The organism is Rhodovulum strictum (genome assembly GCF_009649175.1).
Classification (GTDB): Bacteria; Pseudomonadota; Alphaproteobacteria; order Rhodobacterales; family Rhodobacteraceae; genus Rhodovulum; species Rhodovulum strictum.
Genome location: NZ_WJPO01000001.1, coordinates 224,464 through 280,072, shown reverse-complemented (window position 1 = coordinate 280,072; position 55,609 = coordinate 224,464). Strand labels below are relative to the sequence as shown.

The following is a 55,609-nucleotide window of genomic DNA, read 5'->3' as shown; positions in this document are numbered from 1 at the left end:
TGCCGCGCCCGGCTTTTCGAGTTGCCGACACCGAAGAACACCACGGCCAGCAGCATCAGCGTGTTGTTCAGATGCACCATGAAACCGGGCGTCTGATAGATGTCGGGGGCGGTATTGCCGCGATAGCCCATCACCATCAGCACCACCGACAGCACCAGCGGCACGGCAAAGAACGCCTTGGAGGCCGCGCCGAAGCGATCGTCCAGCGCGGCACGCGGGCCGGGGAACAGCCGCTTGAACAGATGGGCAAAGCTCCAGAGCAGAACTCCGAGGATAAGCAGGGTCATGAAACGGCCTCCAGTTGCGCGATCGCCGCCGCCTTGGCGAGCGTCTTCCGTGCCGTGACGATATGCAGATTCTCGACGATGCGGCCATCCACAACGGCGATGCCCAGCCCTCGCTTGCGCGCCTCGTCGAAAGCGGCGATCTGGCGGCGCGACAGTTCGATCTCTTCGGAGGTGGGCGCGAAGGTGGCATTGGCGATGGCGATCTGGTCGGGATGGATCAGGCTCTTGCCGTCAAAGCCCAGATCGCGCCCCTGCTCGCATTCCGCCCACAGCCCTTCCTCGTGGCGGAAGGCATTGTAGACCCCGTCGATGGCCACGATCCCATGGGCGCGCGCGGCCAGCAGGCACTGGCTGAGGCTCGCGATCAGCGCCAGCCGGTCCGACCGGGTGCGGCAGCCCAGTTCCTTGGCCAGATCGTTGGTGCCCATCACGAAACCGCCGACGCGGGGATGTGCGGCCAGCGCCGGGGCGTTCAGCACGCCGCGCGGCGTCTCGATCATCGCCCAGAGACCCACCCCCGGAATCGCATCGCCCAGCGCATCCAGTTGCGCCGTGGTCTCGACCTTGGGCAGCAAGATCGCATCGGCACCGACACCGCGCATCGCAGCCACGTCATCGGCGCCCCATTCGCTGTCCAGCCCATTGACGCGTACGATCAGGAAGCGCGCGCCATAGCCGCCCTCGCGCAGCGCCTCGGCCAGCAGGTCGCGGGCGGCGCGCTTTTCCTCGGGGGCGACGGCATCCTCGAGATCGAAGATGATCGCATCGGCCGGCAGCGTCCGGGCCTTTTCCAGCGCACGTGCCTTGGAGGCCGGGATGTAGAGAACGGAACGGAACGGGCGGGCACGCGGGTCCATTGATTCTCCCCTCGGGTCATTTTGTTGCGCCAATCACCATAACGGGGACATATTCCGCAACCCCCATTTCGCCGCGCCGCAGAAAAATCTTGCGCTGCGATGCAGAGCAGCGCGCGCTGCCCTCAGGCTTTGTTGCGCTTTCCCCGGCAGGTTCGGCGCCGACAGCCATCCCGAACGGAGCCTTGCCCATGACCCGCCCCCTTGCGCTTGCCGCCCTGCTTCTTGCCCTGCCCCTGCCGGTTCAGGCCGAAACCGCCCCCCAATGCGCGCCGCGCGATGCGGTCATGGCGGCTCTGGCCGAGCAATATGGCGAGGCACGCCAGGCCCTCGGGCTGGCCGCCAACAACGCGGTGGTCGAGGTCCACGCCAATCCCGAGACCGGCACCTGGACGATCACCGGCACCCTGCCCTCGGGCGTGACCTGCCTGATCGCCAGCGGCGAAGCCTGGCAGAGCGTCAATGAAAGCCTGATCCCCGGCGAAGGCACCTGAGCCCGGCAGAATCAGCACGGCCCGGCCCCCGACCGGGCCGCGCCGCCCGCATACCGCCCGACCACGGCGCCCCCCGGCCAATCGCCTGCCCCGCCCGCAACGCCTTGGCGCAGAACCCTTTCCCCCGTTCCCCCCTGTCCCCGCCCGGTGCGCCGCGCCGCGGCGGTCTTGCGCGCTGGCCGCCAAAGGCTTACCCATCGCGCCGAAACCAACAGACGGGGAACAGACTTATGGCCAGACCCAAGATCGCATTGATCGGCGCGGGGCAGATCGGGGGCACGCTCGCCCATCTCGCCGCGATCAAGGAACTGGGCGACGTCGTGCTTTTCGACATCGCCGAGGGGGTGCCGCAGGGCAAGGCGCTGGACATCGCCGAATCCGGCCCGTCCGAGCGGTTCGATGCACGGCTCAAGGGCACCAATGATTACGCCGACATCGCGGGCGCCGATGTCTGCATCGTCACCGCGGGCGTGCCGCGCAAACCGGGGATGAGCCGCGACGACCTGTTGGGCATCAACCTCAAGGTGATGAAATCCGTGGGCGAGGGCATCCGCGACCACGCCCCCGACGCCTTCGTGATCTGCATCACCAACCCGCTGGATGCGATGGTCTGGGCGCTGCGCGAATTCTCGGGCCTGCCGCATGAGAAGGTCGTGGGCATGGCCGGCGTGCTGGACAGCGCGCGCTTCCGCCATTTCCTGAGCCTGGAATTCGACGTCTCGATGAAGGATGTCACCGCCTTCGTTCTGGGCGGCCATGGCGACACGATGGTACCGCTTGTGCGCTATTCCACCGTCGGCGGCGTGCCGCTGCCCGATCTGGTGGACATGGGCTGGACCACGAAAGAGAAGCTGGACGCCATCGTGCAGCGCACCCGCGACGGCGGCGCCGAGATCGTCGGCCTGCTCAAGACCGGCTCGGCCTATTACGCGCCGGCCACCAGTGCCATCGAGATGGCCGAGGCCTATCTGAAGGACCAGAAGCGCCTGCTGCCCTGCGCGGCCTGGGTGTCGGGGGCCTATGGGCTCAAGGGGATGTATGTCGGCGTGCCCACCATCATCGGCGCGGGCGGCATCGAGCGGATCGTCGAGATCAAGCTCGACCGCGCCGAGCAGGAGATGTTCGACAATTCGGTTGCCGCGGTGCGCGGGCTGGTCGAGGCCTGCCAGGGAATCGACCCCACGCTGGCCTGACGGCCGGACGAAAAACAGTTTGTGATCACACTTTTCCAAGGTGTGATCACAAACACCGAAAACTTCGCGAAATCCCGCCGCCCCCGACCGAAAACCGTTTCGCGACGACCCGTTCCATGCTTAGAGGCGACAAAACGCATCAGCATGGGACAGCGTGATGAACATCCACGAATACCAGGCCAAGGCCCTTCTGCGCAGCTATGGCGTACCGGTGTCGAAAGGCCATGTGGTCACCCGCGCCGAAGAGGCCAAGACCATCGCGGGCGAACTTGACGGCCCGCTCTGGGTGGTCAAGGCGCAGATCCACGCCGGCGGCCGCGGCAAGGGCCGCTTCATCGAGTCCGAGGCGGGCGAGAAGGGCGGCGTGCGTCTGGCCCGCTCGGTCGGCGAGGCCGCCGAGGAAGCGCGCAAGATGCTGGGCCGCACGCTTGTCACCCACCAGACCGGCCCGGTCGGCAAGCAGGTCGGCCGCGTCTATTTCGAGGACGGCTCGGAAATCGCGCGCGAGCTTTACCTTGCGCTGCTGGTCGACCGGCAGTCGAGCCGCATCGCCGTTGTCTGCTCGACCGAGGGCGGCATGGACATCGAGGAAGTGGCGGCAAAGACGCCCGAGCGCATCCTGTCCTTCACCATCGACCCCGTGACCGGCTACCAGCCCTGGCACGGCCGCCGCGTCGCCTTTTCCCTCGGGCTCGAAGGCAAGCAGATCAAGCAATGCTCGACCCTTCTGGGCCAGCTTTACAAGCTGTTCCTCGACAAGGATTGCGAGATGATCGAGATCAACCCGCTGATCGTCAGCGACGAGGGCGATCTGAAATGCCTCGACGCCAAGATGGGCTTCGACTCGAACGCGCTGTACCGCCATGACGACATCCTCGCCCTGCGCGACGAGACCGAGGAAGACCCCAAGGAACTTGCCGCCTCCAAGCACGACCTGAACTACATCGCGCTCGATGGCGAGATCGGCTGCATGGTCAACGGCGCGGGCCTGGCCATGGCGACCATGGACATCATCAAGCTTTACGGTGCGGAACCGGCCAACTTCCTCGACGTGGGCGGCGGCGCCACCCGCGAGAAGGTGACCGAAGCGTTCAAGATCATCACCTCGGACCCGAACGTGAAGGGGATCCTGGTGAACATCTTCGGCGGCATCATGCGCTGCGACGTGATCGCCGAAGGCGTGGTCGAAGCCGTCCGCGAGGTCGGCCTGAAAGTGCCGCTGGTGGTCCGCCTCGAAGGCACCAATGTCGAGAAGGGCAAGGACATCCTCAACACCTCCGGCCTCGACGTGATCGCGGCGGACGACCTGTCGGATGCGGCGGAAAAGATTGTCAAAGCGGTGAAGGGGTAAGGCGAATGGCCGTTCTCGTTGACGAAAACACCAAGGTGATCTGCCAGGGCTTCACCGGATCGCAGGGCACCTTCCACTCCGAACAGGCCATCGCCTACGGAACCCGCATGGTCGGCGGCGTGACGCCGGGCAAAGGGGGCCAGAAGCATCTCGACCTGCCGGTCTTCGATTCCTGCCACGAGGCGGTGGCCAAGACCGGTGCAAATGCCACGGTGATCTATGTGCCCCCGCCCTTTGCCGCGGATTCGATCCTGGAGGCCATCGACGCGAAGATTCCGCTGATCGTCTGCATCACCGAAGGCATCCCGGTGCTCGACATGATGACGGTCAAGCGCGCGCTGGCGGGCTCGGACTCGATCCTGATCGGGCCGAACTGCCCCGGCGTCATCACCCCCGGCGCCTGCAAGATCGGCATCATGCCCGGCCATATCCACCGCCGCGGCAAGGTGGGCGTGGTCTCCCGCTCGGGCACGCTGACCTACGAGGCGGTCAAGCAGACCACCGATGTCGGGCTCGGCCAATCCACCTGCGTCGGCATCGGCGGCGACCCGATCAAGGGGACCGAGCATATCGACGTGCTGGAATGGTTCCTGGCCGATGACGAGACCGAGGCGATCATCATGATCGGCGAGATCGGCGGCTCGGCCGAGGAGGAAGCCGCCCAGTTCCTGCGGGACGAAGCCAAGAAGGGCCGCAGGAAACCCGTCGCGGGCTTCATCGCGGGCCGCACCGCGCCTCCGGGCAGGCGGATGGGCCATGCGGGTGCCATCGTCGCGGGCGGCAAGGGCGGCGCCGAGGACAAGATCGACGCGATGAAAGCCGCTGGTGTCGTCGTGGCCGACAGCCCCGCCCGCCTGGGCGAGGCGGTGCTGGCCGCGATGAAGGCATGAGCTGAAGACCTGCGTCCGGCCGCGGGGCGGGAACCCCCAGGCCGGACAGCGCACGACCCCCGAGGGAGGATCCCATGACCGAGCAGAGCCCCAATTCCACCTTCCACGCCTCGTCCTTCCTGCAAGGGCACAATGCCGAGTATGTGGAACAGCTTTACGCCCGCTACGCCAATGACCCCGACAATGTCGACGAGCAATGGCGCCGCTTCTTCGCCGATCTCGGCGATGACGAGGTTTCGGTCAAGCGCGAGGCGGCAGGGCCAAGCTGGGCGCGCCGCGACTGGCCGCCCGCGCCCAATGACGACCTGACGGCGGCGCTGGATGGCCAATGGCCCGGCCTGCCCCCGGTCAGCGAGGCCCGCGCCGCCGAGGTGAAGATCCGCGAGAAGGCCGAGGCACAGGGCGTCAAGGTCACCGATGACGAGGTGAAACGCGCGGTGCTCGACTCGATCCGCGCGCTGATGCTGATCCGCGCCTACCGCATCCGCGGCCATCTGGTTGCCGATCTTGATCCGCTGGGGCTGCGCAACGACACCCCCCATCCCGAGCTTGACCCCGGTTCCTACGGCTTTACCGATGCCGACATGGACCGGCCGGTGTTCATCGACAACGTGCTGGGGCTTCAGGTCGCCTCGATCCGCGAGATCCTGGCCATCGTGCAGCGCACCTATTGCGGCACCTTCGCGCTGCAATACATGCATATTTCCGACCCCGAGCAATCCGCCTGGCTGAAGGAACGGATCGAGGGGTACGGCAAGGAAATCAAGTTCACCCGCGAAGGCCGCCGCGCGATCCTGAACAAGCTGGTCGAGGCCGAGGGCTTCGAGAAGTTCCTGCATGTCAAGTACATGGGCACCAAGCGGTTCGGCCTTGACGGCGGCGAGGCGCTGATCCCGGCGATGGAACAGATCATCAAGCGCGGCGGTGCGCTGGGGGTCAAGGAAATCGCCATCGGCATGCCGCACCGGGGGCGGCTCAGCGTGCTGGCCAATGTGATGGGCAAGCCCTATCGCGCGATCTTTCACGAATTCCAGGGCGGCAGCTTCAAACCCGAGGATGTCGACGGTTCGGGCGATGTGAAATACCACCTCGGCGCCAGCTCGGACCGCGAATTCGACGGCAATATCGTCCACCTGTCGCTGACCGCCAATCCCAGCCACCTGGAGGCGGTGAACCCCGTGGTGCTGGGCAAGACGCGCGCCAAGCAGGAACAGGCGGGTGACCGCGAGCGCAAGACCGTGCTGCCGCTGCTGCTGCATGGCGATGCGGCCTTTGCCGGTCAGGGCGTCGTGGCCGAATGTTTCGGCATGTCGGGGCTGGTGGGCCACCGCACCGGCGGGACGATCCATATCGTGGTGAACAACCAGATCGGCTTCACCACCGCGCCGCATTTCAGCCGCTCCTCGCCCTATCCCACCGATATCGCGCTGATGGTCGAGGCGCCGATCTTCCACGTCAATGGCGACGATCCCGAGGCGGTGGTCCATGCCGCCAAGGTGGCCACCGAATTCCGCCAGAAATTCAGCAAGGACGTGGTCATCGACATGTTCTGCTATCGCCGCTTCGGCCATAACGAGGGGGATGAACCGATGTTCACCAATCCCCTGATGTATCAGAAGATCAAGAAGCACAAATCGACGCTGCAACTCTATACCGAACGTCTGGTCGCCGACGGGCTGATCCCCGAAGGCGAGATCGAGGACATGAAGGCCGCGTTCCAGTCGCATCTGAACGAGGAATTCGACGCCGGCAGGGACTACAAGCCGAACAAGGCAGACTGGCTGGATGGCCGCTGGTCGCATATCAAGCGCGGCGGCGGCGACGAATACCAGCGCGGCGAAACCGCGATCTCGGAAGAGACGATGCAGGAAATCGGCCAGGCGCTGACGCTGGTGCCGCAGGGCTTCGACCTGCACAAGACGGTGGGTCGGCTGCTTGACGCAAAGCGCGAAATGTTCAATTCTGGCAAGGGCTTTGACTGGGCCACGGCCGAGGCGCTGGCCTTCGGCAGCCTGCTGACCGAAGGTTACCCCGTGCGTCTGGCAGGCCAGGATTCGATCCGCGGCACGTTCTCGCAACGCCATTCCGCGCTGATCGACCAGAACACCGAGGAACGGTATTTCCCGCTGAACCATATCCGCAAGGGCCAGGCGAAATACGACGTCATCGACTCGATGCTGTCGGAATATGCGGTTCTGGGCTTCGAATACGGCTATTCGCTGGCCGAACCCAATGCGCTGGTGATGTGGGAGGCGCAATTCGGCGATTTCGCCAATGGCGCGCAGATCATGTTCGACCAGTTCATCAGTTCCGGCGAACGCAAATGGCTGCGCATGTCGGGCCTTGTCGTCCTGCTGCCCCACGGGTTTGAGGGGCAGGGCCCGGAACACAGTTCCGCCCGTCTGGAACGCTTCCTGCAACTCTCGGCCGAGGATAACTGGATCGTCGCCAATTGCTCGACGCCCGCCAATTACTTCCACATCCTGCGCCGGCAGCTTCACCGCAGCTTCCGCAAGCCGCTGATCCTGATGACGCCGAAATCGCTGTTGCGCCATCGGCTTGCAGTGTCCGAAGCCAGCGAATTCCTGACCGGATCTTCCTTCCACCGCGTGCTCTGGGACGACGCCGAACATGGCAATGCGCAGGTCAAGCTGAAACCCGATTCCGAAATCCGCCGCGTCGTGATCTGCTCGGGAAAGGTCTATTATGACCTGCTGGAAGAACGCGACGCCCGCGGACTGGACGATGTCTATCTCCTGCGGCTCGAACAGTTCTATCCCTTCCCCGCGCTCAGCCTGGTCAAGGAACTGGAACGCTTCCACGACGCCGAAATCGTCTGGTGCCAGGAAGAGCCCAAGAACCAGGGCGCCTGGACCTTCATCGAGCCCAATCTCGAATGGGTGCTGACGCGCATCGACGCGAAGCACCACCGCCCGCGCTATGCGGGCCGCCCCGCCGCCGCCTCGCCCGCCACCGGGCTCGCCAGCCAGCACAAGGCCCAGCAAGCCGCGCTCGTCAACGACGCGCTCACCATCGAAGGGTGATCCCATGTCCACAGAAGTCCGTGTGCCCACCCTGGGCGAAAGCGTCACCGAAGCCACCGTCGCCACCTGGTTCAAGAAACCCGGCGATGCCGTCGCCGCTGACGAGATGCTGTGCGAACTGGAAACCGACAAGGTAACGGTCGAGGTGCCCGCGCCCACCGCCGGAACGCTCGGCGAGATCGTGGCGCCGGAGGGCGAGACCGTCTCGGTCGATGCCCTTCTCGCCACCATCGTCGAGGCCGCTGCCAAGGCCGCCCGCAGCCCCGCCGCTGCCTCCGCCCCCGCGCCCGCCGCGCAGGAAATCGCCGTCATGGTCCCCACGCTCGGCGAAAGCGTGGCCGAGGCGACCGTCTCGACCTGGTTCAAGGCCCCGGGCGACCATGTCGAGCGGGACGAGATCCTGTGCGAACTGGAAACCGACAAGGTCTCGGTCGAGGTGCCGGCGCCTGCCGCCGGAACCCTGGGCGCGATCCTCGCCGCCGAAGGCGCCACCGTTGCCGCGGGCGCCCGACTGGCCACCCTGATCGCGGGCGAAGGCGCCGCCGCATCCCCCGCGCCCAAACCCGCCCCCGAACCCGCCGAAGCGCCCGCCCCGACCACCGGCAAGGATATCGAACACGCCCCCTCGGCGAAGAAACTGATGGCCGAAAAGGGCCTCTCCCCCGATGCCGTGACCGGCTCCGGCCGCGACGGCCGCATCATGAAAGAGGATGTCATGCGCGCCGCCGAGGCCCCGAAACCCGCCCCCAGACCCGCCGAACCGCCCAGACCCGCCCCCGACGCCGCCCGCGCCCCCATCCCCGCCGAGGATGCCGCGCGCGAGGAACGGGTGCGCATGACCCGCCTGCGCCAGACCATCGCGCGCCGGCTCAAGGACGCGCAGAACAGCGCGGCGATGCTGACCACCTATAACGAGATCGACATGTCCGGCGTCATGGCGCTGCGCAAGGAATACAAGGATCTGTTCGAAAAGAAGCACGGCGTCAAACTCGGCTTCATGTCCTTCTTCACCAAGGCCTGCTGCCACGCGCTCGCCGAAGTGCCCGAGGTCAATGCCGAGATCGACGGCACCGACATCGTCTACAAGCAATTCGTCCATATGGGCATCGCCGTCGGCACGCCCTCGGGCCTCGTCGTGCCGGTGCTGCGCAATGCCCACGCCATGGGCTTCGCCGAGATCGAGAAACGCATCGCCGAACTCGGCATCCGCGCCCGCGACGGCAAGCTGTCCATGGCCGAGATGCAGGGCGGCACCTTCACCATCTCGAATGGCGGCGTCTACGGCTCGCTGATGTCCTCGCCCATCCTCAACCCGCCGCAATCGGGCATCCTGGGGATGCACAAGATCCAGGACCGCCCCGTGGTCGTCGCCGGCCAGATCGTCATCCGCCCGATGATGTACCTCGCGCTCAGCTACGACCACCGCATCGTCGACGGCAAGGGGGCGGTGACCTTCCTCGTCCGCGTGAAGGAGGCTCTGGAGGATCCGAGAAGGCTGTTGATGGATTTGTGATGGAAGAAATTACAGAGGAAAAAGTCCGAGCGGAATGGTACCGCGCGTCTATTCAGGTTGTGCGTGAAATAGGTATTTTTGCGCTCAAAGCGCTAATTACTTTGAATAGTGGCGCCTTCGTTGTTCTTCTAACCTTCCTGGGTAATGCCACAGCGCAGACAGCATTCTCCGTTCCCTTGAGTGCAATCAAGTTTTCCATGCTTTGCTTTCTTGCGGGCATAATATCTGCGTTCGCGGATATCGCGGTTGCTTACTTGGTTGCTTTGACTGCAAATCCCTACACTGGGAAATCCGCTCTTGCCGACTGGTTCGTTGTGCCAGCTTACGTTGGTCTAGCAACCATTTCTCTGGCAGCGTTTTCATTTGGGGTTTGGACAGTCCTGGACGGCGTTCAAGCAAGATGACCGTTAAGCCGAGCGCCTTTGTTAACTTGTCTCACCCCGCCCCGGACCTGATCCGGGGCCTCGCCCGCACCCCGAACCAGGAGGTCCCGGGTCAAGCCCGGGACGCGACGGAATGACCCCCGAACTCACCGCCCTCGCCCTCGCCATCCTGCTCCAGGCGGTCCAGCTTGTCCTGCTGGCCATCCCCGCCAATATGGAACTGGGCGCCAACTACACCGCGGGCACGCGCGACACGCCGCCCGAACGGCCGCTCTCGCCGCGCACCGCGCGGCTACAACGCGCGCTGAACAACCATTTCGAGGCGCTGATCCTCTTCACCGCCGCCACCGCGCTGGTCACCCTCTCGGGCCAGTCCTCGCTCTTCACCGCCATCTGCGCCTTCACCTATCTCGGCGCCCGCATCCTCTATGTCCCGGCCTATGTCCGCGGCTGGGTGCCCGGCCGGTCGATCCTCTGGGCCGTGGGGTTCTTCGCCACGCTCCTGATGACGCTCGCAGCCCTGCTGTGATCTTCTTCTGGCCGGAAATATCCTCGGGGGGGGCCGCGGCAGCGCCGCGGCGGGGTGCAGACAGCCCCCCTGCCCCGGCCCGAAAAGCTCATGTGGATCTCATATGGGCATCATACGGAATTCATATCGCCAGATCCGGCAAAGGAGAGCCCAATGGCAAGCTATGACGTGATCATCATCGGCGCCGGCCCCGGCGGCTATGTCTGCGCCATCCGCTGCGCCCAACTGGGCCTGAAAACCGCCTGCGTCGAGGGCCGCGAGACGCTGGGCGGCACCTGCCTGAATGTCGGCTGCATCCCCTCCAAGGCGCTGCTGCATGCCTCCCACCAACTCCATGAATCGCAACATAATTTCGAGAAGATGGGGCTCAAGGGCGCCCCCCCCAAGGTCGACTGGCAACAGATGCTCGCCTACAAGGACGAGGTCATCGCCCAGAACACCAAGGGCATCGAATTCCTGTTCAAGAAGAACAAGGTGGACTGGATCAAGGGCTGGGCCACGATCCCCGAGCCCGGGCTGGTCACCGTCGGCGACGAGACCCACAAGGCGAAAAACATCGTGATCGCAACAGGTTCCGAACCCGCCACCATTCCCGGAGTCGAGATCGACGAGAAGCTGATCGTCTCCTCGACCGGCGCGCTCAGCTTGCCGAAGATCCCGAAGAAACTGGTCGTGATCGGCGCAGGCGTGATCGGGCTGGAACTGGGCTCCGTCTATGCCCGTCTCGGCGCGCAGGTGACGGTGCTGGAATATCTCGACCAGATCACCCCCGGGCTCGACAGCGAAATCGCCCGCAGCTTCCGGTCCCTGCTCAAGAAACAGGGGCTCGAGATCATCACCGGCGCTGCCGTCCAGTCTGCCGAGGCGCTCAGGACCAAGGCCAGGGTCACCTACCGGCTGCGCAAGGATGACAGCGAACATCAGGTGGATGCCGATACCGTTCTGGTGGCCACGGGGCGCAAACCCTTCACCCAGGGTCTGGGCCTTGATGCGCTGGGCGTGGCGCTGACCCAACACGGCCAGATCGCCACTGATCCGCACTATCGCACATCGGTCCCCGGCCTTTACGCCATCGGCGACGCGATCGAGGGCCCCATGCTCGCCCACAAGGCCGAGGACGAGGGAATGGCGGTGGCCGAGATCCTTGCGGGCCAAAAAGGCCATGTGAATTACGCGGTCATCCCCGGCGTGATCTATACCGCGCCCGAAGTGGCGGCGGTCGGCGCGACCGAGGACAGCCTGAAGGAATCAGGCCGGGCCTACAAGGTCGGCAAGTTCTCGTTCATGGGCAATGGCCGGGCCAAGGCGATGTTCGCCGCGGATGGCTTTGTCAAGATCCTCGCCGATGCCCAGACCGACCGCATCCTCGGCGCCCATATCCTGGGCCCAAATGCGGGCGAGCTGATCCACGAGATCTGCGTCGCGATGGAATTCGGCGCCTCTGCCGAAGACCTCGCCCGCACCTGCCACGCCCATCCGACCTGTTCCGAGGCGGTGCGCGAGGCGGCGCTGGCCTGCGGCGACGGGGCGATCCACAGCTAGCCCCCGATCAGGTGGCCAGCATCCGCAGCCCCTGGGTCACATCGGTCCGGATCGCCAGCCGCAGCGCGGGTTCATCCCCCGCCCGCAGCGCCGCCAGGATCATCCGGTGGTGCTGCGGCGGTTCGGTCCGGCCGAGCCGCCCGTAAAGCGCGCGCATGGTGGGGCCGAGTTGCAGCCAGACGGTTTCGGCCATGGCCAGCATCGCGGGCGCCTGCGCGCGCAGGTAAAGCGCGCGGTGAAACTCCAGATTGGTGCGGATGAAGCCCACCGCATCGCCGCGCGCCACCGTCTCGCCGATCTCGGCATTGATCTTCTGCATCCGCTCGATCAGCGCCATATGCGCGCGCGGCAGGGCGCGGCTGGCCAGTTCCGGCTCCAGCAGGGCGCGCAGGGCGGCCAGTTCCTCGATCCGCTCGTTCGACAGTTCCGGCGTCGCGACCCGGCCCGAGGAGGACAGGGTCAGCGCCCCCTCGGCCACCAGCCGGCGCACCGCCTCGCGCGCAGGCGTCATCGACACGCCGAATTGCCGCCCGATCCCGCGCAGCGTCAGCGCTGCCCCGGGGGTCAGTTCCCCGTGCATGATCTGGGTTCTGAGCGTGCGGTAGAGCCGGTCATGGGCCGCGGTGCCCGTCTCGCCCGGCCGGGTCTGGATCAGCATGGAACGACTGTGATCACGGCGGCGTCAAACGTCAATCGCCGAAGCGCACCCGATGCAGCGCCGCCCCGTTCGCGCGCAGCCAAGACCGCGGCGCGGCATAGTCGGGCATCAGCCGACGCACCACGGCCCAGTAGGCCGGGGAATGATTCATCTCGGCCAGATGCGCGACCTCATGCGCGGCGACGTAATCCAGCACCTGCGGCGGCGCCATGATCAGCCGCCAGGAAAACATCAGATCCCCCCGCGACGTGCAGGATCCCCAGCGAGAGCGGGTGTCGCGCAGCGTCAGCCGCCCATAGGGCCGGCCAAGCGCGCCTGCATGGCGGTCCACCGCCTCGGCCAGTGCCGCGCGCGCCTCGCTCCGCAGAAAGGCCTGCACCCGGCCCGCCACGCCCGCCGCGGGGCCGGGCACGGCCAGCGCCTCGTCGATCAGCCGCGGCGCGCGGCCGGTTCCGGCCACGATGGGCAGCGCTCGACCGCGGAACGGCACCGAGCCACCAAGCGCGACGGCGTGATCCTCGGGGCGCGCCGCAAGGTGGCCGCGAATCCAGTCCTCCTTCTCGCGCAGGAAGGCCAGCCCCTCGGCGATCGGCGCGCGGCGGGGCAGGGTCAGCGTCACCCGCCCGTCAAGCTGCGAGACGCGCAGCGAATAGCGCCGCGCCCGCGCCGAGCGGCGCAGCGCGATCTCGAGCGGGGGATCGCCGGGAAGGCGTGTGCTGTCCATCTCTGCCTCGTCCGTTGCGCGTTTCCATAGCATCCCAAAAGGGCTTTGACACGTCGGGGGACTTGTGGCAGGTGGCTGCAACCGCAAAAAGACGTTACCCCCGAGAGGACCTCCATGCCAAAGGAAGAATGGGGCGTAAAGCGCGTTTGCCCAAGTTGCGCGACCCGCTTCTACGACCTTCAGCGCAACCCGATGACCTGCCCCGCCTGCGCCAACAGCTTCTCGCTGGAAAGCCTGATGGCGGGCAAGAGCCGGACGCTGCTGGCCGAGAAGGCGGCGCCTGCCAAGGCCATTCCCGATGACGATCTGGACACCGATGACGCCGTGATCGACGACGATGACGCGACCGATGTCGATCTGGGCGACGACGTGCTGGACGACGATGACGACAATGTTTCGCTGGACGATCTGGCGGACATGTCCGCCGATGACGACGACGAAACATGACAGGGCGCGGGACGATTTTTTCGCTTGAACTCGTCCCGCAGCTTCCATAAGACACCCGGGCGGTCCCGAGGGGCCGCAACCGGAACGGGGCCATAGCTCAGCTGGGAGAGCGCTTGCATGGCATGCAAGAGGTCAGGGGTTCGATCCCCCTTGGCTCCACCAACCCTTCCGTTTCATTGACGTTTGAGGCACCGGGCAGAGGTTCAGCCGGGCCGACAAGGTGCTTTCGGTCAGGTCCGTGCAACTGGCCTGACATGCGCCGTGGATGTCGTCTGCCGGGCAGGCGGTCCGGATGTGTCTGCAACATGTCATCCGGAACGCGACCGCGCGGCTTGCCAGTGGGCCACAATCAGAGCGTTGACAGGGGACGGGGGCTTTGCAGCCGGGCACCGTTCTAACCGGCACTTGCCGCGAGAAATTGGGGCCGGAACACCGGGAATGACCGGGCGGCCGCCAGAAGCGGCCGCCGGGTGCGTCAGATCTGCTTTTCGGGCATCTGCACGATCAACCCGTCCAGCGCATCGGTGACCTTGATCTGACAGGTCAGCCGCGAGCGTTTGGGGTCGGTTTCATAGGCGAAATCGAGCATGTCGGCTTCCATCTCCTCGATGGGGGGCAGCCGGTCGACCCAGTCGGGATGGATATAGGCATGGCAGGTCGAACAGGCGCAGGCACCGCCGCAATCGGCGTCGATGCCGGGGATGGCGTTGTCGCGGGCGCCCTCCATGACGGTCAGCCCGTTGGCGACCTCGACCACATGCGGGGTGCCGTTGAACTCGATATAGGTGATCTTCGCCATGCCGGGCTTGCCTCCTCTGTTCCGGATCGAGGCCCCACATAAGCGAGGCTTGCGGGATTTTCCAGCGAAAGGCGACGCCGCCAGAAAGGCAGCGTGAGAGCGGTTTGCGGTTGTCGGAAATCCAGCAGGAACAGGGTGTTTTCAGCGTGCCAGGCCGGGCCGCTGGCCGGACTGGTCGGGCTGGGGAAGGGTGCGGTTCAATTGCCGCCCAGAAGCCGCCTGAGCCCCTTCTTCGCCTCCTCCTCAAGCTTGCGGCGGGCCGCATCCTCGATCCGCGCGCCCTCGCCGGCCTCGACGCCCAGTTCCCTTGCCGCACGGGCCTTGGCGTCCTCTTCGGCCTTCTTCGCGGCTGCACGGGCCTTTTCCTCGATGGCCTTCTTCTGCTCGTCCAGTTCCAGCCGCTCGCGCGCGATGGCTTCCAGATCCAGCCGGTAGCGCGGATTAGCCCAGCTGCCCGAGATCAGCAGCGGCACGCGGATGCCGCCCGCCCCGCCGCTATCCGACAGCGCCCGCGACACCACGCGATAGTCAAGCGTGCGCGCCCCGATCCCCACCCGGCCCGCGCCGGTCGCGGTCAGCAGCGGCGCGGCCAGTACCATGTCGTCATTGCGCAGCACGCCCTGGTCGATGGTGAAACTGGCGGTGATCCCGTCGAAAATGGTCTTTGCGCCCTCGCCGACATAGCCCAGGTCAAGCGTGCGGATCATCCCCGCTATATCCAGCCCGCGCAGTTCGCCCTTGCCCAGCCGCAGCGAGCCGGACCCCGACAGGCTGTTCATGATCGCCGCCATCGACCCGCCCGAGCCCAGGAATTGCAGCCGCAGATCGCCCTGCCCGATCAGCCGGTCGTAATCGGCAAGCTCGCGCAGAAGCGTCTGCATCGCCACGCCCGCCACAGTCAGATCGCCGCCGACCGAGGTGCCGCCGCGCCCGTTCAGCACGACATTGCCGGTGATCCGACCGCCATGGGCCTGCACCTCGCGCAGGTCTAGCACCAGGCGACGGTCGGTCAGTGTCGCGGCGATCCGCGTGGGGCCAAGCCTTGTGCCGCCCAGATCGACGGATTGCGCGGCCAGCGTCACCTCGGCATCAAGCGCGCCAAGCCCCGACAGGTCGATCGGCGCGGTGGACCAGCCCCCCCCGCCGCCACCGCCCGCGCCCGCCCCGGTCCCCGATCCGCCGCCCGTCAGCGCGGTCAGATCCAGCGCCCCGGCGGTGAATTGCCCGGTCAGCCGCGGCTTGCCCGACAGCGCCAGATCGGCCGACCCGGACAGCAAATTGCCATCCTGGCGCAGCACGCCCTCGCGCAGATGCAGCGTGTTCTGGGGGGTGTATCGCATCTGCCCCTTGACGCCTATTTGCCGCCCCGGCACGGTCGGCGCGGGTTGGCCCAGCGCGGCAAATATCGCGCGCAGGTCGGACAGATCGGCATCGACCGCGCCTTCGGCAGAAAGCGGCACCAGACCGGACCGCCCGTCAAAGACAAGCCGCGCGCCGCCCAGCGCCGCGTCAAGCGACAGGTCCGAAACCGCCCCACCGGTGAATTCCGCAAGCTGCGCGACCTGCGCCGTGGCGCTCAGTGGCTGGCCGTTCAGAGCCGCCTTGACCTCGATCCGTGCGGGGCCATCGGCACTGGGCATGGCCAGCGTCGCATCGACCCCGGCAAGTTCCGTGCGCGTGCCGGCTGCGCGGTCGAGATAGACGAAACTGCCATCGACGACCCGCGCCATATCCAGCGTGAAGCCGCGCGCGGGCTTGCCCTCGCCGCCAGCCCCGGCCGTTTCAGGCGCCGGGGCGCCCGTCTCGAACAGCCAGTTCGCCCGCCCGTCCGCCGCACGTTCCAGCACGATCCGGGGCGATTGCGCCACGATCTCGCGGATCACGATCTGCCCGCCGATCAGCGCCTTCAGGTCCAGCCCGACCGACAGCCCCTCGGCCGCCAGCATCGGGCCTGCATCGGACCAGTCGGCATTGGACAGCGTGACCGGCCCCGTCGCCACCCCGATCTCGGGCCAGAGCGAGGGGCTGAGCCGCCCCGACAGCGTCAGTTCGCGCCCGGTCGCGCTGCGTACCTGATCCTGCACCAGCGCCGCCACCTTGTCGGCGGGCAGCAGGAACAGCCCGCCCACGAACAGCCCGGCCAGAACGACAACGGCAAGAACCAGACGGATGATCCAGCGCATGGCGCACCTTTCGGTTGTCCTGCCCCAGACTAGGCGCAGCGCACGCGCCGGGGCAAGCGCGGGTTCCCCACTTTCCCGCGACCGCGCGCATCGCTATATGCGCCCCATGGTAACGAACCCGCCCGACCTGCGCCCCGACCGCGCCCCCCGCCCCCGGATCGAGGATCCCCCCCGCCCCGGCCAGCCGACCATCGGCATGGTCAGCCTTGGCTGTCCCAAGGCGCTGGTGGACAGCGAACGGATCCTGACGCGCCTGCGCGCCGAAGGCTATGCGATCAGCCCCGATTACGCGGGGGCGGATGCGGTGATCGTGAACACCTGCGGTTTCCTTGATTCCGCCAAGGCCGAAAGCCTGGAGGCGATCGGCGAGGCGCTGAAGGAAAACGGCCGGGTGATCGTGACGGGCTGCCTGGGCGCCGAGCCCGGCTATGTCACCGGCGCGCATCCCACGGTTCTGGCGGTCACGGGGCCGCACCAGTACGAACAGGTGCTGGATGCGGTCCACGCCGCCGTGCCGCCCGATCCCGATCCGTTCGTGGATCTGTTGCCCGCCTCGGGCGTGACGCTGACACCACGCCATTACAGCTATCTCAAGATCTCCGAAGGCTGCAATCACGCCTGCCGGTTCTGCATCATCCCCGACATGCGCGGGCGGCTCGTCTCGCGCCCGGCGCACGCCGTTCTGCGCGAGGCCGAACGGCTGGTCGAGGCGGGGGTCCGCGAACTGCTCGTCATCAGCCAGGACACATCGGCCTATGGGCTGGACCTGAAACATGCCACCGACCGCGGCCACCGCGCCCACATCACCGATCTGGCCCGCGACCTCGGCTCGCTCGGCGCGTGGGTGCGGCTGCATTACGTCTATCCCTACCCGCATGTGCGCGAGCTGATCCCGCTGATGGCCGAGAGGTTGGTGCTGCCCTACCTCGACATCCCGTTCCAGCATGCCCATCCCGACACGCTCAAACGCATGGCCCGCCCGGCGGCGGCGGCGAAGACGCTGGACGAGATCGCAGCCTGGCGGCGCGACTGTCCCGATCTGGCGCTGCGCTCCACCTTCATCGTGGGCTTTCCGGGCGAGACCGAGGCCGAGTTCCAGACCCTGCTCGACTGGCTGGACGAGGCGCAACTGGATCGCGTGGGCTGCTTTCGCTACGAGAATGTCGCCGGTGCCCGGTCGAACGCCCTGCCCGATCACGTCCCCGACGCGGTCAAGGATGAACGCTGGCACCGCTTCATGGAGAAGGCGCAGGCGATCTCCGAGGCGAAGCTGGCCGCAAAGGTCGGCCAGCGGCTTCAGGTCATCGTCGACGAGGTGGATGCCGACGGCATCGCCACCTGCCGCAGCATGGCCGACGCGCCCGAGATCGACGGCTGCCTGTTCATCGACGAGGACACCGGGGGGCTGGCGCCGGGCGATATCGTGACGGTGGATGTGGACGAGGCGGGGGAGTATGATCTCTGGGGACGGCTCGTCGGCCCGTAAGGCGCCGCCCGCGCCCCATATCCTGCCCGGCAGTGACCCGACGTTAAGGCCCGCCATGGAAGATTCGGCGCCAAGCATGCACCGAATCGGGCGTTGCGGACCTGTCGACCAACAGGCTCCGGACCGCGCTCCACGAACCCGCAGGAACAAGGGTCCAGGACGACATGGCGACGGGAACAACCTTCCAGGTCATCTATCTGGGCTCCTTCGCGCGGCTGGATGCCGACGAGACGAGCAACGTCACCGAGAACGCCGCCAATCTTGTCGGCACGACCTTTGGCGGGCCGGGAAACGCGCTTGCCAACAATATCCAGACTTTTTCGGCCGATTATTTCGGCCACGGCGATACGACCACCTATGATACCAGGAACGACTATTTCGGTGTCATGAAATACGACACCTTCAGGATCGATGGTGGCGCGCCCCGGCAGGTCGATGCAACGGTGGGCTACAACGCCACCCTCACCTATGTCGACGGCACCTCGACAACACTTCCGCTCGTGCTGATGCAGGACACGGTCGGCCGTCTCTACCTGGTCCCGTCGCTCAGCTACAACGCAACCCAGATCGCGCTCGAGGCGAAACCGATCCGGTCGCTGACCGTCGACAGCGTCTTCGACAACAACGCCAAGCTGGGCGCCGTGCGCTATCTCGGCAGCTTCGCGAACTGTCTGACCACGGGCACCGCGATCCGCACGCCCCGGGGCGATATCCCGGTCGAAACGCTGGCGCCGGGCGATCCGGTCGTCACGCTGGACAACGGTCCCCAGCCCGTCCGCTGGATCGGCCGCACCCATCACGACGCCGCCGCACTGGCCGCGCAGCCGAACCTGCGCCCGATCCTGATCCCGCGCGGCAGCCTTGGAACAAGCCGCGATCTTCTGGTCTCGCCGCTGCACGGGATGCTGATCGACGGCACCCATCTGGCCCGGGCCGGGCATCTGGCCGAACTGGCCCGCGGCCCCATCCGCATCGCCCGCGGCAAGCGCGAGATCACCTATATCCACCTGATGTTCGACGCCCATCAGATCGTCTTTGCCGAAGGGGCGCCCTGCGAAAGCTTCTATCCCGGCCCGATGGCGCAACAGGCCCTGTCGGCGGCGGACATCGCCACGCTGGAGCCGTTGTTTCCCGGCCTGTTCCAGCCCGGCATCGCGCGCGACGAGGTCATCGCCCGCTACGGCCCGCCCACCCGGCCCTTCCTGACCCGCCGCGCATTGGCCAACCGCCTTGCCCGCGCGCCGCGCGGGGCCGAGGCGCGGATCTCCGGCTGACGCACCCGGCGCGACCGCCCAGACCAGCGACAGAAGGCAACGGAAAATTAACCCTGATCCGCCAGTCTGCCAGGGCGGTACAGGCGGGGACGCCGATGACCGCGCCAGGAGAAGACCCCCGTCCCCCCTTCCCGTCCCCCCCGAGGAAGGCCCGGACAGGGGGTCCACCTGTGCTTCTTCTGGCCTCAAATATCCTCGCCGAAGGCAGCCGACGCAGTCGGCTCCCCGGGCGGGTTCAGCGCAGGCGGTTCAGCAGATCGAGACTTGCATAGCCGTCCGGAATCATCCCCGCCGCGTGCTGAAAGGCGCGCACCGCGGCGATGGTGTTCGGCCCGATCCGGCCGTCTACGCCCTTGGTATCGAACCCAGCCCGGGTCAGCCGTTCCTGCAATTCCTGACGCTCGGCAAAGACCAGCGCGCGATCTTCGCGCGGCCAGGCGGACCGGATCGGCCCGCCGCCCCGGATCCGGTCGGACAGATGCCCCACCCCGATCACATAGGCATCCGCCGTGTTGTAGCGCCCGATCACCGCAAAATTATCAAAGACCATGAAGGCCGCACCCCGCGCGCCTGCCGGCAGCAGGATCGAGGCCCGCCCATGCTCGGGCACCGCGCGCCCGGCCATGTCGCGCACGCCCAGTGCCGCCCAGTCCGAGGGCATCCGCCTGACGCTGCGATCCGCCAGCCGGTAGTCGAAATCGCGCGGCAACTGCACCTCGCCCCCCCAGGGCTGCCCGCGCTGCCAGCCGAACCGCGCCAGATAGGCAGCGGTCGAGGCCAGCGCGTCGGCCGGGTCGTCGCCCCAGATGTCGCGCCGCCCGTCGCCGGTGAAATCCACCGCATAATCCAGATAGGAGGTGGGGATGAACTGGGTATGTCCCATCGCCCCCGCCCAGCTTCCGGTCATGTTCCGGGCATCGGTATCGCCCGCTTGCACGATCCTCAGCGCCGCGATCAACTGGTCCTCGAAGAACGCGCCGCGCCGCCCGTCAAAGGCAAGTGTCGCCAGCGCCTCGATGATCGGCGTGGTGCCGCGGAAGGTTCCATAGGCGCTTTCAAGCCCCCAGATCGCGACCACCACCTCCTTGTCGACGCCGAAACGCGCCTCGATCCGCTCCAGCAGGGCGCGGTGACGCTCCAGCGCCTCGCGCCCGTTGGCCACCCGGGTCTCGGAGGCCGCGCTGTCGAGATAGTCCCAGATCGTGCGGGTGAATTCCGCCTGGTTGCGGTCGCGCCCGATCACGTCGGCATTGTACTGCACGCCCTGAAACGCCCGGTCAAAGACCGCGGGCGCGATGCCCTGCGCCAGCGCGCGGGCGCGGAACCCCTCGATCCAGCGCTGGAACCCGATATTCGCCGTCGATAGCTGCACCTGGTCCAAGGCGGCCTCCTTCACCAGAACGGGGCGGGCCTGTGTCCCCGCCTCGGTCAGCGCCGGTCGCGGGTTCGGGCGGGGCGAGGTTTCCAGCGCCAGCGCCGGGGCGGTCGTCGTCAGGGCGCACAGAAACGGGACAAGGGCCGCAGCCCGGGCGGGGGAGAATGGCATCTGCTCGAACCTTTCCGGTTTTGCAGACAGTCTACCCGCTCCGGCGCGGAACGCAAAGCACGCCGTTCCCGCCCCGGGCCCGCCCGCCGGATTTCGCCTAGCCCTTGCGCGGCCCCTTGCGCCCGAGCTTGCCCGCCCTGGCCCTGGACCGGCCGATATTGCGCCTGGGCGCCTTGCCGCGGATCTTGCGCGGGCCCGGACGCATCGCCTTGTCCTCGATCGACAGCAGTTCGAGTGTCAGCCCGCCGGTGACCGGCACCGCCTCGGACAGCCGCACCGTGACCCGCTGGCCGATGCCGATGGTCAGCCCGGTATCGGCACCCATCAGCGTCTGCGCCTCGCGGTCATGGTGGAAATATTCCTGCCCCAGTTCGCGGATCGGGATCAGCCCGTCGGCGCCGGTCTCGTCCAGCTTCACGAACACCCCGAACCGCGCGATGCCCGACACGCGGCCCGCGAATTCATTGCCCACCCGTTCCGACAGATAGGCGGCAAGGTAACGGTCGGTGGTGTCGCGCTCGGCCTCCATCGAGCGGCGCTCGGTCTCGCTGATATGCTGCGCGGTCGCCTCCAGCTCCTCGATCTCCTGCGGCGACAACCCGTCCTTGCCCCAGCCATGCGCCGAGATCAGCGCGCGATGCACGATCAGGTCGGCATAGCGGCGGATGGGCGAGGTGAAATGGGCGTAAGACCGCAGCGCCAGCCCGAAATGGCCGAAATGTTCCGGCGTGTAATAGGCCTGCGTCATCGAGCGCAGCGTCGACAGGTTGATGAGTTCGGAAAACTCGGTGCCCATCGCCTGATCCAGCAGGTTGTTCAGGTGCCGGGTCTGCAACACCTGCCCCTTGGCCAGCGTGAAGCCCGAAGCCGCCGCCACCTCGCGCAGCGCGTCCAGCTTCTCGGGGCTGGGTTCCTCATGCACGCGAAAGATCAGCGGGCGGCGCAGTCGGGTCAGTTCCTCGGCGGCCGAGACATTGGCCAGCACCATGAATTCCTCGATCAGCCGATGCGCGTCCAGCCGGTCGCGGAAATTGACCGAGGCGACGTGACCATCCTCGGTCAGCACGATGCGGCGTTCCGGCAGGTCCAGATCCAGCGGCTGGCGAAGCGCCCGCGCCCGGCAGAGCGCCGCATAGGCGGCATAAAGCGGCCGGATCACATCGTCCAGCAGCGCCGCGGTCCGCGCGTCGGGCTGGCCGTCCTGCGCCGCCTGCACCTCGGCATAGCCCAGCGCCCCGGCCGAGCACATCAGCCCCCGGGTGAAGCGATGCGACAGCTTGGTGCCATGGGCGTCGATCACCATGCGCACCGCGATGCAGGCGCGCGGCACGCCCTCATGCAGCGAACACAGATCGCCCGACAGCCGGTCGGGCAGCATCGGCACCACGCGGTCGGGGAAATAGGTGGAATTGCCCCGCCGCCGCGCCTCGCGGTCCAGCGCGCTGCCGGGGCGGACGTAATGGGCGACATCGGCAATCGCGACCCACAGCACGAACCCGCCCGGGTTCTTCGGATCGTCATCGGGCAGCGCCAGCACCGCATCGTCGCGGTCGCGCGCATCCGAGGGGTCGATGGTGACCAGCGGCAGATGGCGCAGATCCTCGCGTCTGCCCAGCCCCGCGGGTTTCGCGGCATCGGCCTCGGCGATGGCATCATCGGGAAAGGCGTCGGGGATGCCGTGCTGGTGGATCGCGATCAGGCTGACGGCCTTCGGCGCGGACGGATCGCCCAGCCGGTCCACGACACGCGCACGCGGCAGGCCCATGCGGGCGCGCGCGCCGATCTGCTCGGCCTCGACCAGTTCGCCATCCTTCGCGCCATGGGTGGCATCGCGCGCCACCATCCACTCCAGATCGGCGCCCTTGTCGATCGGCACGATCCGCCCGCCCTCGGCGCCGGTGCGAAAGATGCCCAGCACCCGTTTCGGGTTCGCGCCGATCCTGCGGATCAGCCGCGCCTCGTATTGATGATCCTCGCCGCGCACCTCTTGCAGGCGGGCCAGGATGCGGTCGCCCTCGGCCAGTGCCGGTTCGTCCTTGCGCGCGATGAACAGCACGCGCGGTTCCGGCCCCTCGCCATGCCATTCCAGCGGTTTCGCGAACAGATCGCCGTCGCGGTTCGGTGCCAGCATCTGCAACACGCTGACCGGCGGCAGCCGGTCGGCATCGCGATAGCTCTTGCCTCGCTTTTCCAGATGGCCCTCGTCCTCAAGCTCCTTGAGCACGCGCTTCAGGTCGATCCGGTCCGCCCCCTTGATGCCGAAGGCCCGGGCGATGTCGCGTTTCGAGGTCTCGCCGGGATGCGCGGCGATCCAGTCGAGGATCTGGGTCTTGGAGGGGATCTGGCTCATGCCCGCAGAGCTATCATGCGCGCCCGCCCCCGTCAGCCGGAAAGCGGGGGCCGCTCAGGCGAAATAGGCGGCAAGGATGCGGCCATAGATGCGCTTCAGCCCCTCGATCTGGGCCACCTCCACACGCTCGTCGACCTGATGCATGGTCTTGCCGACAAGGCCGAACTCAATCACCGGGCAGAAATCCTTGACAAAGCGCGCATCCGACGTCCCGCCCGAGGTCGAATATTCGGGCCGCAGCCCGGTTTCCGCCTCGACCGCCGCCGCCACCAGTTCGGACAACGCGCCCGGCGGCGTCAGGAAGCTTTCGCCCGAGACCCTGACCTCCAGATCAAAGCGGATGCCGGTCTCGTCCGTCACCTTGCCCGCCTCGGCGCGCAGCCAGTCGGTCAGGCTGTCGGCGCTATGCGCCTCGTTGAAGCGGATATTGACCATCGCGCAGCACAGCCCCGGGATCACGTTCGAGGCCGGATTACCGGTGTCGAAGCCGGTCACCGCCAGCGTCGAGGGGTCGAAATGGCGCGTGCCCTCGTCCAGCGGATAGGCCGACAGCCGCTCGACCAGCCGCGCCAGTGCCGGGATCGGGTTCTGCGCGCGCTGCGGATAGGCCGAATGGCCCTGCACGCCATGGGCGGTGAACCAAGCGGTCATCGAGCCGCGCCGCCCGATCTTCATCATGTCGCCAAGGCGCTCGCGGCAGGTGGGTTCCCCCACCAGACAGACCTCCATCCGCTCGCCCTCGGTCGCCATCCAGTCCAGAAGCGCCACGGTGCCGTCCGTCGCGTCGCCCTCCTCGTCGCCGGTAATCGTCAGAACGATGGCACCATCGGGCGGCGTGTCGGTCACGAAGTCGATCGCCGCCGCGACAAAGGCCGCGACGCCCGATTTCATGTCGGTCGCCCCCCGGCCCCACAGATAGCCATCGCCCAGTTCCGCCCCGAACGGCGCATGGCGCCACGCAGCGGTATCGCCTGCGGGCACCACATCGGTATGCCCGTTGAAGCCGAATGTCCGCCGATGCCCCTTGCCCCCCCAGCGCGCGAACAGGTTCGGAACGCCGCCCCGGTCGATCCGGCGACATTCGAACCCCGCCGCCGCCAGCCGGGTTTCCAGCAGCCGCAGGGCGCCCGCCTCGCTGGGCGTGACCGAGGGGCAGCGGATCAGTTCGGCGGTCAGGGCAACGGGGTCGGTGGGCTGGGGCATGGCGCGGATCCTGATGATGCGCCCCAGCGATAGACCGACCCGCGCCGCGCCGCAATGCAGCAGCGCGGCGCGCGCGCCGTATCAGATCACCACGACATCGAGCGGCGGAAAGCCGTTGAAGCCGACCGAGGCATAGCTCGACGTATAGGCGCCCGCATTGCGGATGATGACCCGGTCGCCCGCGCTCAGACCCAGCGGCAGCAGGACGGGGCGCTTTTCGTAAAGCACATCCGCACTGTCGCAGGACGGCCCGGCCAGGATGCAGGGGCCGACCGGCTCATGCTCGCGCTCGGTCAGGAACTGGTAGCGGATCGCCTCGTCCATCGTTTCGGCCAGCCCCGAGAACTTGCCGATATCGAGATAGACCCAGCGATAGGCATCGGTATCGCATTTGCGCGAGACCAGCATCACCTCGGCCGCAATCGCGCCCGCCTCGGCGACCATGCCGCGGCCGGGTTCGGCCATCACGCGCGGCACCGCCCCGAACAGGTCGGTGACCAGCCGCATCACCTGGGCGGCATAGATCTCGGGCTGCTCGACCTCGTCACCGTAGAAGGCCGGGAAGCCGCCGCCGATGTTCAGAAGCTCCAGATCGAAGCCCGCCGCATGCGCCGCGTGCCAGATGCCCGCCACCTCGTCCAGCACCGGCAGCCACATCCGCGCCGCCCGTGTCTGGCTGCCGACATGGAACGAGAGGCCCACGGGCCGCAGCCCCGCCGCAAGGGCGCGCGCCAGCAGCGGCTGCACCTTGCCCGGCGCACAGCCGAACTTGCGCGACAGCGGCCAATCGGCCTCGGTCGCGGTCACCAGCACGCGGATATAGACCTGCGCGCCGGGGGCATGGACGGCGATCTTGTCGATTTCTTCCTCGGCATCCGCCGCAAACAGCGTGATGCCCGCCTGATGGGCAAAGGCGATATCGGCGGCGCGCTTGATCGTGTTGCCATAGGAAATCGCCGAAGGCGCAGCGCCTTGCGCAAGGCACAACTCGATCTCGGCGCGCGAGGCGGCATCGAAGCCCGAGCCCAGCGCCGCTAGTTGCGCCACGATCTCGGGCGCGGGGTTGGCCTTGACAGCATAGTGGATCGCCGCCCGGCCCAGCCCGGCCTTCAGCGCGGCATAGCGGTCGGCCACGGCCTGCATGTCCAGCACCAGCGTCGGCCGCTCGAAGCGGTGCGCGCGGATGAAGGATTCAACGCGGGTGGATTCGAATACGGGGGATTGGCCGGCAAAGCCGACTTGCGTAGCGATCATGGTCATCTCCAATAGACCCGGCCATCTATGGCCGCTCAGTACCAAGGGAGACGTTACCGTCGCTACGTAACCCGTGAGGGGACAGAGGCGCGTGCGTTGGCGTCCGTAACGGGGCCAGATAGGGAATTGCGTGAGTCGGTGCAACAGAAATTAGGTTAAAAACGCATATTTCCGCCGCCTGCGCGCGAGAAAGTGACGCCGCGCGCGCCTCAGGCCAGCCCGGTCTCGGTCCGGCCGCGCCGGTCGTTGCGCAGGTTGGCGTAGAGGACGTGGTTGCGCCAGCGGTTATTGATCTGAAGATAGCTTTGCGCCACGCCTTCATACTTGAAGCCGCATTTCTCCAGCACCCCGCGCGAGGCGGCGTTTTCGGGCAGGCAGGCGGCCTCGATCCGGGACAGATCGCGCATGACAAAGGCGTGATGCACCACCGCCTCGATCGCCTCGCGCATGTAGCCCTGGCGGGCAAAGGGCTGGCCGATCCAGTAGCCCAGCGTGCCCGATTGCGACGGTCCGCGGCGGATATTGTCCAGCGTGATCGCGCCCAGAAGCACGTCATCGGCTCGGCGGATCAGGAACAACGGGATCGCCGAGCCAGAGCCCATCGCCCGCTGCGCCCAGTAGACGCGGTTGGTGAACGCCTTGCGCGTCAGGTGATCGGGCGCCCAGGCGGGTTCCCACGGGGTCAGAAAGGCGGCACTGGCCGCCCGCAGCGCGGCCCAGTCACGATAATCGGCATGCACCGGCGGGCGCAAGCTCATCCGGTCCGTCTCGATCCGGAGCTTGCGCCTGAGGCCCAGCATCAGGCCGCCAGCCTGCCCTGCAACGCATCAAGCGCGGGCGCCTTTGCGACGGGGCCGTAAAGCGCAAGCGCCGCCCGCCCTGCCCCGGCCATCTGCGCGGCGAAGTCGCGCACATCGCCGGTGGTCACCGCGTCGATATGGGCGATGGTCTCCTCGATGCCGGGCACCCGGTCCCAGATCGAGACCAGCCGCGCCAGCCGCTCGGTCCGGTTCGACGGGCTTTCCAGCCCCATCAGCAACCCCGCCTTCATCTGCGCGCGCGCCCGGGCCACTTCGGCGGGTGTCATGTCCTGCGCCGAACGCGCGATCTCGGCCATGGTCAGTTCGGCCAGTTCGCCGATCTGCGCCGCACTGGTGCCCGCATAAAGCGTGATGAGCCCGGTATCGGCATAGGCGCCCGCCTGCGCGAAGACGGTATAGCACAGCCCGCGCTTTTCCCTGAGTTCCTGGAACAGCCGCGAGGACATGCCGCCGCCCAGCGCGGTCGAGAAGATCTGCGCTGTATAGATCGCGGGGTCGCGATAGCCGGGACATTCGAAGGCCAGCGCCAGATGCGCCTGTTCCAGCTTCTTGACCTCGCGCCGCTCGCCGCCAGTGAAGCGGGCCGGTTCATGCGCCGCCTGCGTGCCGGGCGCCAGATGGCCAAAGAGCCCCTCGGCCAGACGCACGATCTCGTCATGGTCTACCGCACCGGCCGCCGACAGGATCATCCGCTCGGGCGTGTAGTGCCGCCCGATGAACGAGAACAGATCCTCGCGCGTAAACCCCTGCACCCGCTCCGCCGGACCCAGCAGCGTTCGCCCGATGGCCTGGCCGGGATAGGCGACCTCCTGCAACCAGTCAAAGATCACATCGTCGGGCGTGTCCAGCACCTGCCCGATCTCTTGCAGGATCACGCCGCGCTCCACCTCGATCTCGGCGGGGTCAAAGAGCGGGTTCAGCAGGATATCGGCCAGCACGTCGAGTGCCAGCGGGACATCGGCCTCCAGCACGCGGGCGTAATAGGCGGTCATCTCGCGCCCGGTATAGGCGTTGATATAGCCGCCCACATCCTCGATCGCCTCGGCGATCTGAAGTGTGCTGCGCTTGTCGGTGCCCTTGAACGCCATGTGTTCCAGGAAATGGGCGATGCCGTTTTCCTCGGCCCGCTCGTCGCGGCCACCGGCCATGATCCAGATGCCGATAGAGGCCGATTTCAGCCCCGGCATCCGCTCGGTCACGATACGAAATCCGTTGGACAGCCTGTGCAGGTCTACGCTCAAACCGCGCGCCTTTCCTCGATGAGGGACTCGAGCGCGCCAAGGTCGTTGTCCACGACCGTCACGCGCTCGGGCCGCTCATACAGATCCGCCATGCGCTTGGGAAGGGGGGGGCGGATCCCGGTGGCCGCCGCGACCGCATCGGGGAATTTCGCGGGATGCGCGGTCGCCAGCGTGATCATCGGCGTGGCGCTGGCGGGCTGGTCCCCGGCCACCTTCACGCCGACGGCGGAATGCGGGCACAGGATCTCGCCCGTGGCCTGATGGGTGGCGCGGATCGTGGCGCTGGTCTCCTCCTCGGACGCCCGGCCCGAGGCGAACACCTCGCGCAAGGCCTCCAGCGCGCCCTGGCTGATGGTGAAGCCGCCCTGCTCCTTCAGCGCGTCCATCTGGCTCGCCACCGCCGCCCCGTCGCGGCCATAGGCCTCGAACAGCGCACGCTCGAAATTCGAGGAGACCTGAATATCCATCGACGGGCTGATCGAGGGGCTGACGCCATGGGTTTCATAGGCCCCTGTGCTCAGCGCCCGGTGCAGGATGTCGTTCTGGTTCGTCGCGATCACCAGCTTTTCGATGGGCAGCCCCATCCGCCGGGCGATATGGCCCGCGAAGATATCGCCGAAATTGCCCGTGGGCACGGTGAAACTGACCGCCCGGTGCGGTGCGCCCAGGCTGACCGCCGAGGTGAAGTAATAGACCACCTGCGCCAGCACCCGCGCCCAGTTGATCGAGTTCACCCCCGCCAGCCCCACCCGGTCGCGAAAGGCGAAATCGTTGAACATGTCCTTCACCCGCGCCTGGCAATCGTCGAAATCGCCCCGCACCGCCAGCGCATGCACGTTCGCCTCGGCCGGCGTGGTCATCTGGCGGCGCTGCACCTCGGACACGCGGCCCTCGGGGAACAGGATGAACACATCGACATTGGGCAGGCCCCGGAACGCCTCGATCGCCGCCGACCCGGTATCGCCGCTGGTCGCCCCCACGATGGTCACACGATTGCCCGACCGCGCCAGCGCCGCCTGAAAGAGCTGGCCGATCAGCTGCATCGCGAAATCCTTGAAGGCCAGCGTCGGCCCGTGAAACAGCTCCAGCAGGAAATGGTTGGGACCAAGCTGCACCAGTGGCGCCCGCGCGGCATGGCCGAAGCCCGCATAGGCGCGGTCGATGATCGCCCGAAACTCGGCATCGGCAAAGGCATCGCCGATGAAGGGCCGCATCACCCGGAACGCGGCCTCCTCATAGGACAGCCCGGCCAGCGCCGCGATTTCGGCGGGCGCCATCGCGGGCACGGATTCGGGGACGTAAAGCCCGCCATCGCGCGCCAGCCCCGTCAGCATCGCCTCTTCGAATGTCAGGACCGGGGCCGTTCCCCGCGTGGACACATAGCGCATCTGCAAGCCTTCCTTCAGCCTGCCGCCTGATACGCCAGTCGCGCCGCGCTGTCACCCCGCGCAAGTTCCTGTTCGGGAAGGGAGTGTCCGGGCCGCGGGAGCGCGCGGCACCGGACGAGATCAGGGAAAGCCCGGCAGTCGATATCCGGACCCTGCGCATTGCGCTTTTCCCGGTTCCCTTGTCTGGCGTTGACCGCCATTTTGCGCGACATCTGCGGAGACAGTTGTATCGCCCTCACAGGGAAGCATATTGGGCGGGTGGACACAAGCGAAAGCCGCGACATTCTGCCGCCTTTCTTCACCCCGAGGATGCCCATGACCCAAGGCCCGTTCCGCCCCTTCGAGACGCTGATCGACCGCGACCGCGCGCTGGCGCTTCTGCAACAGGCGACCGCCGGGGCCGATGACGGCGAATTGTTCCTCGAACGCACCCGCTCCGAGGTTCTCAGCTTCGATGACGGCCGCGTGCGCACCGCCAGCTACGACGCCTCCGAAGGGTTCGGGCTGCGCGCCGTGCGGGGCGAGGCCGCGGGCTATGCCCATTCGACCGAAATCTCCGAACCCGCGCTGAAACGCGCCACCCGGACCGCGCGGCTTGCCGTGGCCGAGGGCGGCGGCACGCTTGCCGATCCGCCGCAGCCGACCAACCGGCGGCTTTATTCGGATGCCGACCCGATGGCCGACGCCACATTCGGGGTCAAGCTCGACACGCTGCGCGAGATCGACGCCTTTGCCCGCGCGCTGGATCCGCGCGTGGTGCAGGTGACCGCGACGCTGGCGGCGTCCTTGCAGGAGGTGGTGATCCTGCGCCCCGACGGGATGCTGTTCACCGATATCCGCCCGATGACCCGGCTGAATGTGGGCGTGATCGTCGAACAGGACGGCCGCCGCGAATCGGGCAGCCATGGCGGCGGCGGGCGGCGGGGGCTGGCCGGGCTGATCGAGCGCACAGGCTGGGAGGCCGCAACCCGCGAGGCGCTGCGCATCGCGCTGGTCAATCTCGACGCCGAAGCCGCGCCCGCGGGCGTGATGGATGTGGTCCTTGGCCCCGGCTGGCCGGGCGTTCTGCTGCACGAGGCGGTGGGCCACGGGCTGGAGGGCGATTTCAACCGCAAGGTGAGTTCGGCCTTTGCCGGGCTGATGGGCCAGCAAATCGCGGCACCGGGCGTCACGGTCCTTGACGACGGCACCATCCCCGACCGGCGCGGCTCGATCAGCGTCGATGACGAGGGCACGCCATCGGGCCGCACGGTGCTGATCGAGGACGGGATTCTGGTCGGCTACATGCAGGACCGGCAGAACGCACGGCTGATGGGCGTCGCCCCCACCGGCAACGGACGGCGCGAAAGCTATGCCCATCCGCCGATGCCGCGCATGACGAACACCTACATGCTGTCGGGCAACGCCGATCCCGCCGATATCGTGGCGGATCTCAAGGACGGCCTCTATGCCGTTGGATTCGGAGGCGGACAGGTCGACATCACCAATGGCAAGTTCGTCTTTTCCTGCACCGAAGCCTATCGCGTCAGGAACGGCAGGATCGGCGCGCCGGTCAAGGGCGCCACGCTGATCGGCGACGGGCCGACCGCGATGCAGAAGATCCGCGCCATCGGCAACGACATGGCACTGGACCCCGGGATCGGCAATTGCGGCAAGCAGGGGCAATGGGTGCCGGTGGGCGTGGGCCAGCCGACTCTGATGATCGGCGGGCTGACGGTGGGCGGCGCGGCGGCCTGAGCAGGATCGGCGGATTTCCGCCTATTTTTGCATCGCCCTGGAGGATTTTCACCTTTAAGGCGATCTTTCTTGATTCTGTTCACCTTTGATTAACCCTTTGTGACGCAAATTGGCTTCACGGATGAGCGAAGTTGCGAAAACGTGGAGAAAGTTTCTTCCTACCACCCCCTCGCACCACCCACCCGGGAAGACTTCCTGGTCTAGCAACTTCGTCTCATCCGGTCGCGCCCTCTCGGGCGCGACACGATTCAGGGGCCCAGCCCACCGCTTGACTATCGCCCCCGCCCCCTCGCTTGCGCATCACGACATCCCGCCCCGGGCAACCGCGGGCAAGCCGCGCAACCGTTCACCTTCCGTTAACCCCGATTGCGGCACTCTCCGCCGGTCCCAGACCGGAGCCCGCCCCGTGCCCAGCCAAGCCGCCCTGTCCCTGTTCGACGCGCCCATCCCCGAGGATGAGCTGCTGGCGCAGTTGCGGCTGATCCGCTCGCGCCGGGTCGGTGCGACGACCTATCACCGGCTCATGGCCGAACATGGCGATGCCGTAACCGCGCTGGACGCCCTGCCCGACATTGCCCGCGCCGCAGGCGTCGAGCGTTACGAGATATGCCCCGACGGCGTTGCCCGGGCGGAACTGGCCAGGGGCCGGGCGCTGGGTGCGGTGCCGCTGGTGCATGGAGGGCCGGGCTATCCGGCGGCGCTGGCCGACCTGCCCGACGCGCCCGCGATCCTCTGGGCGCTGGGCCGGACCGATCTGCTGGACCGGCCGATGGTGGCGCTGGTCGGCGCGCGCAATGCATCGTCGCTGGGCACGCGCATGGCCCGGAAACTGGCCGAGGGGCTGGCGGATGCCGGGCATATCGTGGTCTCGGGGCTGGCGCGCGGCATCGACCGCGCCGCGCATATGGCCGCGCTGGAGACCGGCACCATCGCGGTGCTGGCGGGCGGCGTGGACGTGATCTACCCGACCGAGAACGAGGCGCTGTTTCACGAGATCGGCGACAAGGGCCTGCGCATGTCGGAACATCCCGCCGGGCTGCAACCGCAGGCGCGCCATTTCCCGCAGCGCAACCGCATCATCTCGGGCCTTGCCCGCGCCGTCGTGGTGGTCGAGGCGGCGGCGCGCTCGGGCAGCCTGATCACCGCGCACACCGCGCTCGATCAGGGGCGCGAGGTGCTGGCGGTGCCGGGCCATCCGTTCGACGCCCGCGCAGCAGGCTGCAACATGCTGATCCGCGACGGCGCAACCCTGGTGCGCGGCCCCGAGGACGTGATCGAGGCGCTGGACAGCGCGCCGATCCGCATTCCGGCCCCGAAACCGAAACCCCGCATCACCGAGGTGCCCGCCACCCCCGCCCATGCCCGCCGCCCCGCCCCGGCGGATCCGGCCGCGCTGCATGCCGAGATCCTCTCGCGCCTCGGCCCCTCGCCGCTGGCCGAGGACCAGTTGATCCGCGACCTTGCCCTGCCCCCCGGCCGCATCGCGCCAGAGCTTCTGACGCTGGAGCTTGAGGGCCGGATCGCACGGGCGCCGGGCGGTCTGCTGTCCCGTCTGGATTGATCCGTCAGCGCCGCACACGACCAAGGCGCGTGCCTGACCCGGCGCGCCCTTCTCATTGACAATCCCCCGCTCCCCCCCACATTTTCGCCCGCCAAGGCCGCCCGCCCCCGCCATCGGCCTGAGTCGAAAGGAAGTCCATGCCCGTCGTCGTCGTCGAATCCCCGGCCAAGGCCAAGACAATCAACAAGTATCTTGGCGACGACTACACCGTTCTGGCGTCCTACGGCCATGTCCGCGACCTGCCGCCCAAGGACGGATCGGTGGATCCCGAGCACGGCTTCGAGATGACATGGGAGGTGGCGGCCGAGTCGAAAAAGCACATCAAGGCCATTGCCGACGCGCTGAAAGGTGACAATGCGCTGATCCTCGCCACCGACCCCGACCGCGAGGGCGAGGCGATTTCCTGGCACCTGGAAGAAGCCCTGCGCGCCCGCAAGGCCATCGGCAAGGATACCAAGGTCAGCCGCGTGGTCTTCAACGCGATCACCAAGGCCGCCGTGACCGAGGCGATGAAGACCCCCCGCCAGGTCGACCAGCCGCTGGTCGATGCCTATCTCGCGCGCCGCGCACTCGACTACCTTGTGGGCTTCAACCTGTCGCCAGTGCTGTGGCGCAAGCTGCCCGGCGCGAAATCGGCGGGCCGCGTGCAATCGGTCTGCCTGCGGCTGATCGTCGAACGCGAGATGGAGATCGAGGCGTTCCGCGCCCGCGAATACTGGACCGTCAAGGCGATCCTCATAACCCCGCGCGGCCAAAGCTACGAGGCCCGCCTGGTCACGCTGGGGGGCCGCAAGCTCGACAAGTTCGACATCGCCACCGAAACGGCCGCCGAACTGGCCGTCCAGGCGATCCATTCCCGCGATTTCACCGTGGCCAGCGTCGAGGCCAAGCCCGCCAGCCGCAACCCCGCCCCGCCCTTCATGACCTCGACCCTGCAACAGGAGGCCAGCCGCAAGTTCGGCTTCGGCGCGCGCCAGACCATGCAGGCCGCGCAGCGGCTCTATGAGGCGGGTTACATCACCTACATGCGGACCGACGGCATCGACATGGCGCCCGAGGCGGTGATGGCCGCGCGCGATGCCATCAGGGACCGTTTCGGCGCCGATTACGTCCCGAAATCCCCGCGGATGTACAAGAACAAGGCCAAGAATGCGCAGGAAGCGCATGAATGTATCCGCCCGACCGAGATGACGCGCGACCCCTCGAAGCTGAAACTCACCGACGAGGACCAGCGCAAGCTCTATGACCTGATCTGGAAACGCACGATCGCCAGCCAGATGGAGGCCGCGCGGCTGGAACGCACAACCATCGATGTGACCAGCGCCGATGCCCAGGTCGCCCTGCGCGCCACCGGCCAGGTGGTTCTGTTCGACGGTTTCCTCAAGGTCTACGAAGAAGGGCGCGACGATGTGGTGCTGGATGACGAGGATGACGGCCGCCTGCCTCAGATCATGCAGGGCGAACCCGCCCGCAAGGACAGCGTGACCCCCGAACAGCATTTCACCCAGCCGCCGCCGCGCTATACCGAGGCGACGCTGGTCAAGCGGATGGAGGAACTCGGCATCGGGCGGCCCTCGACCTATGCCTCGATCGTCACGACCATCCAGGACCGCGGCTATGTCATCAAGGACAAGAACCGCCTGATCCCCGAGGACAAGGGGCGGCTGGTGACGGCCTTCCTGTCGAACTATTTCAGCCGCTATGTCGGCTACGAGTTCACCGCGAACCTCGAAGACGAACTGGACGACGTGTCCGCGGGCAGCCGCGAATACCGCGATGTCCTGTCCCGCTTCTGGCGCGACTTCTCGGCCGCACTGGCCGAAACGGCGGATCTGCGCATTTCCGAGGTTCTGGAAAAGATCGACGAGGTTCTGGCCCCGCATCTCTACCCCCCGCGCGAGGATGGGACCGATCCGCGCCTCTGCCCGAAATGCGGGACGGGACGGCTGAACCTCAAGACCGCGCGCTCGGGCGGGGCCTTCATCGGCTGCGGCAATTATCCCGAATGTCGCTATACCCGCCCAATCTCGGCCCCGAATGGCGAGGATGGCGCGGCCGAGCTTGACGGCAAGATTCTGGGCATCGACGAGGGCGAGCCGATCACCCTGCGCAATGGCCGCTTCGGCCCCTATGTGCAGAAGGGCGAACCGACCGAGGACCAGCCCAAGCCGCCCCGCGCCAGCCTGCCCAAGGGCTGGGCGCCCGAGGCGATGGATCTGGACAAGGCGCTGATGCTGCTGTCCCTGCCCCGCCCCATCGGCCCCCATCCCGAGGATGGCGAGCCGGTCGAGGCCAGCATCGGCCGTTACGGGCCTTATGTCCGGCATGGCAAGACCTATGCCAACCTGCCCGATGTGGACGAGGTCTTTACCATCGGCATGAACCGCGCGGTCGAGGTGCTGGCCCAGAAGAAATCCCGCGGCCGGGGCGCCTCGGCCACCGCCGCGCCCCTGCGCGAGCTGGGCGAGCATCCCGAACTGGGCGGGCCGGTCAACCTGATGGCGGGCCGCTACGGGCCTTATGTCAAATGGGACAAGGTCAACGCGACCCTGCCCAAGGGGATGGAACCCGAAGACGTGACGCTGGAGCTTGCAGTGCAGATCGTCGCCGAAAAGGCCGCGAAATCGGGCGGCAAGAAGGCCAGCGCGAAAAAACCCGCAGCCAAGCCCAGGACCGCCGCGCCGAAAAAGGCCACCGCCCCAAAGAAGGCCGCCGCCAAGAAACCCGCCGCCACGAAGAAGACGGCGGCGAAGAAGCCACCCGCGCAGAAGGCCACTGGCTGATCGCGCAGGCGGGCGGCCGACGCCGACGCCCCGGCGCCAAGTTGACAGGGCGGGGTGGCTTCGCCACAACTCTGACCGACGGTTCAGAGGGGAGCGATCCATGAGCAAGGTATACGGCAGCGCCGCAGAGGCCCTTGACGGGCTTCTGTTCGACGGCATGTTCATCGCGGCAGGCGGCTTCGGGCTGTGCGGCATTCCGGAACTGCTGATCGACGCGATCAGGCAGGCGGGCACGAAGGACCTGACCTTCGCCTCGAACAATGCGGGCGTGGACGATTTCGGCATCGGCATCCTGTTGCAGACCCGGCAGGTGAAGAAGATGATCTCGTCCTATGTCGGCGAGAATGCCGAGTTCATGCGCCAGTATCTGTCCGGCGAACTGGAACTGGAATTCAACCCGCAGGGCACGCTGGCCGAACGCATGCGCGCAGGCGGCTGCGGGATCCCCGGTTTCTACACAAAGACCGGCGTCGGCACCGTGATCGCCGAGGGCAAGGAACACAAGGAATTCGACGGCCAGACCTATATCCTGGAACGCGGCATCGTCGCGGATCTGTCCATCGTCAAGGCGTGGAAGGCCGACACCACCGGCAACGCGGTCTTCCGCAAGACGGCGCGCAACTTCAACCCGCCCGCGGCGATGTGCGGAAAGGTGTGCGTGATGGAGGTCGAGGAAATCGTCGAACCCGGCACGCTCGACCCCGACAAGATCCACTTGCCCGGCATTTATGTGCATCGCCTGATCCAGGGCAGCCACGAAAAGCGCATCGAACAACGCACCACCCGCGCGGCGTAAGGAGGACATCATGCCCTGGGACCGCAACCAGATGGCGGCGCGTGCCGCGCAGGAACTCAAGGACGGGATGTATGTGAACCTCGGCATCGGCATCCCGACGCTGGTGGCCAATTACATCCCCGACGGCGTGCATGTGACGCTGCAATCGGAAAACGGGATGCTGGGCATCGGCCCCTTCCCCACCGAGGATCAGGTGGACGCCGACCTCATCAACGCCGGCAAGCAGACCATCACCGAACTGCCGCATTCGGCCTATTTCGACAGCGCGCAAAGCTTCGGCATGATCCGCGGCGGCAAGATCGCCATGGCGATCCTGGGCGCGATGGAGGTGGCCGAGAACGGCGATCTGGCGAACTGGATGATCCCCGGCAAGCTGGTCAAGGGCATGGGCGGCGCGATGGATCTGGTCGCGGGCGTCGGCCGCGTCGTGGTCGTGATGGACCACACCAACAAGGCCGGCGAGTCGAAGGTTCTGAAAGCCTGCACCCTGCCGCTGACCGGCAAGGGCGTGGTGGACCGGATCATCACCAATCTGGGCGTGCTCGACGTGGTCGAGGGCGGGCTGAGGATCGTCGAATGTGCCGATGGCGTGACCGAGGACGCGCTGCGCGCCGCGACCGAAGCCGCGATCGTGAACTGACCGACCAACCGGCGGGGGCCCAAGCGCCCCCGCCTGCCGGACCGGGCGCCCGATTGTTGCCGAAACCGAAACGGCTTCAAAAAATAGCCCCAATCTGTTGCTATGCGCGCGGTGACATGACCATGAGCCGCCTCGCCCCGCCTCCCCCGCCCGGCCGCCTGCACCGGTGGCGCGATCCCCTGCTGATGGCGGGGATGCTGGCGCTGGTTCTGGCCGGGCTGGCGGGTCTGGCCGCGGCCACCGGCTGGCAGGAAACGCGCGCGCAGCTTTTCAGCATCGGGCCGGGGCATCTGGCGGCGCTGCTGGCCCTTTCGCTGGTCAATTACGCGCTGCGCGGCCTGCGCTGGCACCTGTTCGCCCGCCGCATCGGCCTGCCGCCCGGATTGCTCCGCGACCTGCGCCATTATCTGGGCGGCTTCCTGATGAGCGTGACACCCGGTCGCGTCGGCGAACTGGTGCGCATCCGCTGGATCCGGCGTGAAACGGGCATGACGCTGGAACGCAGCGCGCCGCTTTTCCTGATGGACCGGGCGGGAGATCTGGCGGCGATGGCGCTGATCCTTGCGGGCGCGCTGGCGCTGTCCTCGGGCAGCATCGCGGGTGGAGCACCGCTGGCCGCGCTGGCGCTGCTGGTCGCCCTGATCGCCACCCACTCGCAACTGATGGCGGGGCTGGTGACACGGGCCTACCGCGTGTTCGGGCTCTGGCCGCGGCTGTTCGGGCGGTTGCGGGCGATGGCCCGGACGCTGGCGCAATTCTCCCATTCGGGCGTGCTGGCCGGGGCGGTCGCGCTGGGCCTGATCGGCTGGGCGGCCGAGGGCTATGCCTTTCACCTGCTGCTGCTCTGGCTGGGGGTAGAGACCACGCTATGGACCGCGATGGCGATCTTCACCTTCGCCACGCTCGCGGGCGGGTTGACCGGGGCGCCCGGGGGCCTGGGCGGGGCCGAGGCTGCGATGATCGCGCTCTTGACACTCGAAGGGGTGCCGCCCGAAACCTCGGTCGCGGCGACTGCGGTGATCCGGGTGACAACCTTGTGGTTCGCCGTCGGGATCGGGGCCATGGTCTTCCCGCTGGCGGAAAAGCTTTCGGAAAGGAACAGGCATGCAGTGGAAAACCGCTGATTACGCAGGCTGGGGCCGGGCGATCCGGGTGCGCGGCACGCTGACGCGGCCCGAACGGCTGGGCGCGCTCGCCACGGCGCTGACCGGACGGGGGCCTGCCATCGGCAATTTCCGCTCCTATGGCGATGCGGCGCTGAACGCGGGCGGCGCCGCGGTGCAGATGACCCGGCTCGACCGGCTGCTGTCCTTCGACGCCGAAACCGGGGTGCTGGAGGCCGAGGCGGGCACGACCATCGCCGAGTTGCTGCGCGTCTTCGCCCCGCGCGGCTGGATGCCGCCGGTGATGCCCGGCACCGGCTTTGCCACGCTGGGCGGCTGCATCGCCAATGACGTGCATGGCAAGAACCATCACGACGCGGGCAGTTTCGGCCAGCATGTTCTGGCCGTTACGCTGATGACCGATACCGGCCCGCGCGCGGTGACGCCCGAGGCCGATCCGGGCCTTTTCCGCGCGACCATGGGCGGGCTGGGCCAGACCGGCGCGATCCTGTCGGCACGACTGCAATTACGCCCCATCCCCGGCCAGCGGATGCGCGTGGTGGAAACCCGCATCCCCGATTTCGACGCCTTCATCGCCGCGCTCGGCGGCTCGACCGCCGAATTTACCGTGGGCTGGGTCGATGCCACCGCCCGGCGCAAGCGGCTGGGCCGCGGCATCCTGGAAGAGGGCGAATTGCTCGAAGGCAGCCGCCCCGGCCCGATGCGGCGGGCGAAATCCGTGCCGTTCGACGCGCCCGGCCTGCTGCTGTCCTGGCCGGTCGTGAAGCTTTTCAACCGCTGGCGGCTGGCCCGCATCCCCGATTCGGGACGCAAGCGCATCCGCGCATTGGACGAGTTCTTCTTCCCGCTCGACGCCCTGCATGACTGGAACCGGCTTTACGGCAAACGCGGCTTTCACCAGTTCCAATGCGTCGTCCCGCAGGACGCGGCGCCCGCGCTGCGCGAGATCCTCGCGGCAATCGCGAAATCCGGCATCGCCTCGCCGCTGGCGGTGCTGAAACGGATGGGACCGGGCCGCGCGGGGCATCTGTCCTTTCCGATGGCGGGCTATACGCTGGCCGTCGACCTGCCCGCGCGCAAGACCCGCGCCGCCCCCCTTTACGCAAGGCTCGAAGACATGGTGCAGGCCGCGGGCGGGCGGCTTTACCTGGCCAAGGACGCGCTGGCCCGGCCCGGCACGATTGCCGCAATGTATCCCGAACTCGACGCATGGCGGGCCGAGATCGCGCGGATCGACCCCGAGGGGCAGATGGAAACCGACCTCGTCCGCCGCCTGAAACTGAGGAGCGCGGCATGAGCGAGACCTGGCTGATCCTCGGCGCCTCCTCGTCGATGGCGCGCGCCTTTGCCCGCAAGCTGGCCGAACGCGGCGATGGCGTGATCCTTGCCGGCCGCGACATGGCGGATCTGGACCGCGACGCGGCCGATGCCCGCCTGCGCGGCGCGGCGCTGGCCGAAACGATCCGCGTCGACCTGCGCGACCCGGCCTCTTTCGACGCGATCCTCGCCCGCATGAGCGATTGCGAGGGCACGGTATCGGTCGCAATCTTCACCGGCGCGATGCCGCCGCAATCCGAGATCGACGCCGACCCCGCGCTGATCGAGGGCGTGGCGATCGACAATTTCACCGGCCCTGCGCGACTCCTCCAGATGCTCGCGCCCCTGATCGAGGCCCGCGGCGCGGGCACGGTCGTCGGTATCGGCTCGGTCGCGGGCGACCGGGGGCGGATCGGCAACTATGTCTATGGCGCCGCCAAGGCCGGGTTTCACACCTATCTCTCGGGGCTTCGCAACCGGCTGACCCGGGCGGGCGGGCATGTGGTCACGGTCAAGCCCGGCTTCACCGATACCGCAATGACCTGGGGGATCGAGGGCATGTTCCTTGTCGCCCCGCCCGACAAGGTGGCCACCGACATCCTGCGCGCGGTGGAGCGGCGGCGCAACGTGATCTACACACCGCTTTTCTGGCTGGGCATCATGGGGATCATCCGCGCGATCCCGGAACCCGTCTTCAAGAAGCTTTCGATCTGAGGGCGGGGCGCGCTCAGAACCCGAACCAGCGCTGCCACAGGCCGGCACTGTAGAACATGAAGGACAGCGCAAAGAAGATCAGCCCAAGCCCCACACGGTCGCGCAGGGCAAACACGATCGGATCGTAATCCTGCTTGCCGCGATAGCCCAGCACCACCATGCGGATCAGCCAGACCGCCAGCGGCACCAGCGTCAGCCACAGCAGCCAGCGCGTCGGGTAAAGCGCATGGGCCTGTTCGGTGAAGCTGTAGGCGAAGAACACCACCAGCGCGCCGACCACGCCGATCCAGGCGACATTCAGCAGATCGCCCCGATCCCCCCGCCCATAACCCCGCCCCGGCAGCCGATCATTGCTTTCCGCCAGCGCCAGTTCGGTCATCCGCTTGACGCAGCCCAGCGACAGGAAGACCGGGAAGACGAAGACCAGCATCAGCACCGATGCCCCGCCCCCAGTCGCCGCCGCCCCGGCCACCACGCGGATCGTGTAAAGTGCGGCCAGCGTTGCGATATCGACCCAGCGCAGCCGCTTGAGCCGCAGCGAATAGGCCAGCGACAGCGCCATGTAGAGCGCCAGAACGCCCAGAAACGCCCAGCCCAGCGCGGCACCGATACCCAGCGCCAGCAGCCCCAGCCCAAGGCTTGCCGCCATGCCCACCGCAATGGGCACCGCCCCCGCCGCGAAGGGACGGTTGCGCTTGGTCGGGTGCAACCGGTCGGCCTCGAGATCCAGAAGATCGTTGACGACATAGATGCAGGATGCCGCCGCCGAGAAGGCGACCATGCCCAGAAGCACCAGCAGCAGCGTGGGCAGCGTGAAATCATGCGCGGCCAGCACGGGCAGGAACAGAAGGATGTTCTTGACCCATTGATGCGGCCGCAAGGCCTGCACTAGGTCGCGCCAGCGCCAGCCGCCCGGCACCACCTCGACCCGGCGTCCGGCGGCCTGCAACTCGGCCAGCAGGCCCGGTCGTCCGCCCACCACCACCGCCCGGTCAGCCGCCATCCACGCCGCCCGGTCGCGCCCGCTATCCCCGGCATAATCGTAGCCGCGCAGTCCGAAGGCCGATTTCAGCACCGCCGCACGCCCCTCGCCCGCAAGGTCGCTGCGCCCGTCGGACCCGATCCCGCCGGTAAACCCGTAATGCCCCGCCAGCGCCTCGACCAGCGCGGCATCGGCCTGCGAGACCAGCACCACCTCGCGCCCCTGTTCGCGCGAGGCCAATGCGGCCTCGGCGATCTCGGCGCGCAGCGGCAGCAGATCGACCCGGGGCGGCGCGATGCGCGTCACCGCGCGGCGGAACGCGGCGGGCCGGCCCAGCGTGGCAAGAAGGGCAGCAATGGTTTCACGCGGCGCATGGCCCAGCCCGGCCCAGACCGATTCCAGCGCCAGATCGGTGCGCAGGAAGGTGCCGTCGACATCCAGCACCAGCGGTTTGTCCGCCGCCATGCCTAGCTGGCCCCCCGCACGCGGAACACGCAGCCATCGGTGATCAGCTCGGGCGGCGTCAGGCAAAGGCCCCGGGCAACCGACCAGGCCGCCAGCACGCGCGGCACGTAATGCCGCGTCTCGGCATAGGGCGGCACGCCGGAATGGTTGCGCACCGCACCCTCACCGGCGTTGTAGGCGGCCAGCACAAGCACCGGATCATTGCCGAATTCCCGCATCAGCCAGTCGAGATAAGCCACCCCGCCCCTGATATTGGCCGACGGATCCAGCCGGTCGGACACGCCGAACCGCGTGGCCGTGGCGGGCATCAGCTGCATCAGCCCGGTCGCGCCCTTGGGGCTGACCGCCGCCCGGCGTCCGCCGCTTTCCACCCCGATCACCGCCAGCGCCAGCGCAGGCGATACCCGCGTGCCGACCGTGGCGCGCAGGATGTCGGTCCCGTAAGAGGCCGCAATGTCCTGAAGATGCTGCAAGCGCGGCGCCGGGATCGAGGCACCCACCGGCGGATTCGAGATCGCCGCCAGCGCCGGGGCCAGCCGCCCGGGTCCGCCATCGGCCAGCGCAGGTGAAACCCGCGCCCAGAACCAGTCCGGCCCGGGGCCCGGCTTGTGGTCGCGTTCGGGCGGGTCGTCGCGCACTGCGGGCGGTTTCGGCACCGGAAGGCGCGGCGCCACCGGCGGCACCTGCACGGTAATCAGCTTGGTCGCCCCCGGTTCGGGCGGCTTGACCCGCCTGAAGGTGAAATCCGGCCAGGGCGGCGGCTCTGCCGCGGCCGGCATTGCCGACACAAGGGCGATCATCGCCGCCACGATCAGTCTCGACGCCATGACCTTCTTCCCTGCTCGATCCGTACGTCTTGACGGAATTTTGCAGAATCCGGGGTCAATTGCCATATCCAACGACGGATCGGCGCCAGGAAAGGCCAGGACCTCGCGCCCCGCTTGTGAGGAATGGATCGCATTTGTCTAAATTCCTCGCCTCCTTATCTTTTCTTTTCATGCATTTGTAAGCAAATCCCGGGGACTTTTCCACAGGGCGGAAATTGACAAGCCTCAGCCCAACTCTTGCCCGATTCGAATGGCCTTATGCGCCCATGCCGAGGTGGTGACGGGCCAGAACAGTTGCGGGCCCCGCAATCTCCGACAAGGCAGGTTGAAGTAGCGAACATCCTAACGGAGAGACCAAATGAAACTGTTCGATCTGATCAAGCGTTTCCACAAGGACGAGTCGGGCGCCGTGACCGTGGACTGGGTCGTTCTGACCGCCGCGATCGTGGGCCTGGGCATCGCGGTTCTCGCCTCGGTGCGGACCGGTGTCGAAGATGTGGCCGGCAAAATCGAATCCGCCCTGACCTCGGCCGAGGTGGGCACGCTCGGCAAGCTGAACTGATCCGCAGCGTTCCGAACGTGACGGCTGGCAAGGCCGCATCCCCGGATGCGGCCTTGCCTTTTGCGGCGACCCCGTCACCCGGGATTGTTTCGATTTCCGCATCCCGGCCCGGCAAAGACCCCGATTTCGCCGCAATTGTCCCCCAGGCTGGACCAAAGGTTTGGAAAGGCCCGGCCATCGCGGCCACGGCGTGAAGGCAGAAAGGATTCGCCATGCGATTGATCTTCGGACTGGTGCTCCTGGTGGGTCTGGGGCTGGCCGGCTTTGCCGTCTACATGGCCCAGGGCTACATCACCTCCTACGAGCGTCAGCTGGCCGAGGCACGCGCGGCCAGTACGAGCCGCGTGGAACTGGTGCCCGTCGTGGTCGCCAGTGAGGCACTGCGCTACGGCCAGCAGGTGACGGTGGACAACCTGCGCCTTGTGGAATGGCCGAAAGCCTCGCTGCCCGAAGGCGTCTTCCAGTCGGGCGCAGAGGTGTTCCCGGACGACAAGCCCAAGTTCCGCACCGTACTGCGCGCGATCGAGGCGGGCGAGCCGCTGCTTGCGGTCAAGGTCACCGAACCCGGCACCGATGCCGGGCTGACCTCGCGCCTGGGGCGCGGCAAGCGGGCCTTCGCGATTCGCGTCGACGTGGCCTCGGGCGTCTCCGGTTTCCTGCGGCCGGGCGATCAGGCCGATGTCTACTGGACCGGCCAGGCCGGGAACAAGCAGGTGACGCGGCTGATCCAGCCCGGCATCCAACTGATCGCCATCGACCAGATCGCCGACGAGGATTCCACCCGCCCGGTCATCGCGCGCACCGTCACCGTCGAGGCCACGCCCCAGCAGGTTGCCGCGCTGGCGCAGGCACAATCGACCGGCCGGCTGTCGCTGTCGCTGGTCGGCACGGGCGACGACGTCGTGGCCGAGGTGATCGAGGTCGATCAGAAGCTTCTGCTCGGGATCGAGGAAGAGCCGGTCGTGGTCGAGGAAAAGGCGCCGGTCTGCACGATCCGGACGCGGCGTGGCGCCGAAGTGGTCGAGATTCCCATCCCCTGCACCAACTGACACCCCACCCACAAGATATTGCGCGCCGGCCTGCATGTTGCGGAACCGGCGCGCCGTGTGTTCCGATCTGGCGGCTGTTGCGGGATATCCACATAAAGCAAATTCCGCAATCTGTTGAATATTGATTTAAATCCGTGCGTGGCGCATCCTGCGAGCGAACAGGGCGTAAAGACCCGTCCCGAGGCGTGATCGGAAAGGCAGGATCGCATGATTTCCAGGACTTTTCTGGCGGCGGGTCTGGTGGCCCTGGCGGCCGCGACAGGTCCCTTTGCAGAGGTTCAGGCCCAGACGCTGCGCACGCTTGGCGGCCAGGCGACGGGTCAGTTGACCGTTCCGATGAACCGCGCCGTCGTGGTCGAGAGCGACGAGATATTCTCGGAACTGTCGATCTCGAACCCGCAGATCGCCGACATCTCGACCCTGTCGGACCGCACGATCTACGTGCTTGGCAAATCGCCGGGCCGCACGACGCTGACGCTTCTGGGCGCGAACGGACGGCTCATCACCAATGTCGAGGTCCGCGTCACCCCTGACATGAGCGAACTCAAGGAACGCCTGCGCGAGGTTCTGCCGGGCGAACAGATCGAGGTGCGCTCGGCCAATGACGGGCTGGTATTGTCGGGCACGGTCAGTTCCGCCCAGGTGGTCGACCGGGCAATCGACCTGGCCTCGCGCTATGCGCCCGAACGGGTCTCGAACCTGATGAACGTCGCCGGCAGCCAGCAGGTCATGCTCAAGGTCCGCTTCGCCGAAATGTCGCGCGCCGTCGGAAAGGCGATCGGGTCGCGGCTGAACATCGTCTCGGGCAGCTTCGATGGCGGCGATGGCTCGATTACCGGCGGACTTGGCGTCGGAGTGACGGGCACCAGCGTCGGCGATCTCACCATTACCGGCGATGTCGGCGCACTCCGGCTGTCCCTTGCGCTTGAGGCGCTGGAATCGAAGGGTTTTGTCCGGACGCTGGCCGAACCCAACCTCACAGCGCTGTCCGGCCAGAACGCAAGTTTTCTTGCGGGCGGCGAATATCCGATCCCGGTTCAGAAGGATGACGGGATCACCATCGAGTACAAGCCCTTCGGGATTTCTCTCGATTTCACGCCCCGCGTCGTCGGCGAGAACATCAATCTCAGCCTGAGCGCCGAGGTCAGCGGACCTGACAATGTCGTCGAATACGCGGATGGTGCCTACCGGGTGCAGGGCTTCAAGACACGCAAGACCGCCACCACCGTCGAACTGCGCGACGGCGAGAGCTTTGCGGTTGCCGGCCTGCTTCAGGACGATTTCACCAGCAACATGAGCAAGGTTCCCTGGATCAGCGACGTGCCGATCCTGGGCGCGCTGTTCCGCAGCGCAGAATACGAGCGCCAGAAAAGCGAACTGGTGATCATCATCACCGCCCATCTCGTCAATCCCACCCGCGGCGAGGCGCTGGCCCTGCCCACCGACCGGGTGCAGCCGCCCAGCGAACGCGACCTGTTCCTGTCGGGCAGGCTGTCCTCGCCCAGAACGCCCAGGACCGGCGCGGCGGGTGAAGTCGCACGCCAGGATTTCAGCGGCTCCTACGGCTATGTGATGGAGTAAGAGCATGCGCGCCCCCCTTGCCCTGCTGACAATCGGCGCCGCGCTCGTGCTGTCGGGCTGTTCGACGGAAGGCTATCGCGACTTCAACCATCAGGCGGGCGCCAGCCTCGATGATGGGCAATTCGGCAACGCGACCATGAACAACACCATGGTCCATAGCGGCGAGCGGTCGATGGCAATCGACCTGAACCGCCGCTTCGCGGACGAGGTCGACACCACGATCACCTTCGCCTTTGACAGCGCCGTTCTGGACGGCGCGGCGCGCGCGACGCTCGACCGCCAGGCCGCCTGGATCGCGCGCTATCCCCATGTCAGGTTCCGCGTCTACGGCCATACCGATCTGGTCGGCTCGGACGCCTATAACAAGGCGCTGGGGATGCGGCGGGCACGGGCCACGGTGGATTACCTTGTCTCGCGCGGAATCCCGCGCGCGCGTCTGGATGCGGTGGTATCCCAAGGCAGGACGCAACCCGTGATCGCGACCAGCGCGCCCGAGCGGCTCAACCGCCGCACCGTGACCGAAGTCTGGGGTTTCCTCGAACCCAAGCGCATGCTGCATGACGGGAAGTACATGCTGCGCACCTATGGCATCTATATCGACAGCGCGGCCGAGGAACACAGGATCGAATAGCCGCAGGCCGTGCGGGGCGCGACGCGACACAAAGCGGGACGCCCTGCGCGCCGAAACGGCCAGCGGCCTGTCAATCGCTTTGTCGGCCAGACCGGGCTCCTGTCTTCTTCTGGCCACAAATATCCATTCTGACGGTCGGGCCGGGACCGGCGGCTGCCCCCCGTCAACCGCGCGTGCCGGTCATCCGCATCCGCGTCAGTTCACAGACCTCGGCCGTCATCCGGGCAAGTTTCTCGGCCTCGTCGGTGCAGGCGGCAAGCTTGTCGCCCAGATAGGCACCGCGCAGCGCCGCCGCGCGGCCGGGATCGCGACAGGTGGCCAGAGCGCCCAGCGTCAGGGCATCGCGCCGCGCCTCGTCGCGGGTAAAGGCGGCCAGTTCGGTCGCGGTTCGGGCGGCGTGGTCCAGCATCGTCGCGCCGACCCAGGCGATCAGGCCAAGCCCCTCGGCCTGGGCCTTGAGCACGGCATCAAAGGGCGCGGCGGCGGGCGGTTTCGGGGGATGGGACGGCATGTGGCGGGCTCCGTCTGCGGGGTCGTGTGCTGGCCGGAAGATAAGCGCAGGCGGCGCGCGCGTCAAAGCCCAGGCATCGGATATCGCAGCCGAATCCTGCCCGGGATGCTGTACCGCCCCCCGGACGGCCGATGCGCCCGATCCTGCCGCAGGATCGGCGCGCGCCGATTCCCGCCCCGCAGGACAAGGCTGGCCGTGGCCCGCAGCTTCCGAGGCATGCCACGATCCTTGATGGACGGGGCGGTTTCGGGCAGGACTGGTCGGGGTGTGGATGTCGACGGAGCGGGACGCGGGGATGGAAGGCTACAAGCGCTACGCGATCTACTATGCGCCGGAACCCGGCCCGCTTGCCGAGTTCGGCGCCGCCTGGCTTGGCTGGGATCCGCTGGCGGGAACGACGCGGGCGCCGCTCCGGCTGCTGGGGCTGCCCTGCAAGCTGTCGGAACTGACCGAGACGCCCCGCCGCTACGGGTTTCACGCCACGATCAAGCCGCCCTTTCGCCTGATCACGGGCAGCGATATCGGGCTGCTGCACCGCTCGGCCGCGGCGCTTGCGGGCCAGTTGAAACCGGTGCTGCTGGACGGGCTGCAAATCTCGCGGCTGTCGGGGTTTCTGGCACTGACGCCCAGGGGCGACACCCGCGCGCTGGGGGCGCTGGCGGGCAGCGTGGTCGAGTCGCTTGACGGGTTTCGCGCCCCGCCCCCGCCCGAGGAGATCGCCCGCCGCAACCCCGACCGGCTGAGCGCGCGCCAGCGTCGTCTGCTTGACCGCTGGGGCTACCCCCATGTGATGGAGGAGTTCCGCTTTCACCTGACCCTGACCGGCCCGCTTCGGGATGCCGAGGCCGAGTGCACCCGCGCCGTGCTGGCCCCGGTGCTGCAACCGCTGATCGACCGGCCGCTCAAGATCGCAAGCCTGTGCCTGTTCGGCGAGGCCGAGGACGGGCGCTTTCGCAATCTGCATCGCTACCCCCTGATGGGCTGACGCGCCCGGACGGGCCTGACCGGAACAGGCTTGCGCCGGATCATCACCCCAAGGGCGAATCGTGGCGCAACAAGGCAACCGTGACGCGCAAATGGCCTGCCCGATCAACAATCCCCGGCGGGCATCGGCTTTGTCGGGCTAGGACGGCACACACACCGCCCGGCAAGCGCCTGGCCATCTTGCTGCCTTATTCCCTGTCGATTCTGGTTCGACACGGATGCTGGAGGTCTGCCCATGCTCGACTGGTTCGCCACGATCACCTTCGACCAGATCGCGCTCAGCCTCGTGACGCTCAGCCTGCTGCGCGAGGCGATGGTCCTTGCACTTCCCGACAGCGTGGCGGGCCCCGGCGGCTGGCTCATCGACACCGCCGCGGACCGGGGCGAGGAATAGGGCCCCGCTTTTCCCGTCAGCCACGGAACAGGATGCTCTGACGCGGCGGCGCGCAACGAAACCATGGCCGCAGCACCGATGCGCGCCCGGTTGTCACACCCGCGATACAGAAACGGCTTATCCACAGGGGTCAAACCTGTTCCGAGTCAGACGATGTCGCACCTTCTGCCCCCCTTGCGGTTTACCGGCGCAACCATCCTGCGCGACGGAGAGATGCAGCGCCGGTCGCTTTCCATCGCCGAAGGGCGCATCACGCGAGGCCCGCTGCCCGAGGTGGACCTGTCGGGCTACATCATCCTGCCCGGGATCGTCGATCTGCATGGCGACGCCTTCGAGCGCCATATCGCCCCCCGGCCCTCGGCCCCCTTTGCGCCGGGCATCGGGCTGGTCGCGACCGACCGCGAGGCGGCCGCAAACGGGGTGACGACCGCCTGGCTGGCGCAGGGCTGGTCATGGGAAGGCGGGCATCGCGGCCCCGACCGGGCCGAGGCGCTGATGGCCGCACTGGACACCTATCGCGCGCGGGCGCTGACCGATCTGCGCCTTCAGATCCGCTGCGAAACGCATATGGTCGAGAGCGGCCCCCGCCTGCTTGACGCCATCCGCCGCCACCGGATCGGCTATGTGGTGTTCAACAACCACCTCGACGAAGCCGCCGAAGCGGCGCATACGCGGCCCGAGCGGCTGGCGCTTTGGGCTGCGCAGGCCGGGCAATGCCCCGAGGCGTACCGGGCAGGGATGGACGCCGCGCTGGCACAGGCCGGCGAAGTGCCGCGCCATCTGTGCCGGCTGGCCGACAGTTTCGACGAGTTGGGCGTTCTTTACGGCAGCCATGACGATCCCGACGGTGAAACGCGCGAGCGATTCTCGATGATCGGGGCGCGCATCGCCGAGTTTCCGTTGACCCGCCGCGCCGCCGCCGCCGCACGGGCGATGAACGATCCGGTGCTGCTGGGCGCGCCGAACGTGGTGCGGGGCGGATCGCAGGCGGGCAATGTCTCGGCGCTGGACCTGATCGCACAGGGGCTCTGCGATGCGCTGGTGTCGGACTATTACTATCCCGCGCTGACGCATGCGGTCTGGCGGCTGGTCGATGGCGGCCTGATGGACCTGCCGCGCGCCTGGGCGCTGATCTCGGAACGGCCCGCGGCGATCCTGCGTCTGCCCGATCGCGGGCGGCTCGATACCGGGCGCCGGGCCGACCTGTGCGTGGTCGATGCGCGCACGCGGGCGGTCGAGATGACCATCGCGGGCGGGCGGCTGAGCTATCTGGCGGGCGAGGCCGCGCGGCGCATGACAAGCAGGCTTCACACGCTTGACATGGCGGCGGAATAGGCTGCGGCAACACGGTCGTTACCGTGGCGTCTCATTTCGGTTGCCGCAACGTCACCTTCCCAGTCTATGATTGAACTCATTCCAAAGGCCGGTGGGGACATCGGTTTCATCCTTTCGCCGCAAGGCAGCCGAGAATTTCATCAGTGCCTTGGTCAAAGTCGGGGGCGGCGCATCGTGCCGTCCCCTTTTTCACGGGCTGCCCCGGACGGTTGCCGCCGCGCGGCGGATGGCGCATGCTCGCGCCCCGATCAATGGCAAGAGGATGCCGTCCCATGGACCGATTCACCCCCGGCCCCGCGACCCAGCGGCAGTTTCGCGATGCGCTGGGCTGTTTCGCGACCGGCGTGACCGTGGTGACGGTCGGCGATGCGGCCGGGCCGGTGGGGATGACGGCGAACAGCTTTGCCTCGGTTTCGCTCGATCCGCCGCTGATCCTGTGGTCGCCCGCCTGCGCCTCGGGACGGTTCGCGGCAATGACCGGGGCCGAGCGCTTTGCCGTGCACGTGCTGGGCGCGGGCGAGAAAGCCATCGCGCAACGCTTTGCCCGCTCGGGGGCCGCGTTCGAGGGGCTGGCGATGGAATGGGCCGAGGCAGGGCCACCCCTGCTGGACGAGGGCTGGATCGCGCGGTTCCTGTGCACCCGTGTCGCGGTGCATGACGCGGGCGATCACGCCATCGTCGTCGGTCGCGTCGACGAGGTCGCCCGCCGCGAAGGCCCGCCGCTGGTCTTTGCCGGGGGCGCCTTTGGTGATTTCAGCCCGGCGGAATAAGGGCACGCGTCGTCACCGGCTGCCTGCCAGAACGCCGTCCCCCTCGCCCACCGGCTCGTCGCCGGTGATCAGGTGAAAATCGTCGGGATTGGCCTCGTTCCAGCCAAAGCGAAGCGGTGACTCGTTGCGCAGGATGTCCAGCATCACGGGCATCTGCTGGAAATCGAGATAACCGTAGAACCGTTGGCCATGCGTCGCGGGCGCCGAGGCGTTGGGCAAGGGCCCGCTCTTGCGAAAACCGAGCGCGGCGTAGAAGCCCGGTCCGTTCAACTGGAGGATGCCGTAATAGTCCGGCCCGCCCACCGACGCCTTGTAGGTCGTGATCTCGTACCATTTCCAGCCCATTCCGGCCTCCCCTGCACTCTCTCAGCCCTCGCCCACGGGGTCCGCGGTCGCCCTGCTGTGGTCGAATCCGCCGCTGCGACGAACGCCGGGCACCTGCGCGAAACCCCCGTCATTCACGCAGGGGGCTTCCCGGCGCCTGGTCCAGATGGTGCGAAGCAGCCCATTCTCATGCCGATCCCGAGGCAAAGCCGCCCCGCCGGTGGCGTCAGCCGACCGTCATGACCAGCCCCCATCCTTGTCCGAAGGGGCCGGCACTGCATTGATCGGCATCATCGGCCTGACAGCCCGGGCGCGGTTCACTCGACGCGCATGGCCGAGACGTTGAGGCTGCGCTTGAGACGGCGCAGCGAGGATGGCGTCACACCGAAATAGCGCGCCATCTCCTGATCGCTGAGACCATAGCCCGACATCGCGCGCAGCGCTTCGCCGGGCACGGGCCCAAGCTTGCCGAGTATCAACTCGTGGTCATCGAGACAGGCCCGGCACATTGGCCGCGTCCCGGTTTTGCTGGTCTTGGTCACGTTCCTGGCTCCTCCCCGAACCAGTCCCTCGCCACGGGGTTGTATCATGATTCTGCCCCGGCGGTCGCGGGTTTTCCCGTTTTGACACATTACCACATCCCGCGCCCCGACGGCCAACTTCGCACCAGAACGCCGCCCGCGTGGCAACAAGCCGCCGAGCCGCAGCGCAGCATGCCGATGGCCCCGAAAGCCGACGGGGCCATGGGTCGCGCGCAAGGGCGGATCAGCCGAACATGTCGGCGACGATGCCCGAATACCAGCCCAGGCTTTCCTCGTAGGTCAGCTTGCGCAGATCGGCAGGCTCGCCGGTCTGGCTGACAAAGCCGTCCACCTTGGCGATCATCTCGTCGGTCGGCGCGTAGGAAGCGCCCACCTTGACCCCATCATCGGTGTCGATCAGCGACCAGCAGGTGTTGGAATAGCGCGCCGGGAAGGCGGTAGACCCGGTCAGCGCCGCGCGAACCTGCATCGCGGCGACCTTGGCATGGCTGTTGGCCGAGAAGCCCGATTTCGGCATGTCGCCCGCGATGGTGGCATCGCCCAGCACATGGATGTCCTCGTCCATCCGGCTTTGCATCGTGGCGGGCACGATGGGGCAGAAGCCGGTCTCGCCCGTCAGCCCGGCCAGTTCGGCAATGCGGCCAGCCTTTTGCGCCGGGATCACGTTGCAGACATCGACCTTTTCAACCTGCCCGTCGATATCGACCTCCATCGTCTCGGGATTGACCGACACGTTGTTGCCGCCGAAATCGGGGCCGATGCGCTGGATCATGCCCGGATAATGCTTCTGCCAGCCCTCCTCGAACAGCGCCTGTTTCGAGAAGCTCTGCTTGGGATCGACGATCAGGATCTTGGCGGTCGGGTTCCGCTCACGCAGCACATGGGCCACCATCGAGATCCGTTCGTAGGGGCCGGGCGGGCAGCGGAACGGGTCGGGCGGCGCGACCATGCAGAACAGACCACCCTGGCGCATCCCCTCGACCTGTGCCTTGAGCAGTTGGGTCTGGCTGCCCGCCTTCCAGGAATGCGGCATCCGGTTCTGGGCCGAGATGTCCCAGCCCGGCACCGAGCCCTCGACGAAGTCGATCCCCGGCGCCACGATCAGCTTGTCATAGGGAAAGACATGGCCGCCCGCGGTGGTCACGGTCCTGCCGTCGCGGTCGACGCCCACGGCCCAGTCATGCACGACATTGATGCCGTATTGCGCGGCCAGCGTGCCGTAGCTGTGCCCGATCGAGGCGAGGTCGCGGAACCCGCCGATATAGAGGTTCGAGAAGAAGCAGGTGTAATAGGTGCGGGTCGGCTCGATCAGGGTGACGTCGATGGCGCCCTGGCTGTCCTTGGCGATGTAGCGCGCGGCCGTCGCGCCCCCCGCGCCGCCGCCCACGATCACCACGCGCGGCCGGGCCTGGCCGATCAGCGGCGGGGCCGAGAGCGCGGCGCCAAGCACAAGGCCCGTGCCGATAAAGCTCCGTCTGTTCAGTGTCATGTCGCTGTTCCTCCCTGGGACATGAGCGCGCGTTTCCGGTGTCGTGAAGGCGGGGGCACGTCAGGGCGTGAGCGTGCCGAAATAGGCGGCGAGTGCGGCGATTTCCTCGTCCGAAAGTCGGCCTGCCATCATCTGCATCACCGGATGCGGCCGCAGCTTCTGCTTGTAGGCATGCATGGCAAGGACGAAATCCCGTTGCGGCCAGAACACGATCGAGGGGATGCCCTGATCGGAACCGTCGCGCTGGTGGCAGGTGGTGCATTCGCTTGACAGATACTCGCCATAGGCGCGGTCGCCGACAATGGCGAGCGTGTCCTCGGACAGCCTGGGCAGATCGGCGCGGGCGGTCGGCGCCGCCTCGGGGATGTTCGATGGCCGGTCCGAGAAATCGCGCAGGAAGGCCAGAAGATCGGCGCGTTCGCGCGGATCTTCGAGCCCGTCAAAGCTCATCCGCGTGCCGCTCACCAGAACCCGCGGATTCTCGATATAGGCGTCCAGCGTATCCAGCGTCCAGGTCAGCCCGTCGCGCCCCATCCGCGTCATCGAGCGCGAATAGGGAAAATCGGCGACCGTGGCGGCACGGCGGCCGAAGATGCCGTTCAGCGGCGGGCCGATGCTGATCTCGGCCTCCGGTCCGATCTGGTGGCAGCCGCTACAGAACATCCATATCTCGGCCCCGCGCTCGGCATCGCCGATCGCCGTGGCCCGGGTCTGGGCCTGCGCCTGCCCTGCGCCGATCAGGGCAAGTGCCAGAACTGGAAAAAGAGCCCCTCGCATGGCCAAGCATTGTAATGGCGCGTTGCGCCAATCAAGAAGTTCCTGTGCTGGCGCAGGGGTTTTCGCAAAGTTTTCCGGTGTGACCCGCCGAAAGCCGATCCGCCGCGCCGCCCATCGGACGCTCACGCATAGCGGCCCACCCTTGCCGCCGAGGGAAAAACACATTACGTTTTCTATATGTAAACAGGCGGCCGCGAATGAAAAGGATGCTTGCCGTAGCGCTTTGCGCCGGAGCGATGGCCGCAGCCCCCCTGGGCGTTGCGCGTGCCGAGCTTGTGCTGGCGATGTTCGAGCGGACGGGTTGTATCCATTGCCGGATGTGGAACGACCAGATCGGCCCGATCTGGCCCCGCACGGCCGAAGGCGCGGTGGCGCCGCTTTTCCGGATCGACCTGGACCGGCCATTGCCCGAGGGCATCACGCTGGCCAGCCGCCCGGTCTTTACGCCTACCTTCGTGCTGTTGCGCGACGGGGTCGAACTGGACCGGCTGGAGGGCTATCCCGGCGAGGATTTCTTCTGGGGGCTGATCGGCGGGATGCTGCGCGAACAGCCCGAATGGGCCATGCAGGACAGCGCGGAAGGAGCCCTTGAATGACGGCAGGACCGGAACATGCGGCAGGGATGTCCGGCCACGGGGCGCGGCAGCGCGCCCCGAACCCGGGCGGCGTAATCATCGTTCATCCAGGCGAACGGGACGGGGCTGCCCCCTTGGACAAGGAGACGGGCTTCTGAGGAAGCCGCCAAAAGCCCATGCCAGAAGACATTTCCCAGAGCGAAGCGCAGGATGACGGGCTTCATGCCGAGGACATGGTCCAGCATGCCGAGACCGCCTCGAGCTTTCTCAAGGCGCTGTCGCATGAGGGACGGCTGATGATCCTGTGTCATCTGACCACGGGCGAGAAATCGGTCACGGAACTGGAAACGCTGCTGGCCTCGCGGCAGGCCGCGGTCAGCCAGCAGCTTGCCCGGCTCAGGCTCGAAGGGCTGGTCAGCGCCCGGCGCGAGGGCAAGGCGATCTTCTATTCGCTGGCCGACGAGCGCGCCCGGCGTGTACTGGAACTGATGCACGACATGTTCTGCAACGCCCAGAACCCGCCCCCGCATGCGGGCGGCGGACCGGGACGAAGATAGGGCCCGGGGCCCGGCGGTGGTGGGGAGGTAGGATGGACGTCATTCCCGCAGGCGCCTGGGCGGCGCTTATCGGTCTGGTCACGGGCTGCGTTCTGGGCCTTGCGGCGCGGCTGGGCGATTTCTGCACGCTGGGCGCCATCGAAAGCGCCGCCTATGGCGCGGACCAGCGACGGCTCAGGATGTGGGGCGTGGTACTGGGCAGCGGCATCGCGGCCACCTATCTGCTGGCCGCCACGGGCCGGATCGAACTGTCCCTGACGCCCTATCATTCCATCGCCTGGAACCCGCTGGCCTCGGTGCTGGGCGGGGCGCTGTTCGGCTATGGCATGGCGATGGCGGGCAATTGCGGCTTTGGCGCGCTGGCCCGCTTCGGCGGGGGCGATCTGCGCGCGCTGGTCGTGGTCGTGGTGATCGCGATCATGGGATTCGTCACGCTGTCCGGGCCGCTTGCCCCCCTGCGCGACTGGGCCTTTCCGCAGGAACCCGCATCCGGCATGCAGGGCATCGCGCATCTTCTGGGGGGGCTGACGGGTCTGCCGGTGCTGGCCGTCGCCCTGGCCCTCGCGGCCGGGTTCCTCGCCTGGGGCATCGCTCATGCCCCGCTGCGGGCCGAGCCACACCGGATCGGCTGGGGCATGGCCGCGGGGCTGGCGCTTGCGGGTGCGCTGTGGGGGATGAGCCATCTGAACCATGTCAGCTTCGGCGCGGTCGATGTCGAGGGCCATACCTTTACCGCCCCGCTCGGGCGCACGCTGATGTGGCTGATGACCGCCTCGGCGGGGGGGCTGTCCTTTTCGGTCGGCTCGGTGCTGGGGGTGCTGCTGGGCGCCTGGATCGGATCCTGGCACAAGAGCAGCTTCCGCTGGGAGGCCTGCGAGGATCCGCGCGAGCTGGGCCGACAGGTGGGCGGCGCGGCGTTGATGGGGATCGGCGGCGTGGTCGCGATGGGCTGCTCGATCGGACAGGGCGCGACCGGCTTTTCGACGCTGGCCTATTCGGCGCCGGTGACGCTGATGGCGATCTGTGCGGGCGCGCTTCTGGGCCTGCGCCGCCTGATCGCCGGGTTCCAGCCCGATTGAGCGCGCCCGGTTCCGAACCCGGCCGCATCGACGCCATCGACCTAGCGCG

Annotated in this window: 53 protein-coding genes and 1 tRNA gene (2 of these 54 running past the window's edge); 33 read left to right on the top strand and 21 right to left on the bottom strand. The window is 67.3% G+C overall.

From position 1 onward, the window contains the following. The 3 genes in view from GH815_RS01330 to GH815_RS01320 are tightly spaced (at most 16 nt apart) and all read right to left on the bottom strand, a layout consistent with a single transcriptional unit that may run on beyond the window. Positions 1–287, bottom strand: the 5' portion of a protein-coding gene (locus GH815_RS01330) for an NnrU family protein (protein WP_153746923.1). 283 nt of this gene lie to the left of the window's left edge; 287 of the gene's 570 nt are visible here — the first part of the coding sequence; it begins with the start codon at positions 285–287; the stop codon falls past the left edge of the window. Then, on the bottom strand, positions 284–1,144 hold the full coding sequence (locus GH815_RS01325; RefSeq protein ID WP_153746922.1) for an HpcH/HpaI aldolase/citrate lyase family protein: 861 nt from the start codon (positions 1,142–1,144) through the stop codon (positions 284–286). Before GH815_RS01325 ends, GH815_RS01330 begins: the two co-directional genes overlap by 4 nt. Before the next feature lie 16 nt (positions 1,145–1,160). Beyond that, the gene (locus GH815_RS01320) at positions 1,161–1,334 is read right to left on the bottom strand and encodes a hypothetical protein (RefSeq protein ID WP_153746921.1); all 174 of its coding nucleotides are present in this window, start codon (positions 1,332–1,334) and stop codon (positions 1,161–1,163) included. Here GH815_RS01320 and GH815_RS01315 point away from each other — a divergent pair. The 9 genes from GH815_RS01315 to lpdA all read left to right on the top strand — a co-directional run bounded on the left by GH815_RS01315 (position 1,333) and on the right by lpdA (position 12,080). Next, positions 1,333–1,635, top strand: coding sequence for a hypothetical protein (locus GH815_RS01315; RefSeq protein ID WP_153746920.1), 303 nt, complete (start codon positions 1,333–1,335; stop codon positions 1,633–1,635). The genes GH815_RS01320 and GH815_RS01315 overlap by 2 nt on opposite strands. 230 nt (positions 1,636–1,865) lie before the next feature. Then, positions 1,866–2,828: a malate dehydrogenase gene (mdh, locus tag GH815_RS01310; RefSeq protein WP_153746919.1), complete on the top strand. Its 963-nt coding sequence runs from the start codon at positions 1,866–1,868 to the stop codon at positions 2,826–2,828. A gap of 157 nt (positions 2,829–2,985) precedes the next feature. Continuing rightward, on the top strand, positions 2,986–4,179 hold the full coding sequence (gene sucC, locus GH815_RS01305) for an ADP-forming succinate--CoA ligase subunit beta (RefSeq protein WP_153746918.1): 1,194 nt from the start codon (positions 2,986–2,988) through the stop codon (positions 4,177–4,179). 5 nt (positions 4,180–4,184) lie between these two features. Next, positions 4,185–5,069, top strand: coding sequence for a succinate--CoA ligase subunit alpha (gene sucD, locus GH815_RS01300; RefSeq protein ID WP_153746917.1), 885 nt, complete (start codon positions 4,185–4,187; stop codon positions 5,067–5,069). 74 nt (positions 5,070–5,143) lie between these two features. Beyond that, on the top strand, positions 5,144–8,113 hold the full coding sequence (locus GH815_RS01295) for a 2-oxoglutarate dehydrogenase E1 component (protein WP_153746916.1): 2,970 nt from the start codon (positions 5,144–5,146) through the stop codon (positions 8,111–8,113). A 4-nt stretch (positions 8,114–8,117) separates the two neighbouring features. After that, positions 8,118–9,626 (top strand): 2-oxoglutarate dehydrogenase complex dihydrolipoyllysine-residue succinyltransferase, encoded by a 1,509-nt coding sequence (odhB, locus tag GH815_RS01290; protein ID WP_153746915.1) that lies wholly within the window; start codon positions 8,118–8,120, stop codon positions 9,624–9,626. Next, positions 9,626–10,030: a hypothetical protein gene (locus GH815_RS01285; RefSeq protein WP_153746914.1), complete on the top strand. Its 405-nt coding sequence runs from the start codon at positions 9,626–9,628 to the stop codon at positions 10,028–10,030. The genes odhB and GH815_RS01285 overlap by 1 nt, the downstream gene beginning before the upstream one ends. 112 nt (positions 10,031–10,142) lie before the next feature. Then, complete coding sequence (locus tag GH815_RS01280) at positions 10,143–10,538, top strand: MAPEG family protein (protein ID WP_153746913.1); 396 nt, start codon at positions 10,143–10,145, stop codon at positions 10,536–10,538. Between the two features lie 153 nt (positions 10,539–10,691). Next, entirely contained in the window at positions 10,692–12,080 is a 1,389-nt protein-coding gene (gene lpdA, locus GH815_RS01275; protein ID WP_153746912.1) for a dihydrolipoyl dehydrogenase, read from the top strand. Positions 12,081–12,087: 7 nt separating this feature from the next. Here the strand turns inward: lpdA and GH815_RS01270 are convergent, their stop codons facing one another. Both GH815_RS01270 and GH815_RS01265 read right to left on the bottom strand, forming a co-directional pair. Beyond that, the gene (locus GH815_RS01270) at positions 12,088–12,738 is read right to left on the bottom strand and encodes a GntR family transcriptional regulator (protein ID WP_153746911.1); all 651 of its coding nucleotides are present in this window, start codon (positions 12,736–12,738) and stop codon (positions 12,088–12,090) included. A 31-nt stretch (positions 12,739–12,769) separates the two neighbouring features. After that, positions 12,770–13,462 (bottom strand): M48 family metallopeptidase, encoded by a 693-nt coding sequence (locus GH815_RS01265; RefSeq protein ID WP_153746910.1) that lies wholly within the window; start codon positions 13,460–13,462, stop codon positions 12,770–12,772. Positions 13,463–13,576: 114 nt separating this feature from the next. On the opposite strand from GH815_RS01265, the gene GH815_RS01260 reads away from it, so the two are divergent. Continuing rightward, complete coding sequence (locus GH815_RS01260; protein ID WP_153746909.1) at positions 13,577–13,909, top strand: TIGR02300 family protein; 333 nt, start codon at positions 13,577–13,579, stop codon at positions 13,907–13,909. Between the two features lie 86 nt (positions 13,910–13,995). Continuing rightward, positions 13,996–14,071: transfer RNA gene (locus tag GH815_RS01255), tRNA-Ala, on the top strand. A gap of 313 nt (positions 14,072–14,384) precedes the next feature. On the opposite strand, the gene GH815_RS01250 is transcribed toward GH815_RS01255, so the two are convergent. Continuing rightward, positions 14,385–14,708, bottom strand: coding sequence for a 2Fe-2S iron-sulfur cluster-binding protein (locus GH815_RS01250; protein ID WP_153746908.1), 324 nt, complete (start codon positions 14,706–14,708; stop codon positions 14,385–14,387). Between the two features lie 197 nt (positions 14,709–14,905). Continuing rightward, positions 14,906–16,891 carry an AsmA family protein gene (locus GH815_RS01245; protein ID WP_153746907.1) on the bottom strand — a complete coding sequence of 662 codons (1,986 nt, stop codon included), beginning with the start codon at positions 16,889–16,891 and terminating at the stop codon, positions 14,906–14,908. A gap of 106 nt (positions 16,892–16,997) precedes the next feature. On the opposite strand from GH815_RS01245, the gene rimO reads away from it, so the two are divergent. Further along, entirely contained in the window at positions 16,998–18,377 is a 1,380-nt protein-coding gene (gene rimO / locus GH815_RS01240) for a 30S ribosomal protein S12 methylthiotransferase RimO (RefSeq protein WP_170290270.1), read from the top strand. Between the two features lie 164 nt (positions 18,378–18,541). Next, positions 18,542–19,651, top strand: coding sequence for a Hint domain-containing protein (locus GH815_RS01235; RefSeq protein WP_153746905.1), 1,110 nt, complete (start codon positions 18,542–18,544; stop codon positions 19,649–19,651). 235 nt (positions 19,652–19,886) lie between these two features. Here GH815_RS01235 and GH815_RS01230 read toward each other — a convergent pair whose 3' ends face one another. From GH815_RS01230 to thrC, 7 genes are all read right to left on the bottom strand, one after another. Then, on the bottom strand, positions 19,887–21,197 hold the full coding sequence (locus tag GH815_RS01230) for a lytic murein transglycosylase (protein WP_153746904.1): 1,311 nt from the start codon (positions 21,195–21,197) through the stop codon (positions 19,887–19,889). A gap of 97 nt (positions 21,198–21,294) precedes the next feature. Then, positions 21,295–23,547: a ribonuclease R gene (gene rnr / locus GH815_RS01225; RefSeq protein WP_153746903.1), complete on the bottom strand. Its 2,253-nt coding sequence runs from the start codon at positions 23,545–23,547 to the stop codon at positions 21,295–21,297. Positions 23,548–23,601: 54 nt separating this feature from the next. Beyond that, positions 23,602–24,750, bottom strand: a complete 1,149-nt coding sequence (dapE, locus tag GH815_RS01220; RefSeq protein ID WP_153746902.1) for a succinyl-diaminopimelate desuccinylase — start codon at positions 24,748–24,750, stop codon at positions 23,602–23,604. An 81-nt stretch (positions 24,751–24,831) separates the two neighbouring features. Then, positions 24,832–26,004, bottom strand: coding sequence for a type III PLP-dependent enzyme (locus tag GH815_RS01215; protein ID WP_211365030.1), 1,173 nt, complete (start codon positions 26,002–26,004; stop codon positions 24,832–24,834). 209 nt (positions 26,005–26,213) lie between these two features. Further along, positions 26,214–26,804, bottom strand: a complete 591-nt coding sequence (locus GH815_RS01210) for a GNAT family N-acetyltransferase (protein WP_153746900.1) — start codon at positions 26,802–26,804, stop codon at positions 26,214–26,216. Further along, a complete protein-coding gene (locus GH815_RS01205) occupies positions 26,804–28,066 on the bottom strand; it encodes a M16 family metallopeptidase (protein WP_153746899.1) in 1,263 nt (420 codons plus the stop codon). Before GH815_RS01205 ends, GH815_RS01210 begins: the two co-directional genes overlap by 1 nt. Beyond that, positions 28,063–29,454 (bottom strand): threonine synthase, encoded by a 1,392-nt coding sequence (gene thrC, locus GH815_RS01200; RefSeq protein WP_153746898.1) that lies wholly within the window; start codon positions 29,452–29,454, stop codon positions 28,063–28,065. Before thrC ends, GH815_RS01205 begins: the two co-directional genes overlap by 4 nt. A gap of 315 nt (positions 29,455–29,769) precedes the next feature. On the opposite strand from thrC, the gene tldD reads away from it, so the two are divergent. The 8 genes from tldD to GH815_RS01160 all read left to right on the top strand — a co-directional run bounded on the left by tldD (position 29,770) and on the right by GH815_RS01160 (position 40,126). After that, entirely contained in the window at positions 29,770–31,191 is a 1,422-nt protein-coding gene (tldD, locus tag GH815_RS01195) for a metalloprotease TldD (protein ID WP_153746897.1), read from the top strand. 406 nt (positions 31,192–31,597) lie between these two features. Continuing rightward, complete coding sequence (dprA, locus tag GH815_RS01190; RefSeq protein WP_343030599.1) at positions 31,598–32,752, top strand: DNA-processing protein DprA; 1,155 nt, start codon at positions 31,598–31,600, stop codon at positions 32,750–32,752. A gap of 137 nt (positions 32,753–32,889) precedes the next feature. Continuing rightward, positions 32,890–35,535 (top strand): type I DNA topoisomerase, encoded by a 2,646-nt coding sequence (gene topA, locus GH815_RS01185; RefSeq protein WP_153746896.1) that lies wholly within the window; start codon positions 32,890–32,892, stop codon positions 35,533–35,535. Between the two features lie 100 nt (positions 35,536–35,635). After that, positions 35,636–36,331 (top strand): CoA transferase subunit A, encoded by a 696-nt coding sequence (locus tag GH815_RS01180; RefSeq protein WP_153746895.1) that lies wholly within the window; start codon positions 35,636–35,638, stop codon positions 36,329–36,331. 10 nt (positions 36,332–36,341) lie between these two features. Then, complete coding sequence (locus GH815_RS01175) at positions 36,342–36,971, top strand: 3-oxoacid CoA-transferase subunit B (protein ID WP_153746894.1); 630 nt, start codon at positions 36,342–36,344, stop codon at positions 36,969–36,971. A 122-nt stretch (positions 36,972–37,093) separates the two neighbouring features. Then, complete coding sequence (locus GH815_RS01170; protein WP_153746893.1) at positions 37,094–38,095, top strand: lysylphosphatidylglycerol synthase transmembrane domain-containing protein; 1,002 nt, start codon at positions 37,094–37,096, stop codon at positions 38,093–38,095. Continuing rightward, positions 38,076–39,392 (top strand): FAD-binding protein, encoded by a 1,317-nt coding sequence (locus GH815_RS01165; RefSeq protein WP_153746892.1) that lies wholly within the window; start codon positions 38,076–38,078, stop codon positions 39,390–39,392. The genes GH815_RS01170 and GH815_RS01165 overlap by 20 nt, the downstream gene beginning before the upstream one ends. Next, entirely contained in the window at positions 39,389–40,126 is a 738-nt protein-coding gene (locus GH815_RS01160) for an SDR family NAD(P)-dependent oxidoreductase (RefSeq protein ID WP_153746891.1), read from the top strand. Before GH815_RS01165 ends, GH815_RS01160 begins: the two co-directional genes overlap by 4 nt. 13 nt (positions 40,127–40,139) lie before the next feature. Here the strand turns inward: GH815_RS01160 and GH815_RS01155 are convergent, their stop codons facing one another. Further along, a complete protein-coding gene (locus GH815_RS01155; protein WP_153746890.1) occupies positions 40,140–41,573 on the bottom strand; it encodes a UbiA family prenyltransferase in 1,434 nt (477 codons plus the stop codon). A 2-nt stretch (positions 41,574–41,575) separates the two neighbouring features. Beyond that, complete coding sequence (locus GH815_RS01150; protein WP_153746889.1) at positions 41,576–42,400, bottom strand: lytic transglycosylase domain-containing protein; 825 nt, start codon at positions 42,398–42,400, stop codon at positions 41,576–41,578. A 358-nt stretch (positions 42,401–42,758) separates the two neighbouring features. Here GH815_RS01150 and GH815_RS01145 point away from each other — a divergent pair, with 358 nt between their 5' ends. From GH815_RS01145 to GH815_RS01130, 4 genes are all read left to right on the top strand, one after another. Continuing rightward, positions 42,759–42,962, top strand: a complete 204-nt coding sequence (locus GH815_RS01145; RefSeq protein ID WP_170290269.1) for a Flp family type IVb pilin — start codon at positions 42,759–42,761, stop codon at positions 42,960–42,962. A 212-nt stretch (positions 42,963–43,174) separates the two neighbouring features. Beyond that, positions 43,175–44,011 carry a Flp pilus assembly protein CpaB gene (cpaB, locus tag GH815_RS01140; protein WP_153746888.1) on the top strand — a complete coding sequence of 279 codons (837 nt, stop codon included), beginning with the start codon at positions 43,175–43,177 and terminating at the stop codon, positions 44,009–44,011. A 207-nt stretch (positions 44,012–44,218) separates the two neighbouring features. Next, entirely contained in the window at positions 44,219–45,592 is a 1,374-nt protein-coding gene (locus GH815_RS01135) for a type II and III secretion system protein family protein (RefSeq protein WP_153746887.1), read from the top strand. Between the two features lie 4 nt (positions 45,593–45,596). Further along, entirely contained in the window at positions 45,597–46,223 is a 627-nt protein-coding gene (locus GH815_RS01130) for an OmpA family protein (RefSeq protein ID WP_153746886.1), read from the top strand. A 163-nt stretch (positions 46,224–46,386) separates the two neighbouring features. Here the strand turns inward: GH815_RS01130 and GH815_RS01125 are convergent, their stop codons facing one another. Then, a complete protein-coding gene (locus tag GH815_RS01125) occupies positions 46,387–46,734 on the bottom strand; it encodes a hypothetical protein (protein ID WP_153746885.1) in 348 nt (115 codons plus the stop codon). Positions 46,735–47,029: 295 nt separating this feature from the next. Here GH815_RS01125 and GH815_RS01120 point away from each other — a divergent pair, with 295 nt between their 5' ends. The 4 genes from GH815_RS01120 to GH815_RS01105 all read left to right on the top strand — a co-directional run bounded on the left by GH815_RS01120 (position 47,030) and on the right by GH815_RS01105 (position 50,217). After that, positions 47,030–47,719 carry a DUF1045 domain-containing protein gene (locus tag GH815_RS01120; protein WP_153746997.1) on the top strand — a complete coding sequence of 230 codons (690 nt, stop codon included), beginning with the start codon at positions 47,030–47,032 and terminating at the stop codon, positions 47,717–47,719. 234 nt (positions 47,720–47,953) lie between these two features. Further along, entirely contained in the window at positions 47,954–48,112 is a 159-nt protein-coding gene (locus GH815_RS01115) for a hypothetical protein (protein WP_153746884.1), read from the top strand. 153 nt (positions 48,113–48,265) lie between these two features. Beyond that, complete coding sequence (locus GH815_RS01110; protein WP_153746883.1) at positions 48,266–49,447, top strand: alpha-D-ribose 1-methylphosphonate 5-triphosphate diphosphatase; 1,182 nt, start codon at positions 48,266–48,268, stop codon at positions 49,445–49,447. A 272-nt stretch (positions 49,448–49,719) separates the two neighbouring features. Next, a complete protein-coding gene (locus tag GH815_RS01105) occupies positions 49,720–50,217 on the top strand; it encodes a flavin reductase family protein (RefSeq protein ID WP_211365029.1) in 498 nt (165 codons plus the stop codon). A gap of 12 nt (positions 50,218–50,229) precedes the next feature. Here GH815_RS01105 and GH815_RS01100 read toward each other — a convergent pair whose 3' ends face one another. The 4 genes from GH815_RS01100 to GH815_RS01085 form a co-directional block, all read right to left on the bottom strand. Continuing rightward, the gene (locus GH815_RS01100; protein WP_153746881.1) at positions 50,230–50,562 is read right to left on the bottom strand and encodes a hypothetical protein; all 333 of its coding nucleotides are present in this window, start codon (positions 50,560–50,562) and stop codon (positions 50,230–50,232) included. A 296-nt stretch (positions 50,563–50,858) separates the two neighbouring features. Then, entirely contained in the window at positions 50,859–51,083 is a 225-nt protein-coding gene (locus tag GH815_RS01095; RefSeq protein ID WP_153746880.1) for an antitoxin Xre-like helix-turn-helix domain-containing protein, read from the bottom strand. Between the two features lie 223 nt (positions 51,084–51,306). Beyond that, positions 51,307–52,572, bottom strand: a complete 1,266-nt coding sequence (locus GH815_RS01090) for an NAD(P)/FAD-dependent oxidoreductase (protein ID WP_153746879.1) — start codon at positions 52,570–52,572, stop codon at positions 51,307–51,309. A 60-nt stretch (positions 52,573–52,632) separates the two neighbouring features. Beyond that, positions 52,633–53,349 carry a c-type cytochrome gene (locus tag GH815_RS01085; protein WP_153746878.1) on the bottom strand — a complete coding sequence of 239 codons (717 nt, stop codon included), beginning with the start codon at positions 53,347–53,349 and terminating at the stop codon, positions 52,633–52,635. 236 nt (positions 53,350–53,585) lie between these two features. Here GH815_RS01085 and GH815_RS01080 point away from each other — a divergent pair, with 236 nt between their 5' ends. The 4 genes from GH815_RS01080 to GH815_RS01065 form a co-directional block, all read left to right on the top strand. Next, positions 53,586–53,945 (top strand): thioredoxin family protein, encoded by a 360-nt coding sequence (locus GH815_RS01080; RefSeq protein WP_153746877.1) that lies wholly within the window; start codon positions 53,586–53,588, stop codon positions 53,943–53,945. Between the two features lie 155 nt (positions 53,946–54,100). After that, positions 54,101–54,481, top strand: a complete 381-nt coding sequence (locus GH815_RS01075; RefSeq protein ID WP_153746876.1) for an ArsR/SmtB family transcription factor — start codon at positions 54,101–54,103, stop codon at positions 54,479–54,481. A gap of 32 nt (positions 54,482–54,513) precedes the next feature. Next, entirely contained in the window at positions 54,514–55,560 is a 1,047-nt protein-coding gene (locus tag GH815_RS01070; RefSeq protein WP_153746875.1) for a YeeE/YedE family protein, read from the top strand. Beyond that, on the top strand, positions 55,557–55,609 hold the start of the coding sequence (locus GH815_RS01065; RefSeq protein WP_246176244.1) for a DUF1624 domain-containing protein. The gene runs 691 nt beyond the window's last position; only the first 53 of its 744 coding nucleotides appear in the window; the start codon lies at positions 55,557–55,559; its stop codon lies beyond the right edge, outside the window. Before GH815_RS01070 ends, GH815_RS01065 begins: the two co-directional genes overlap by 4 nt.

What these genes read in the sequence shown, in the direction of transcription:
- GH815_RS01325 (WP_153746922.1), bottom strand. Translation starts at nt 1,144, where the DNA reads ATGGACCCGCGTGCCCGCCCGTTCCGTTCCGTTCTCTACATCCCGGCC.
- GH815_RS01315 (WP_153746920.1), top strand. Translation starts at nt 1,333, where the DNA reads ATGACCCGCCCCCTTGCGCTTGCCGCCCTGCTTCTTGCCCTGCCCCTG.
- GH815_RS01320 (WP_153746921.1), bottom strand. Translation starts at nt 1,334, where the DNA reads ATGGGCAAGGCTCCGTTCGGGATGGCTGTCGGCGCCGAACCTGCCGGG.
- mdh (WP_153746919.1), top strand. Translation starts at nt 1,866, where the DNA reads ATGGCCAGACCCAAGATCGCATTGATCGGCGCGGGGCAGATCGGGGGC.
- sucC (WP_153746918.1), top strand. Translation starts at nt 2,986, where the DNA reads ATGAACATCCACGAATACCAGGCCAAGGCCCTTCTGCGCAGCTATGGC.
- sucD (WP_153746917.1), top strand. Translation starts at nt 4,185, where the DNA reads ATGGCCGTTCTCGTTGACGAAAACACCAAGGTGATCTGCCAGGGCTTC.
- GH815_RS01295 (WP_153746916.1), top strand. Translation starts at nt 5,144, where the DNA reads ATGACCGAGCAGAGCCCCAATTCCACCTTCCACGCCTCGTCCTTCCTG.
- odhB (WP_153746915.1), top strand. Translation starts at nt 8,118, where the DNA reads ATGTCCACAGAAGTCCGTGTGCCCACCCTGGGCGAAAGCGTCACCGAA.
- GH815_RS01285 (WP_153746914.1), top strand. Translation starts at nt 9,626, where the DNA reads ATGGAAGAAATTACAGAGGAAAAAGTCCGAGCGGAATGGTACCGCGCG.
- GH815_RS01280 (WP_153746913.1), top strand. Translation starts at nt 10,143, where the DNA reads ATGACCCCCGAACTCACCGCCCTCGCCCTCGCCATCCTGCTCCAGGCG.
- lpdA (WP_153746912.1), top strand. Translation starts at nt 10,692, where the DNA reads ATGGCAAGCTATGACGTGATCATCATCGGCGCCGGCCCCGGCGGCTAT.
- GH815_RS01270 (WP_153746911.1), bottom strand. Translation starts at nt 12,738, where the DNA reads ATGCTGATCCAGACCCGGCCGGGCGAGACGGGCACCGCGGCCCATGAC.
- GH815_RS01265 (WP_153746910.1), bottom strand. Translation starts at nt 13,462, where the DNA reads ATGGACAGCACACGCCTTCCCGGCGATCCCCCGCTCGAGATCGCGCTG.
- GH815_RS01260 (WP_153746909.1), top strand. Translation starts at nt 13,577, where the DNA reads ATGCCAAAGGAAGAATGGGGCGTAAAGCGCGTTTGCCCAAGTTGCGCG.
- GH815_RS01250 (WP_153746908.1), bottom strand. Translation starts at nt 14,708, where the DNA reads ATGGCGAAGATCACCTATATCGAGTTCAACGGCACCCCGCATGTGGTC.
- GH815_RS01245 (WP_153746907.1), bottom strand. Translation starts at nt 16,891, where the DNA reads ATGCGCTGGATCATCCGTCTGGTTCTTGCCGTTGTCGTTCTGGCCGGG.
- rimO (WP_170290270.1), top strand. Translation starts at nt 16,998, where the DNA reads ATGGTAACGAACCCGCCCGACCTGCGCCCCGACCGCGCCCCCCGCCCC.
- GH815_RS01235 (WP_153746905.1), top strand. Translation starts at nt 18,542, where the DNA reads ATGGCGACGGGAACAACCTTCCAGGTCATCTATCTGGGCTCCTTCGCG.
- GH815_RS01230 (WP_153746904.1), bottom strand. Translation starts at nt 21,197, where the DNA reads ATGCCATTCTCCCCCGCCCGGGCTGCGGCCCTTGTCCCGTTTCTGTGC.
- rnr (WP_153746903.1), bottom strand. Translation starts at nt 23,547, where the DNA reads ATGAGCCAGATCCCCTCCAAGACCCAGATCCTCGACTGGATCGCCGCG.
- dapE (WP_153746902.1), bottom strand. Translation starts at nt 24,750, where the DNA reads ATGCCCCAGCCCACCGACCCCGTTGCCCTGACCGCCGAACTGATCCGC.
- GH815_RS01215 (WP_211365030.1), bottom strand. Translation starts at nt 26,004, where the DNA reads ATGATCGCTACGCAAGTCGGCTTTGCCGGCCAATCCCCCGTATTCGAA.
- GH815_RS01210 (WP_153746900.1), bottom strand. Translation starts at nt 26,804, where the DNA reads ATGCTGGGCCTCAGGCGCAAGCTCCGGATCGAGACGGACCGGATGAGC.
- thrC (WP_153746898.1), bottom strand. Translation starts at nt 29,454, where the DNA reads ATGCGCTATGTGTCCACGCGGGGAACGGCCCCGGTCCTGACATTCGAA.
- tldD (WP_153746897.1), top strand. Translation starts at nt 29,770, where the DNA reads ATGACCCAAGGCCCGTTCCGCCCCTTCGAGACGCTGATCGACCGCGAC.
- topA (WP_153746896.1), top strand. Translation starts at nt 32,890, where the DNA reads ATGCCCGTCGTCGTCGTCGAATCCCCGGCCAAGGCCAAGACAATCAAC.
- GH815_RS01180 (WP_153746895.1), top strand. Translation starts at nt 35,636, where the DNA reads ATGAGCAAGGTATACGGCAGCGCCGCAGAGGCCCTTGACGGGCTTCTG.
- GH815_RS01175 (WP_153746894.1), top strand. Translation starts at nt 36,342, where the DNA reads ATGCCCTGGGACCGCAACCAGATGGCGGCGCGTGCCGCGCAGGAACTC.
- GH815_RS01170 (WP_153746893.1), top strand. Translation starts at nt 37,094, where the DNA reads ATGAGCCGCCTCGCCCCGCCTCCCCCGCCCGGCCGCCTGCACCGGTGG.
- GH815_RS01165 (WP_153746892.1), top strand. Translation starts at nt 38,076, where the DNA reads ATGCAGTGGAAAACCGCTGATTACGCAGGCTGGGGCCGGGCGATCCGG.
- GH815_RS01160 (WP_153746891.1), top strand. Translation starts at nt 39,389, where the DNA reads ATGAGCGAGACCTGGCTGATCCTCGGCGCCTCCTCGTCGATGGCGCGC.
- GH815_RS01155 (WP_153746890.1), bottom strand. Translation starts at nt 41,573, where the DNA reads ATGGCGGCGGACAAACCGCTGGTGCTGGATGTCGACGGCACCTTCCTG.
- GH815_RS01150 (WP_153746889.1), bottom strand. Translation starts at nt 42,400, where the DNA reads ATGGCGTCGAGACTGATCGTGGCGGCGATGATCGCCCTTGTGTCGGCA.
- GH815_RS01145 (WP_170290269.1), top strand. Translation starts at nt 42,759, where the DNA reads ATGAAACTGTTCGATCTGATCAAGCGTTTCCACAAGGACGAGTCGGGC.
- cpaB (WP_153746888.1), top strand. Translation starts at nt 43,175, where the DNA reads ATGCGATTGATCTTCGGACTGGTGCTCCTGGTGGGTCTGGGGCTGGCC.
- GH815_RS01135 (WP_153746887.1), top strand. Translation starts at nt 44,219, where the DNA reads ATGATTTCCAGGACTTTTCTGGCGGCGGGTCTGGTGGCCCTGGCGGCC.
- GH815_RS01130 (WP_153746886.1), top strand. Translation starts at nt 45,597, where the DNA reads ATGCGCGCCCCCCTTGCCCTGCTGACAATCGGCGCCGCGCTCGTGCTG.
- GH815_RS01125 (WP_153746885.1), bottom strand. Translation starts at nt 46,734, where the DNA reads ATGCCGTCCCATCCCCCGAAACCGCCCGCCGCCGCGCCCTTTGATGCC.
- GH815_RS01120 (WP_153746997.1), top strand. Translation starts at nt 47,030, where the DNA reads ATGGAAGGCTACAAGCGCTACGCGATCTACTATGCGCCGGAACCCGGC.
- GH815_RS01115 (WP_153746884.1), top strand. Translation starts at nt 47,954, where the DNA reads ATGCTCGACTGGTTCGCCACGATCACCTTCGACCAGATCGCGCTCAGC.
- GH815_RS01110 (WP_153746883.1), top strand. Translation starts at nt 48,266, where the DNA reads ATGTCGCACCTTCTGCCCCCCTTGCGGTTTACCGGCGCAACCATCCTG.
- GH815_RS01105 (WP_211365029.1), top strand. Translation starts at nt 49,720, where the DNA reads ATGGACCGATTCACCCCCGGCCCCGCGACCCAGCGGCAGTTTCGCGAT.
- GH815_RS01100 (WP_153746881.1), bottom strand. Translation starts at nt 50,562, where the DNA reads ATGGGCTGGAAATGGTACGAGATCACGACCTACAAGGCGTCGGTGGGC.
- GH815_RS01090 (WP_153746879.1), bottom strand. Translation starts at nt 52,572, where the DNA reads ATGACACTGAACAGACGGAGCTTTATCGGCACGGGCCTTGTGCTTGGC.
- GH815_RS01085 (WP_153746878.1), bottom strand. Translation starts at nt 53,349, where the DNA reads ATGCGAGGGGCTCTTTTTCCAGTTCTGGCACTTGCCCTGATCGGCGCA.
- GH815_RS01080 (WP_153746877.1), top strand. Translation starts at nt 53,586, where the DNA reads ATGGCCGCAGCCCCCCTGGGCGTTGCGCGTGCCGAGCTTGTGCTGGCG.
- GH815_RS01075 (WP_153746876.1), top strand. Translation starts at nt 54,101, where the DNA reads ATGCCAGAAGACATTTCCCAGAGCGAAGCGCAGGATGACGGGCTTCAT.
- GH815_RS01070 (WP_153746875.1), top strand. Translation starts at nt 54,514, where the DNA reads ATGGACGTCATTCCCGCAGGCGCCTGGGCGGCGCTTATCGGTCTGGTC.